At 67.8% G+C, this 56419-nt stretch carries 54 protein-coding genes (1 of these 54 cut by a window edge); 10 read left to right on the forward strand and 44 right to left on the reverse strand.

Features of this window, described 5'->3' with window-relative positions; translation table 11 throughout:
• Window positions 1-236 precede the first annotated feature (236 nt).
• On the forward strand, window positions 237-1184 hold the full coding sequence (locus ACZ6SA_RS46330) for an aminoglycoside phosphotransferase family protein (protein WP_465835630.1): 948 nt from the start codon (window positions 237-239) through the stop codon (window positions 1182-1184).
• 21 nt (window positions 1185-1205) lie between these two features.
• Here ACZ6SA_RS46330 and ACZ6SA_RS46335 read toward each other — a convergent pair whose 3' ends face one another.
• Complete coding sequence (locus ACZ6SA_RS46335; RefSeq protein ID WP_465835632.1) at window positions 1206-1814, reverse strand: hypothetical protein; 609 nt, start codon at window positions 1812-1814, stop codon at window positions 1206-1208.
• Between the two features lie 142 nt (window positions 1815-1956).
• On the reverse strand, window positions 1957-3177 hold the full coding sequence (locus tag ACZ6SA_RS46340) for an MFS transporter (protein ID WP_465835634.1): 1221 nt from the start codon (window positions 3175-3177) through the stop codon (window positions 1957-1959).
• 98 nt (window positions 3178-3275) lie between these two features.
• Here ACZ6SA_RS46340 and ACZ6SA_RS46345 point away from each other — a divergent pair, with 98 nt between their 5' ends.
• Window positions 3276-3842, forward strand: coding sequence for a CGNR zinc finger domain-containing protein (locus ACZ6SA_RS46345; protein ID WP_465835636.1), 567 nt, complete (start codon window positions 3276-3278; stop codon window positions 3840-3842).
• A 445-nt stretch (window positions 3843-4287) separates the two neighbouring features.
• Here ACZ6SA_RS46345 and ACZ6SA_RS46350 read toward each other — a convergent pair whose 3' ends face one another.
• Both ACZ6SA_RS46350 and ACZ6SA_RS46355 read right to left on the reverse strand, forming a co-directional pair.
• Entirely contained in the window at window positions 4288-7584 is a 3297-nt protein-coding gene (locus tag ACZ6SA_RS46350; protein WP_465835638.1) for an AAA domain-containing protein, read from the reverse strand.
• A 527-nt stretch (window positions 7585-8111) separates the two neighbouring features.
• Window positions 8112-8849, reverse strand: coding sequence for a DUF433 domain-containing protein (locus ACZ6SA_RS46355; RefSeq protein WP_465835640.1), 738 nt, complete (start codon window positions 8847-8849; stop codon window positions 8112-8114).
• Between the two features lie 132 nt (window positions 8850-8981).
• Between ACZ6SA_RS46355 and ACZ6SA_RS46360 the strand changes: the two genes are divergently transcribed.
• Both ACZ6SA_RS46360 and ACZ6SA_RS46365 read left to right on the forward strand, forming a co-directional pair.
• Window positions 8982-10271 (forward strand): recombinase family protein, encoded by a 1290-nt coding sequence (locus ACZ6SA_RS46360; protein WP_465835642.1) that lies wholly within the window; start codon window positions 8982-8984, stop codon window positions 10269-10271.
• A 203-nt stretch (window positions 10272-10474) separates the two neighbouring features.
• Entirely contained in the window at window positions 10475-10783 is a 309-nt protein-coding gene (locus ACZ6SA_RS46365; protein WP_465835644.1) for a DUF2637 domain-containing protein, read from the forward strand.
• Between the two features lie 26 nt (window positions 10784-10809).
• On the opposite strand, the gene ACZ6SA_RS46370 is transcribed toward ACZ6SA_RS46365, so the two are convergent.
• Both ACZ6SA_RS46370 and ACZ6SA_RS46375 read right to left on the reverse strand, forming a co-directional pair.
• Window positions 10810-11253, reverse strand: coding sequence for a hypothetical protein (locus ACZ6SA_RS46370; protein ID WP_465835646.1), 444 nt, complete (start codon window positions 11251-11253; stop codon window positions 10810-10812).
• 106 nt (window positions 11254-11359) lie between these two features.
• Window positions 11360-11608: a NucA/NucB deoxyribonuclease domain-containing protein gene (locus ACZ6SA_RS46375; protein ID WP_465835749.1), complete on the reverse strand. Its 249-nt coding sequence runs from the start codon at window positions 11606-11608 to the stop codon at window positions 11360-11362.
• Window positions 11609-11749: 141 nt separating this feature from the next.
• Between ACZ6SA_RS46375 and ACZ6SA_RS46380 the strand changes: the two genes are divergently transcribed.
• Window positions 11750-12586 carry a transposase family protein gene (locus tag ACZ6SA_RS46380; protein ID WP_465835751.1) on the forward strand — a complete coding sequence of 279 codons (837 nt, stop codon included), beginning with the start codon at window positions 11750-11752 and terminating at the stop codon, window positions 12584-12586.
• A gap of 476 nt (window positions 12587-13062) precedes the next feature.
• On the opposite strand, the gene ACZ6SA_RS46385 is transcribed toward ACZ6SA_RS46380, so the two are convergent.
• The 16 genes from ACZ6SA_RS46385 to ACZ6SA_RS46460 all read right to left on the reverse strand — a co-directional run bounded on the left by ACZ6SA_RS46385 (window position 13063) and on the right by ACZ6SA_RS46460 (window position 26650).
• Window positions 13063-13533, reverse strand: coding sequence for an RDD family protein (locus ACZ6SA_RS46385; protein WP_465835648.1), 471 nt, complete (start codon window positions 13531-13533; stop codon window positions 13063-13065).
• A gap of 555 nt (window positions 13534-14088) precedes the next feature.
• The gene (locus ACZ6SA_RS46390) at window positions 14089-16173 is read right to left on the reverse strand and encodes a BTAD domain-containing putative transcriptional regulator (protein ID WP_465835650.1); all 2085 of its coding nucleotides are present in this window, start codon (window positions 16171-16173) and stop codon (window positions 14089-14091) included.
• On the reverse strand, window positions 16077-16853 hold the full coding sequence (locus ACZ6SA_RS46395) for a LysM peptidoglycan-binding domain-containing protein (protein ID WP_465835652.1): 777 nt from the start codon (window positions 16851-16853) through the stop codon (window positions 16077-16079). Before ACZ6SA_RS46395 ends, ACZ6SA_RS46390 begins: the two co-directional genes overlap by 97 nt.
• Window positions 16850-17260, reverse strand: coding sequence for a pilus assembly protein TadG-related protein (locus tag ACZ6SA_RS46400; protein WP_465835654.1), 411 nt, complete (start codon window positions 17258-17260; stop codon window positions 16850-16852). Before ACZ6SA_RS46400 ends, ACZ6SA_RS46395 begins: the two co-directional genes overlap by 4 nt.
• A complete protein-coding gene (locus tag ACZ6SA_RS46405; RefSeq protein WP_465835656.1) occupies window positions 17257-17682 on the reverse strand; it encodes a TadE family protein in 426 nt (141 codons plus the stop codon). The genes ACZ6SA_RS46400 and ACZ6SA_RS46405 overlap by 4 nt, the downstream gene beginning before the upstream one ends.
• Window positions 17679-18053, reverse strand: a complete 375-nt coding sequence (locus ACZ6SA_RS46410) for a TadE family protein (RefSeq protein WP_465835658.1) — start codon at window positions 18051-18053, stop codon at window positions 17679-17681. Before ACZ6SA_RS46410 ends, ACZ6SA_RS46405 begins: the two co-directional genes overlap by 4 nt.
• Window positions 18050-18253: a hypothetical protein gene (locus ACZ6SA_RS46415; RefSeq protein ID WP_138198581.1), complete on the reverse strand. Its 204-nt coding sequence runs from the start codon at window positions 18251-18253 to the stop codon at window positions 18050-18052. Before ACZ6SA_RS46415 ends, ACZ6SA_RS46410 begins: the two co-directional genes overlap by 4 nt.
• Before the next feature lie 25 nt (window positions 18254-18278).
• The gene (locus ACZ6SA_RS46420; RefSeq protein WP_465835661.1) at window positions 18279-19145 is read right to left on the reverse strand and encodes a type II secretion system F family protein; all 867 of its coding nucleotides are present in this window, start codon (window positions 19143-19145) and stop codon (window positions 18279-18281) included.
• On the reverse strand, window positions 19142-19978 hold the full coding sequence (locus tag ACZ6SA_RS46425; RefSeq protein WP_465835662.1) for a type II secretion system F family protein: 837 nt from the start codon (window positions 19976-19978) through the stop codon (window positions 19142-19144). The genes ACZ6SA_RS46420 and ACZ6SA_RS46425 overlap by 4 nt, the downstream gene beginning before the upstream one ends.
• Window positions 19975-21270, reverse strand: coding sequence for a CpaF family protein (locus ACZ6SA_RS46430; RefSeq protein ID WP_465835664.1), 1296 nt, complete (start codon window positions 21268-21270; stop codon window positions 19975-19977). The genes ACZ6SA_RS46425 and ACZ6SA_RS46430 overlap by 4 nt, the downstream gene beginning before the upstream one ends.
• A complete protein-coding gene (locus ACZ6SA_RS46435) occupies window positions 21267-21995 on the reverse strand; it encodes a hypothetical protein (RefSeq protein WP_465835666.1) in 729 nt (242 codons plus the stop codon). The genes ACZ6SA_RS46430 and ACZ6SA_RS46435 overlap by 4 nt, the downstream gene beginning before the upstream one ends.
• An 8-nt stretch (window positions 21996-22003) precedes the next feature.
• Window positions 22004-22645, reverse strand: coding sequence for an SAF domain-containing protein (locus ACZ6SA_RS46440; RefSeq protein ID WP_465835668.1), 642 nt, complete (start codon window positions 22643-22645; stop codon window positions 22004-22006).
• A gap of 6 nt (window positions 22646-22651) precedes the next feature.
• A complete protein-coding gene (locus ACZ6SA_RS46445) occupies window positions 22652-23389 on the reverse strand; it encodes a hypothetical protein (protein ID WP_465835670.1) in 738 nt (245 codons plus the stop codon).
• Between the two features lie 68 nt (window positions 23390-23457).
• Entirely contained in the window at window positions 23458-24030 is a 573-nt protein-coding gene (locus ACZ6SA_RS46450) for a hypothetical protein (protein WP_465835672.1), read from the reverse strand.
• 206 nt (window positions 24031-24236) lie between these two features.
• Window positions 24237-25307 (reverse strand): hemolysin family protein, encoded by a 1071-nt coding sequence (locus ACZ6SA_RS46455; protein ID WP_465835674.1) that lies wholly within the window; start codon window positions 25305-25307, stop codon window positions 24237-24239.
• Window positions 25304-26650 carry a hemolysin family protein gene (locus tag ACZ6SA_RS46460; RefSeq protein ID WP_465835676.1) on the reverse strand — a complete coding sequence of 449 codons (1347 nt, stop codon included), beginning with the start codon at window positions 26648-26650 and terminating at the stop codon, window positions 25304-25306. The genes ACZ6SA_RS46455 and ACZ6SA_RS46460 overlap by 4 nt, the downstream gene beginning before the upstream one ends.
• Before the next feature lie 383 nt (window positions 26651-27033).
• Here ACZ6SA_RS46460 and ACZ6SA_RS46465 point away from each other — a divergent pair, with 383 nt between their 5' ends.
• Window positions 27034-28434, forward strand: coding sequence for a sugar porter family MFS transporter (locus ACZ6SA_RS46465; RefSeq protein WP_465835678.1), 1401 nt, complete (start codon window positions 27034-27036; stop codon window positions 28432-28434).
• A gap of 180 nt (window positions 28435-28614) precedes the next feature.
• On the opposite strand, the gene ACZ6SA_RS46470 is transcribed toward ACZ6SA_RS46465, so the two are convergent.
• From ACZ6SA_RS46470 to ACZ6SA_RS46555, 18 genes are all read right to left on the reverse strand, one after another.
• A complete protein-coding gene (locus tag ACZ6SA_RS46470) occupies window positions 28615-29712 on the reverse strand; it encodes an FUSC family protein (protein WP_347650411.1) in 1098 nt (365 codons plus the stop codon).
• Window positions 29713-30658: 946 nt separating this feature from the next.
• Window positions 30659-30751, reverse strand: a complete 93-nt coding sequence (locus tag ACZ6SA_RS46475; RefSeq protein ID WP_465835680.1) for a hypothetical protein — start codon at window positions 30749-30751, stop codon at window positions 30659-30661.
• On the reverse strand, window positions 30748-31641 hold the full coding sequence (gene cydB, locus ACZ6SA_RS46480; protein WP_465835682.1) for a cytochrome d ubiquinol oxidase subunit II: 894 nt from the start codon (window positions 31639-31641) through the stop codon (window positions 30748-30750). Before cydB ends, ACZ6SA_RS46475 begins: the two co-directional genes overlap by 4 nt.
• 16 nt (window positions 31642-31657) lie before the next feature.
• Complete coding sequence (locus ACZ6SA_RS46485) at window positions 31658-33037, reverse strand: cytochrome ubiquinol oxidase subunit I (protein ID WP_347650409.1); 1380 nt, start codon at window positions 33035-33037, stop codon at window positions 31658-31660.
• Window positions 33038-33302: 265 nt separating this feature from the next.
• Window positions 33303-34568 carry an NAD(P)/FAD-dependent oxidoreductase gene (locus tag ACZ6SA_RS46490; protein ID WP_465835684.1) on the reverse strand — a complete coding sequence of 422 codons (1266 nt, stop codon included), beginning with the start codon at window positions 34566-34568 and terminating at the stop codon, window positions 33303-33305.
• A 156-nt stretch (window positions 34569-34724) separates the two neighbouring features.
• A complete protein-coding gene (locus ACZ6SA_RS46495; RefSeq protein ID WP_148032305.1) occupies window positions 34725-35324 on the reverse strand; it encodes a DUF1345 domain-containing protein in 600 nt (199 codons plus the stop codon).
• A gap of 192 nt (window positions 35325-35516) precedes the next feature.
• On the reverse strand, window positions 35517-36368 hold the full coding sequence (gene htpX / locus ACZ6SA_RS46500; RefSeq protein WP_465835687.1) for a zinc metalloprotease HtpX: 852 nt from the start codon (window positions 36366-36368) through the stop codon (window positions 35517-35519).
• 142 nt (window positions 36369-36510) lie between these two features.
• Window positions 36511-36960, reverse strand: a complete 450-nt coding sequence (locus tag ACZ6SA_RS46505; RefSeq protein WP_465835689.1) for a DUF1931 family protein — start codon at window positions 36958-36960, stop codon at window positions 36511-36513.
• Window positions 36961-36965: 5 nt separating this feature from the next.
• Complete coding sequence (locus tag ACZ6SA_RS46510) at window positions 36966-38624, reverse strand: FAD-dependent oxidoreductase (protein WP_465835691.1); 1659 nt, start codon at window positions 38622-38624, stop codon at window positions 36966-36968.
• Window positions 38621-39049, reverse strand: a complete 429-nt coding sequence (gene trxA / locus ACZ6SA_RS46515) for a thioredoxin (protein ID WP_347650405.1) — start codon at window positions 39047-39049, stop codon at window positions 38621-38623. Before trxA ends, ACZ6SA_RS46510 begins: the two co-directional genes overlap by 4 nt.
• A gap of 1 nt (window position 39050) precedes the next feature.
• A complete protein-coding gene (clpB, locus tag ACZ6SA_RS46520; protein ID WP_465835693.1) occupies window positions 39051-41669 on the reverse strand; it encodes an ATP-dependent chaperone ClpB in 2619 nt (872 codons plus the stop codon).
• 10 nt (window positions 41670-41679) lie between these two features.
• A complete protein-coding gene (locus ACZ6SA_RS46525; protein WP_347650403.1) occupies window positions 41680-41973 on the reverse strand; it encodes a chaperone modulator CbpM in 294 nt (97 codons plus the stop codon).
• Window positions 41970-42905: a DnaJ C-terminal domain-containing protein gene (locus tag ACZ6SA_RS46530; protein ID WP_465835695.1), complete on the reverse strand. Its 936-nt coding sequence runs from the start codon at window positions 42903-42905 to the stop codon at window positions 41970-41972. Before ACZ6SA_RS46530 ends, ACZ6SA_RS46525 begins: the two co-directional genes overlap by 4 nt.
• Window positions 42902-43408, reverse strand: coding sequence for a nucleotide exchange factor GrpE (locus ACZ6SA_RS46535; RefSeq protein ID WP_465835697.1), 507 nt, complete (start codon window positions 43406-43408; stop codon window positions 42902-42904). The genes ACZ6SA_RS46530 and ACZ6SA_RS46535 overlap by 4 nt, the downstream gene beginning before the upstream one ends.
• Before the next feature lies 1 nt (window position 43409).
• Window positions 43410-45308 (reverse strand): molecular chaperone DnaK, encoded by a 1899-nt coding sequence (gene dnaK / locus ACZ6SA_RS46540; protein ID WP_465835699.1) that lies wholly within the window; start codon window positions 45306-45308, stop codon window positions 43410-43412.
• Window positions 45293-45781 (reverse strand): YflT domain-containing protein, encoded by a 489-nt coding sequence (locus ACZ6SA_RS46545; RefSeq protein ID WP_465835701.1) that lies wholly within the window; start codon window positions 45779-45781, stop codon window positions 45293-45295. The genes dnaK and ACZ6SA_RS46545 overlap by 16 nt, the downstream gene beginning before the upstream one ends.
• Window positions 45782-45800: 19 nt before the next feature.
• Window positions 45801-46250, reverse strand: a complete 450-nt coding sequence (locus tag ACZ6SA_RS46550) for an Hsp20/alpha crystallin family protein (protein WP_465835703.1) — start codon at window positions 46248-46250, stop codon at window positions 45801-45803.
• Between the two features lie 68 nt (window positions 46251-46318).
• Complete coding sequence (locus tag ACZ6SA_RS46555) at window positions 46319-48931, reverse strand: AAA family ATPase (RefSeq protein WP_465835705.1); 2613 nt, start codon at window positions 48929-48931, stop codon at window positions 46319-46321.
• Window positions 48932-49088: 157 nt separating this feature from the next.
• Between ACZ6SA_RS46555 and ACZ6SA_RS46560 the strand changes: the two genes are divergently transcribed.
• The 3 genes from ACZ6SA_RS46560 to ligD all read left to right on the forward strand — a co-directional run bounded on the left by ACZ6SA_RS46560 (window position 49089) and on the right by ligD (window position 52771).
• Entirely contained in the window at window positions 49089-49517 is a 429-nt protein-coding gene (locus ACZ6SA_RS46560) for a DUF2267 domain-containing protein (protein WP_465835753.1), read from the forward strand.
• A 327-nt stretch (window positions 49518-49844) separates the two neighbouring features.
• Complete coding sequence (locus ACZ6SA_RS46565; RefSeq protein WP_465835707.1) at window positions 49845-51722, forward strand: MFS transporter; 1878 nt, start codon at window positions 49845-49847, stop codon at window positions 51720-51722.
• A 74-nt stretch (window positions 51723-51796) separates the two neighbouring features.
• Window positions 51797-52771, forward strand: a complete 975-nt coding sequence (ligD, locus tag ACZ6SA_RS46570) for a non-homologous end-joining DNA ligase (protein WP_465835709.1) — start codon at window positions 51797-51799, stop codon at window positions 52769-52771.
• 20 nt (window positions 52772-52791) lie between these two features.
• On the opposite strand, the gene ACZ6SA_RS46575 is transcribed toward ligD, so the two are convergent.
• Window positions 52792-53349, reverse strand: coding sequence for a phosphate-starvation-inducible PsiE family protein (locus tag ACZ6SA_RS46575; protein WP_465835711.1), 558 nt, complete (start codon window positions 53347-53349; stop codon window positions 52792-52794).
• 304 nt (window positions 53350-53653) lie between these two features.
• On the opposite strand from ACZ6SA_RS46575, the gene ACZ6SA_RS46580 reads away from it, so the two are divergent.
• Complete coding sequence (locus ACZ6SA_RS46580) at window positions 53654-53950, forward strand: hypothetical protein (RefSeq protein WP_465835713.1); 297 nt, start codon at window positions 53654-53656, stop codon at window positions 53948-53950.
• Here ACZ6SA_RS46580 and ACZ6SA_RS46585 read toward each other — a convergent pair.
• From ACZ6SA_RS46585 to ACZ6SA_RS46595, 3 genes are all read right to left on the reverse strand, one after another.
• Window positions 53926-55032: a hypothetical protein gene (locus tag ACZ6SA_RS46585; RefSeq protein WP_465835715.1), complete on the reverse strand. Its 1107-nt coding sequence runs from the start codon at window positions 55030-55032 to the stop codon at window positions 53926-53928. The genes ACZ6SA_RS46580 and ACZ6SA_RS46585 overlap by 25 nt on opposite strands.
• 632 nt (window positions 55033-55664) lie before the next feature.
• Window positions 55665-55868, reverse strand: a complete 204-nt coding sequence (locus ACZ6SA_RS46590) for a DUF397 domain-containing protein (RefSeq protein WP_465835717.1) — start codon at window positions 55866-55868, stop codon at window positions 55665-55667.
• Window positions 55861-56419, reverse strand: partial view of a helix-turn-helix domain-containing protein gene (locus ACZ6SA_RS46595; RefSeq protein ID WP_465835719.1) — the 3' portion only. The gene runs 287 nt beyond the window's last position; 559 of the gene's 846 nt are visible here — the last part of the coding sequence; the start codon falls outside the window, past its right edge — the gene reads right to left on this strand; it ends in the stop codon at window positions 55861-55863. The genes ACZ6SA_RS46590 and ACZ6SA_RS46595 overlap by 8 nt, the downstream gene beginning before the upstream one ends.

Here is a 56419-nt window from a genome sequence, read left to right on the forward strand (position 1 = left end):
AGGCGCCGGCGCCCACCGCTGTGTGACACCCGCCATCGGTGACACACCTCACGTGAGCGCCCTGTCACAAAGTCCTGGACACGAACGCCGCATGGCCAGGACGCCGACTCATATGGGGCGGGCCGGCCAGGCGGACCCGAATAACGTCTTGGACCGCGTGAACCTCAGTGGTTCACTCAAACGACGTGCTTCAGACCCGTTCCACAGCTCGATACCGTGCCTGACAGGATGTCTCGTTGAGTAACACACCGGATCTCGGTCCCGTGCCGCAGCGCATCACCATCACCGCGGAGCAGGTGCGCCGTCTCGTCGAACTGCAGTTCCCTCAATGGTCTGATCTCCCGGTTCGGCCCGTCGCCAACGGCGGCTGGGACAACCGAACGTTCCACCTCGGCACCGGAATGTCGGTGCGCCTGCCCTGCGCGTCCGAGTACGCCTTGGCAGTCGACAAGGAACACCGGTGGCTCCCGACGTTCGCTTCCCGGCTCCCGCTACCGATTCCCGTGCCGCTGGCGAAGGGCGAGCCCGGCGCGGGCTACCCGTACCCGTGGTCGATCTACCGATGGCTCGGCGGCGAGCCGGCCGGCGCGGACCGGATCGCCGATCCCGTCCGATTCGCGGTTGACCTGGCCGGGTTCCTGGCGGCCTTGCGGAGCATCGACCCCGCTGACGGTCCCCGCCCGGGGAAGCACAACTGGTTTCGCGGCGGCACGCTGCGGACGTACGACGGGGTGGTCCAGAACGCGCTCACGGAACTGCACGGCCACGTCGATGTCGGCCTGGCGCGCGAGATCTGGAAGAGCGCCCTCGACGCGCGCTGGGACGGTGTGGAGAGCTGGTTCCACGGTGACGTCGCCGAGGGGAATCTCCTGCTCGACGACGGGCAGTTGGCGGCGGTCATCGACTTCGGCACCTGCGGCGTCGGCGATCCGGCCTGTGACCTGGCAATCGCATGGACCTTGCTGACCGCCGAGGGTCGGCAGGCGTTCCGGGAGCGGCTGTCAGTCGATGAGGCGGCATGGGCGCGCGGGCGTGGCTGGGCCCTGTGGAAGACGCTCGCCACCTACTCCTACACGGTGGGCGACGACGAGGAGGAGGCCGCGGGCGCGCGACGCGTACTCGGTGAGATCTTCTCCGAGTACGCGGCCGGCAGCCGATCCGCCGCCTCGAGGGGCACGGGCTAGCGCGGCGATGACCGAGCGACGTCAGGGCCTATTCCGGACGAAGTAGCGCCGGTGAACCGTGGTTTCGAACCAGTTGACGTCCAGCCTGTGCCCTGCCAACGTGAACGCGAGTTCCAGGAAGGCCCCCTGCCGTTCGTCATAAGGATGCGGCGGGAACAGTGGCAGGTCCCCGAGATGGTCGTCGAGACCGTGGGGATCCTCACCTCCGGCGAATCGAAGGCCGCCGCTGTCGACCACGGTCAGGACCCGACCGTCGACCGCCCGCCGGAGGCTGAGCCGCGTGTTCAGGTTGGCGAACAGGTTGAGGACCTCGACCCCGTCGGCTGAGATCTGCTCGATCTGCACCTTGCCATGCCAGCCCAGAGGCTCCATCACGACGACGCGGTCACCCGCGCGTCCACAGACGATCATGTGCGGCGCATTGTGGCCAGGGTATGACGGCAGCTCGCCTCTCGCCTCGGCAATGGTGCACTCACGGACGTCGTCCAAGGCCCGGCCGAACCGCCGCGCGACCTCGTCCGGATCGGCGAGTCCGACCCAGGTGAGACAGCAGTACTCGGCCAGACCCTCCCCTACGAAGAGCCGGTAGTTCTCGCCGAATCGCCCGCCGCCCGAAATTCCCGGCCGCATGTGCTCCCTTGAGATCGTCCTGTTCGCCCACGGCCAGGGCCGCAGGCGGACAGGACGTTATCAGCGTTCATTGCGCGGGCAGGCTACCCGACCTGATTCGGACCCGGAACGGGACGCTATGGGGCGTGGCCCCCCGTGCCTGTCATTGCCCGGCCGCCTGCTCCTGGTGTCGGTCGGCTCGGTGGATGGGCCGGCGCCTCAACAGCGGTCCGACCACCATGGGCTGTGCGAGGGCGAGCAGCACGCATGTGGCGGACAGTCCGCCCCACAGCCCTGCCGGTCCCGCGTGTTCGAGGAGTTGGGTGCTGCACAGGGGCGCGAGGATGGTGGCGACGCCCCATGAGGTGCCGAAGACCGAGAGATAGCGGGCCCGGGCGTGTTCGGGTGCGATGCTTGAGACCATCGCGTAGCTGCGTCCGAACATCAGCACGTCTCCCGCGCTCCACACCACCACGGCGGCCAGGTGCCCCGGCAGCCCGCTCGCGATGGTGAGGCCGGCCAGGCCTGCGGCGAGCAGCAGGTAGCCCGCGCACATGGCCGCGTGGTGGGACAGCGGCGCCGTCCACCTGAGCAACGGCTGGCAGAGCACCATGACGATGGCCGAGGCGGTGGACAGCAGTCCGGCGTCGGCGGCTAGGAGGCCGCGTTGTTCCAGCGCGAGTGGCAGGGCCATCACCACCTGCATGTACATGAGCGCGAAGAGGGTGCCGAACACCAGGAGCACGAGGAGCGAACGGTCGCGCCAGGGCGATCCGCCTGCCCGGGAGGCGGGGGCGTCGCCGGTCGGTTCCGGTGCGGGGCGGTCGGCGGGCAGGACGAAGCGTACGACGACCGCGCAGGCCACGCAGGTGGCGGCGTCCACGACGAACAGCCAGCGCAGGTCCCACCGTCCCACCCCGGCTGCGATCAGGCCGGCGCCCATGCCGCCGACCGCCATGGCCGCGTTGAGCAGGCTGAAGGCCTGCGCCTGCTGAGCCGGCGGGACGGCGTCCGCGATCATGGCTTGGGACGGCGGCTCGTAGATCTCGAAGACCAGGCCCAGCAGGACGGCGAATACGGCGATCATGGCCACGGATCCTGAGATCGCGATGCCCGCCTGGGCCAGCGCGCATCCGGCCAGCCCGGTCACGATGGTGCGGCGGCGTCCGAACCGGTCGGCCAGCACGCCGCCCAGCAGGCGGGACGGGATGGTGGCTACGCCGAAGGCGGCGACGATCAGCCCGGCCGTGACGGCGTTCGCGCCGAACTCGGTGGTGATGAGGACGGTGAGGAATCCGAGGGAGAAGGCTCCCAGCCGGTTGATGGTCCGCGCGAGGACGAGCCACCACACGGCGCGCGGCAGACGCCCCGCACGGCCTGTCATCGGCATGCCAACCTCTCGCGTGACTAACGAAACTGGTAACGTCGGTCACGCACTCTAGAGCGCTGGAGGTGACCGGTCAAGTGATGTTCGATAGTCACGTGGCGATCCTGCTCGACACTGCGGTATCGCTCGTGAACACCTTGACCGATGGCGAGGACGGCGGTAGGCCGTACGTGGCCCCGAAAGGTGAGGCGCTGCCATCCGCGATCGACGCGGCCCTGCCCGGGGACGTGACGGCCTCGATGGAAGAGGCCCTTTACCTGGCTGGGACAGCGCTGAAGGTCCGGCGGGTGTTCGAGACCATGCACACCGACCGGGACGACGAGGCGGCCGCGATCGTCAACGCGCTCGTCATCAGCACAGGCGCACGCCCGCAACTGGACCGGGCGCCGGGCGAGCCCTGGCAGGTCCACTTCCACGGCGCCGACGACACCCTCGCAGTGGGGTGGAGCGCGGGCATCGCGTCCGCCCTGACTCTGGCCATCGGCAGCGACCTCGGCGGCCGCCTCGGCATCTGCCAGGCGGCGCGGTGCGATCGCGTGTACGTGGACACCTCCCGCAACGCGGTCCGCCAGTTCTGCTCCCGGCCCTGCCAGAGCCGTACGAAGGCAGCGGCCTATCGCGCCCGCTCAGCCGCCCGCCGACCCGGTCGAGTCTCGGGCTAAGGTACGCACTCACCGGGCGGAGCGGTGGAGTGCGGGCGCCCGAATCTCCTACCGGCTCACTAGGCCAATGGCGGTGCTCGGACCGGAGATGCCGGCCACGACTACGATGCCGCAGCCGGGGCGCATATCCGGTGAGCGTAGTGTCGAACCGCGTATCGGGCCTGCCCACGAACCGGTCCGAAACGCAATGATCGCCCGAGCTGAGCTTGGACGATTTTATCCCCATCCCCAAACACCATATTCCCGTGGCTTGACGTACTAAACCTCGTGCCCGGCTGAGGGGTCAGCCGGGCACTGTGGAGGTCTCACCACTTCGCGGTCGCGGGTCGGAGCTCGGCTTCGATGTCCGCGCTCCGCAGCGTCGCCGAAAGCGCGGCACTGAACCTTGCCTGGTGCAGGGGGTCGATGGCTGAGAGAAGCAGGAATGTCGTCCGTTATCAGCTTGCTACGGTCGGGGCTTACGGGAGGGCCGCCTGTGGGCGCCAAAGGTGACAGGTTCGCGCCAGGCCTTGTGGCCGGAGCTTCCCTGACAGGTTTTGTCGTAGCAGCGCCAGTACCAGTCGCCGTTCGTTCCGCGCCGGAGGTCGATCGCACTGCCGCCACATCTGCCGCATGGTGGTGGGGAGGCGAAGTCGGCGGCGTGCTCGTGTTCGAGGAGCTTCCTGGCGAAGTGGGCGCCGTGCATGGTCAGCATGACCTCGCGGGTTCTACTCTGCGACAGGATGTTCTGGCTCCCGAGCATGACGGTCCGCTCGTCGATGATCGCAATCTTTTGGTGCATGTAGTTCACGGACACGACGGTGTTCGCCACTAGGCGTAGCCGCTCTATGAGGTCGAGGTGTTCGCTTTGGGTCCGGTCGGAGGGATCGCGGACGAAGACAACAATCTGGACGCCGCGTGCGGCCGCCTCTGTGAGGCTGGGGAGCAGTTTGAGCACACGCGGGGCCACCCAGGGTGTCCAGAGCCAGAGGGAGTGCTTGGCGTTGCGGATGGCGGCGTCGAACGCGGTGTAGAAGTCCCGCTCGTCGAGGACGTCGCTCACCTCGACATGACGGGCGAGTACCTCCTTAAGTTGGCTACCGAAGACGCCGAGGTAACGCTCGCTCACTACGGTGGTGGGCGGCGTGATCAGCGCGGTGGCTGCTACCCGGCGTACCTGCCGGTTCTGGAGGAGGGAGTGGACGTATGAGAGCGCGGTGCCGCGACTCACTGTGGAGATTCGGTCGCCGCTGGCGATGATGTACAGGCGGGTGCGTACGCGGGTGACCGCGACGTTGCACAACCGCAGTCCCATGCGCTGCCAGTGCGTGGCGTTCGGATCTCGGCTGGCCTGGCCCATCCAGAGCGGTTTACCGAACTGCCCTTCCACGGTGTCGAAGACCACGACCGGGAACTCCCGCCCCTGGAATCGGTGCGCGGTACCCACATCGGCCAGCGGTGACCCCTCGCCCTCGATGTCGCGCAGCGCCTCCAGTGTGGCCTCCGCTTGATCCCGGTACGGGGTGACGATTCCGGTGTCCTCGCCGTTCGCGGCGTGCAACTCGGCCAGCGCGCGTGACAACAGGACTCCGGCCGGCCACCAACCCCTGAACCGGCCGGTGAGATGCGGCTCGGCGAGCTCGTGCAGGCCGTCGGTGTCGATGAACACGATCTCCGAGTCCTCGAAGTCGCGGGGGCGAACCAGAGGGCCGGCGAGCAGGGAGCCGTCGTAGGCCAAAGCGTTGGCCAGGTTCATCACGACAGGGCCGAAGCGGTTCTGAGTCACCAGGCTGATGCAGCTCGGATGGCCGTGGGCGGTGGCCGGGTCGTCGATGCCGCAGTGCTTGAAGACGTCCGGGAGCAGCCATCGCCGCACGTCGGCGCGCCTGCTCTGATGCAGCGGCGGTGGGATGACCGGCCCCAGTTGCATGAAGTCGCCGAACAGCACGGCCGCCGTCTGCGCGCGGGCGACGGCGAGTAGCACCTCGGGCAATGTGGCGGCACCGACCTCGTCGATCAGGATCACGTCGTAGGAGCCCGCGAAAACCCGTTTGTTGGTACGGAAGCGAGCGAGCGTTGTCGCGACCAGCCGGGCTCCGTCGATGATCTCGCCCTGCGCGTCCCGTTCGAGCCGCTCGTACTCCTCCTGAACCTCCCGGTAGCGCTTCTCCAGCGTCTTGGCGTCGGCGGCGTCCCTGCTGGCGTGCGGGCGTAGCTGTACGGCTTCGGCCTGCAACTGGGGACGTTTGTGGCGCTTCGCCTCGGCGACCCGATCCTGCGCCTGCCGCACCCGTTCTGCAAGCTCTTCGGCACGGCGCAGGGCCTCGGTCTCCCCTCGGTGCTCATCCGCCAGACGACGCATTTCTCGGGACGCCGCGTCCAGGCGGCTCGCCACCGCCTGGATGTCGGCACGGCTGTGCGAGGCGCCATCCACCAGTTCCCTGGCCTGCCGGGCCAAGTCGGTGCGGCGCCGGTCGGCAACCTTCCGGGCGGCCGCGGCGCGCTCGGTCAGGCCGAGTTCCTGTTTCACGGCGGTGTCGCGGGCCTGCCGTGCGGCTTCGAGCGAGCGCTTGGCTCGCAGCCTGGCGAATGTGCCTCGCCCCTCGAGTTCGTCCAGTTGACGTTGTGCAGAGGCTGTTTCTTGCTGCGCCTTCAAGGCATCTGCTTCGGCCTCAGTCGCGGCCTGGTCGACGCGGGTGGCTTCGGCGCCCAGTTCGTCCACTTGGGCCCACAGATGGCGGTCATGCTCCATGGCGGTGCGAGCCGTGCCCGCCTCCTTCAGCTCTCGCTCGGCTGCAGCGAGGGTGGTGGCGAGTGAGTCGATCCGCGTCCGATGGAGGGTAACGGCCGCATCACACCTCTGCGGCTGGTGCTGTGGAGCGCGTAGGAAGATCTCGTCCCGGCGGTACCCGGCGACGTCGAACCCAGCCAGTGCCTCGTTCAGCTCACCGAGCCGCCGCAACCGCGCCCTCACGGTCACTAACCGCTCCGACAGGTCGCGCCGCTGGGCGTCGGTGGCCGTGAGCCGGGCGCGTACCAGCAGAGGCAGAGAGACGTCGGCGTTCTCGGTGACCTCGCGCAACTGTGGCGGACCCACCCGGACGATCGCTCCTGGCGGATGACGGTGGTCCTTGAGGACGCCCAGCAGTGCGTTGTCCACCGCGATGTTGGTGGCCGAGACGAGCAGGATGCGCTTGCCCGCAGCGATCAGGTCACCGATCGCCCTCGCCAGCACCAGGGTCTTGCCTGTGCCCGGTGGGCCCCAGACCAGCCAGACTCCGGTGCCGAGGCACGCTTGGTAGGCCGCCTTCTGCTGCGGGAACAGCCCTTCCGGCGGTCGGGCTCGAGACAACTGTCCACCGGGCTTCTTGTGGGCCAGCAGATCGCCGAGCGGCGCGCTGCCGAGCGAGGCGAGGCCGTCCTTGAGCGCCTCCACCAGGAATGTGGGGGGTTGTTGCAGGGTCCACAGATGGGGGTCGGCAGGGTCGGCGAACTCGGCCACCCGCACGGTTAGCGTGGATTCGCTCTGTGAGACGTCCATCACCGCGAAGCCCTCATCGATGCTGCCTTGCTGCCCGCCTGCCAGCCTCAGCCCGTCAAGTCGATCAGGGCTCAACTCCGCGCCCCGGACGTCCACGACATACAACCCGTCGCCAGTACGGATCGCACGGCCGAGCCGCCGCCAGCGCGGCTTGCCGCCTGCCCCTCCCTCCACGGCGATCCACTCGTCCAGTGCAGTGACGATCTCCTCGCGCCAGCCCACGCCCCACTCCGCCCGCCGCTGACCCTCCGTGACGCCCTCACGATAAACAACTTCACGTACTATTTCCGGATGTTCGCGGCCCATGGTCCGATCCGGCGACCCACGTACGCCGTGTTGCTCTAGTTGCGAGGAACGACAGGAGCCAGTTATGCGAGGGATATAGGCGCCCCAACCGGTTAGTGTGAACGGCGACATGAAAGAGCCAGGGGTGCCGGAGACGGCGAAGATCGCCTGTTGGCTGGCGACGAAGCGTTCGGCGTAACCAGCGGAGGTGAGATCGCCCCGGGTGATGACGAAGCAGCGGGGCTGCTGTCCGATGACGGCGCCGATCGCGGCTTGCCGGTAGTGGATGCGTTGTCCTTCATGAGAATGGCCCAGCGAGCTTGGCGCTGTCTTCTAGCCAGGGTGTCTTCGGCGGTCTCGTCTTGGGGGACGCCGTAGTGTTCGGCCAGGGTGATCAGGCCCTACCCGGCTTCGCGTAGCGGTTTGGTACTGCGAACCGGCCGGGGCTGCGATCGATGAAGAACCTACGCGGCTGTTCGGGTGGCGACACGCAGGACATCCTCGATCTCGTCGCGGGTGAGCCCGTACTCCTCGGCTACGACATCGACGGGCTCTCCGGCCTGGAACAGGTCGATCGCGTCTTCGATCTTGGCGCCCCCGCGGGCGAATCGGGGCCGGCCGAAGGCGTGGCGGGCGTCTATCGTGACCTCGGCGACGCGGTATTGCGGAAGGGTGATCACTTCGGCGTATCCGTCGTGTGCGAAGTGCACGCGGCGCAGGTAGTTCTGCACGATCTCGGTGAGGACTCGTTGGTTGTTGCGGACGACGACCAGTTCGCGGGCCGAGTCGTCGCCGACGTGCTCGGCGTAGTCGTAGAGGACTTCGGCGCCGTCGGTGAAGAGCCGGCGGCTGGCCAGGGCGTGTTCCAGGCCGAGTTCTCGCTGCAATGCGTCGATCGCCGGCCGGATGCGCTGCAGTGGTACGCCGGCCTGCCGGAACGCGGCCAGGGCATAGCCCTCGGCCAAGCCGATGAACGGCACGGACGCTTCGTTCGGCCGCTCTGCCCGGGTGGCGGTGATGACCGGCTTAGCGCGGATCGCGCGGCCGTCGTGCTGACGGCGTTGGTAGCCGAACGCCCAGTTGGTGAAGGTGGAGGCGGGGATCGCGAGGTAGCCGGCAGCTTCGGCGATGCCGTACAGCGGCGTGGTGAACCGATCGATGGCCATGCTCACCTCCTGGATCACGTTGTTGAGCCTCTCCATGATGCCTCATGGTGTGGCGTCACAGGCGGCGCACTCCTGCGTCAACTAGGTATGTCCTCTTTGTTTGACAGCTGGGTCCAGCACAAGGTCATCAGTCCGCGATCTTCTCGTCGTCATTCGAAGGACGGGCCGTTGCGGTTCGCCCTCTACGCGCGGACCTCCACCGAGGATTTCCAGGATCCTGTCTCCTCGTGTGGGTGGCAGCGTGAGGTGGCGCAGATCCTGGTCACGGGCCGGGGCGTGATCGTGGCTGAGTTCGTGGATGTCGGATATTCGCGGCGGTTACCGTGGAGCGAGCGGCCGCAGTCCGCCGAACTGCTGATGGCTCTGACCGATCCGGACCGTGGCTGGGACGCGATCGTGGTCGGCGAGTACGAAAGAGCGTTCTGCGGGGATCAGCTCACGCAGCTTCTGCCGCTCCTTCAGTCCTATGGCGTCCAGCTGTGGATGCCGGAGGCAAGTGGTCCGGTGGATCCAGCAAGCCCGATGCATCAGGCGTTGATGCTGTTGCTGGGCGGGCAATCACAGCGGGAGGTGCTGCGTGCCCGCTACCGCGTGCTGGCCGCGATGCGGAACCAGGCTGCCGATCAGGGACGGTTTCTCGGTGGGCGGCCGCCGTACGGCTACCGCTTGGTCGACGCGGGGCCGCATCCGAACCGGACGCACGCCCGTTGGGGGCGCCGTCTGCACCAGCTTGACGCCGACCCGGCCACGGCACCGCACGTACGGTGGATGTTCGCGCAGCGGCTGGCGGGCGTCAGCGTGGCGGGGATCGCCCGGATGCTGAACGAACGCGGCGTACCGTGCCCCTCGGACGTGGATCGCGAGCGCAACCCGCACAGGTCTGGACATGCTTGGACGCTACGGACCGTCGCTGCGATCCTCAGCAATCCGCGCTATACCGGTCGCCAGGTCTGGAACCGCCAGAACAGCGGCGCCACCGATGCAACGGCGCGCGGCTGGAACGCTCCTCAGGAGTGGGCGATCTCGACGGAGCTGAGCCATCCAGCACTGGTCAGCGACGACGACTTCGTCGCCGCGCAGGCGATCCGGGCCGCTCGACCCACCCAGGACGGCAGTCCGCGCGTCTATCTGCTCGCGGGCCTGCTGAAGTGCGGCTTCTGCGGGCGCCGTCTGGATTCGCACTGGGCGAACGGACGTCCAGGCTATCGATGCCGCCACGGCTACACCAGCGCCAGACCTCGCGAGGCGTCCAGCCCGAAGTTCCTGTATATACGTGAGGACCGACTGCTGGCAGAGTTGTCAGCGCACGTCGGCGGCAAAGCACAGAAGGAGCCGGCAGAGATCGTCTCTGCGTTACGAGCCAATGGCCTGGTCATCATCTGCCACGCGGCGACCCGTGTCGTGACTGGGCTCCACGCAGAAGAGCTCGCCCTTCGGGACGAGCTCTTCATGGGGTAATCCTGTGTCCGAGACTGAGCACCACCGGCCGCACATGGCCCGCCGCGGTTCCCGTCTCCGTGCACCACATCCATGTGGCCTGACGGTGTTGGTGCCGGTTCACGCGGCCAGTCGAGATCGCGTCGCTCAGGGATCCGGAGGAACATGCTGAGCGTCTCGCACAACTCACACAGGCGACCGGTGAGCAGATCGATCGATGAGCGATGGGGCCGAACGCTCAGGCTGTACGCGGCATTCGGAGAACGACGATCGCAGGAGTCCTCCTCCTCGCAACCACCGCGATGGTCGTGTCTTTCCGCCACATGAACGAACTATGGCTCCGCCACGGCAAAGATTACCTGGCCGCCGTGCTGATCCCGCTCACGGTCGCCGGCACGATCGCGTCTTTAGGCGGCCTCCTCTTCTCGGAAGGTCTCGACTGGGATGCCGACGACCTCCACGGTGACGCCGTACTGTCGCATGAGCGTGTCCGCGAGTTTCACGAGCGCCACCTGCGCGAAGGGGTAGAGTGAATCCGGGGTTAGGTCCTAGCCTCCTACTAGGAGGCCTGCCAAAATTGGAAGCAATATTGCTCCAATTCTGCCCGAACCCCGTCAGTCTCGGCCTCGTCTGGATCCCGGAGTTCGTGCAAGATCGCACGCAATTTCCAGGAGGCGCTGCGCCGTCCTAAATTAAAGCTCGCGTGTGCGCTTCGCGAGACAAGTTCGGTCAGGCGTATCCGCCCCGAAGTAGTCGAGAACTCTGCTTCTCGCGTCTGCCCGGTCGTTGGCGTCTCGGGCTGGCCATCCCACAACTCGAAGAACACGCGCACTCGGTGATCTGAGTATCCGGTGCTCACCAGGGCCCCGTTTGTTGTGACTTGCAGCCATTCCTCCTCGTCGAAGCCGAGCTCCCACGGTGAGGGATCATCTTCAGCGCCCGCCGAGCCGTCCTCGTCCACCAAGATGAACTGTCCGTATTCGACGTCGACGGTGTCCTCCATGACAGCGACTTTTTTTGCCATAGGTATACTCCTAGCTGTTGGAACGATGCGCGAAAGGGAACGCCCCGGCGAAGATTCCTGCCGGAGCGCTCCCTATCACGCCGGACTATGTCCAGCGCACGGGTGTGTGCATGTTGCGGATGAACTCGTCCCCATCGAAAATACGATTGTTTTCGTACCAGGCTCCCAGTGAGCTGCCGATCTTTTGTTTCTGTCTAGCATTGATCAACCGTACCGAGAAGTTATATGCCGGGTTTGCGTGCAACGATCCCTGGTAGGTACTTGCGAAGGGGAACTCGTCGCAGTTTACTGCCTTGTTGCCGTGTATTTTGATACTGAGGTGTCTCAGCGAAATGTTTTAAGACGATTGGGGATTTCTAGGACGTAGGCGGTGACGTATCGGGCCTATTGGGGAGTCATCGAAGGCCGGAGACGGGCGTGGAGCCTCCGGTAGATGAGTTATCACCACAAGAAACTCGCCGCCGAAAGGCTCCACGTGATTGCTCATCGTGCCACGCTCGACGTCTCTCGCGCACTCGTTCACCACGTCGCCCGACTTCTGCGGGATGAACGCCGACTGCCCGGCACGCCCAAAGACAGCCGTGCCCTGACCCCGTTCCGGCAGGCAGTCATGGTGCTGTGCTGGTTTCGCGGCGAGCGCGACATCCCCAAACTCGGCCGCGATCACCACGTCTCCCGAGCCACCGCCCACCGCTATATCCACGAAGGCATCGGAGTTCTCGCAGCTCAAGCACCAGATCTACACGAGGCCCTCGACCGCCCCCACGCCGGAGAACTGGCCTACGTGATCCTCGACGGCACCCTGATCCCCATCGACCGCTGCGCCGAGCAGACCACCAGCGTCAAGGGCGAACCCATCGACGCCTGGTACTCCGGCAAGGCCCACCACCACGCCGGCAACCTCCAAGCCCTCTCCGCACCTAACGGGCTACCGTTGTGGATCGGCGAGGTCGTACCCGGCTCCGTCCACGACCTGTCGGCCGCTCGCACCCACGTGCTGGGCGCGCTGTACGCCGCAGCCGCAGCCGGTTTGCCCACCCTCGCCGACAACGGCTACGACGGCGCCGGAATCGGCATCCACACGCCGATCAGACAACCCGAGGGGAACCAGATCCTCAGCCCGGACAACCGCGCCTACAACCGGCTCCTACGCGCTCTACGCTGCCTCGGCGAACGCGGATTCGCCCTGCTCAAAGGCCGCTGGCGGGTCCTCCAGCACATCACCGTCAGCCCCAGCCGAATCGGCGACATCGCCCGCGCGGCACTTGTCCTCACTCATTTCGAGCACGACTACCTGCCGGCAATTCGCTGAGATCACGTCGGTAGGCACCGACGTTCTCGTAGCGGCTGCCCTCCACGAAGCGATCACGAATTTCTTCAGGCACATCCTGGTCGAGTTCGCGAGGTTCCTCTATCAGCCCGAGCAGGGCCGATCCCGTATGCTGCTCCATGCACCCGTGTGGCTGTGATCTTTATTTCTTTGGCGAGAACATGATCCACCACCACGGGTGCTTCTCCGCCTATCCGGCTCTGCCCACTTCCTCGGGTGACTGACTGTCACCGCGCGAGATCGCCCACAGTGATCAACTAACCAACCTGGGCCCGGCGAACTGCGAAGAGCCAGTATTCCTCCCGCTCACGGGTCAGCCTCCTCCGCCCCTGCGGTGCTCGGTTCTTGCGGATCTCGAAGTCGCCCATCGCGAACTCACAAGTCGGGGTGTTGCGACGATCGCTAGAAGGGAGGAGGTCGGCGGGGGCCGGCCGCCGCCCCGTTGATCGGGTGACCATTCATCGCATGATGACCGCGCTCTTGACGACTTTGTCGTGGAGGCATTGGCAATTCGGCTTGTCCCACAAACACCACATAGCGTCCAACACCCCGAGGATGGGGGTTAGTGCCATCGCCGCGTGCGTCGTATGGCGGGCCAATGCCCGCCGGTAGCCAAGATTGCCATCATGATATTTGTCCGGGATGCCGATGCGAACCACCCTGATGCGACAGATGAACTTGCCGACTGTGCCGCCCCACGCAGCCGTCATAAGCGGAGAGTAGGTCAGGATAAAAACCACTACGAAGATGAACAGCAAAGTTTCTCGATCCACGCCGACGACGTCATCGAGAAGGAGTGTCAAAGCCACCACTAAGGCAGCGAAAAAGACGAAGTCGATCCAGTAGGCAAGGAGACGCAGTCCTTGCGATGCGAGAGCCGGAGGCAGTTCGCTCGGCTGGTCCTGGAATGGCGTGCTGGGGGTGTTCACGACATCTCCCTGTGTCTGAGGGCGGTGAGGGGTGGGGCCTCCACAGCGAACCTTATCGGGTGTCAAAGCCGCGGCGAAACGCTGGCGGCATGCCGGTCACCAGTTTGAGTGTCGGCCAGATGCCGCGCGACCGGAAGACGTGGAACACACTCGATTCCCCGTTCTCTCGGCGAGGGCATCGGGGTAACAGCAACGTGGACTTTCGCCTGATCGCATGGAGATGAGATCCCTCAGTCGCTCCCGTCATCGGACAGGAGGCGATCGGTGATGGCCTTGAGCATCCTGGCGTCGTCAGGGCCGAGTCTGTCCGTGGCCGTGCCAAAGTGGGTCTGGCCCACTTTCCGTGATCGGCGTTCTGTCAAGATCACGATCGTGTTGAGTCGGGTGTGGGCCGGTGCTGGTACCGGGACGCTGCAACCTGAAGTGACAACCTCTGGAGGGCTCGCGTCGGTGGCCTTTCGCATGGGTGAATGCGCGGGAGTGAGGACGTATCGCTAACTACTGAGTGCCACCGCTGCCACGCAGTCCACGGCGTTGATGGCTGCTGGCGGGTCCTTATGCGCGTCGTGTGTGTAGCCGTTGTAGGACGGCCTGGGTTTCGGGGGAGAGGGCGACGCCGAGGGTGTTGAGGCGGGCGTCGAGGTGGCGGGCGCGTTGGCGGGCTTCGTCGGCGCGGCCGAGATCGATGAGGAGGCGGATGATGGAGCGGGTGGCGCTTTCCATGTCGGGGTCGAGGGCGCAGGCTTGGTCGTAGATTTCCAGGGCTCGTTCGTTGTGGCCTGCGCGTTCGTGGAGGGTGCCGAGTTGGAGGAGGGCTTTGACGCTGGCGATGGTGAGTGGCCAGCGGTGGTCCTGGTCGAGCCAGTCGTAACGTAGGCCCTGGCCGAGTTGTCCGTGGCATAGGGCTGCGGCGGTTTCGAGGGCGGCGCGTTTCGCGTGCTCGTCAGTGGCGGTGCGGGCGTCGGCGAGGGCCTGGTGGAAGGTCCACAGGTCGATGTGGGTGTGCTGGGGTTCGATGCGGTAGGTCTTGCCGCTGCGTTCGATGAAGTGGGCCTTCTTGTCGTCCGGAGGGCATGCGTCGCGCAGGGCGGTGCGCAGGTCCTTGAGGGCGGCGTGGAAGCGGTAGCCGGCCAGGGTTTCCTCGAGGTCGGGCCAGAGGTGGTCGCAGATCTGTTCGCGGCTCAGTCCCTTGGGGTGGAGGGCGAGGAGGACGAGAAGTTCGAGTGCCTTGGTTCGCCGGGACAGGTCCACGGGGGTGCCGTGTACGTCGATGGCGGGTTCGCCAAGGAGCGTGACCCGTACTGGCTGCGGTGTTGTGGACGGCTCGGGGACGGGGAGGTCGGCTGGGTGTTCGGGGTGGTCGACGGGCATGCCGTTGCCGGTGGCGAGCGTGTGGAGCAGCGAGGTCGCCGCCCCTGGCGGTAGGTGGAAGAGCGTCGCGTCGCGGAGTTCTGCGGCCATGGGGCCGGTCGCTGCGGTGATGCGGTGGTTCTGGTTGAGCTCGCAGGTGGTTCCTGATGGGGCGTGGCCGGTCAGTACGGAGCCGACTCCGAGGCTGGATGCCATGGTCAGGAGGTTGTCGAGGTACGGGTGGCCGTCGGGGCAGGACGCGGCCAGCAGCAGCGCGGGCAAGGGCTCGCCGGGTTCGGTTTGGCGGAGCTGATGGATGTCGTCGGCCTCATAGTCCTGGAGAAGGCCGCGGCGGCCGACAAGCTGCTCTTCGAGGTGGGTGAGGGCCTCGTCGAGGGTGGCGGTCAGCCGGAGTTCGGGTAGGTGGGCGGTCAGGGTGGTGATGGTGTCGCCGAACCAGCGTTCGGCGTCCTGGGTGGGGACGAGGACGCTGGCGCGGTAGGCGTCGGCCTGGGTGAGCAGGTCGAGGACGATGGCTCGGACGCAGTCGTCGGCTCCCGGGCCGGTGAGGGCCAGGTTCAGCCCTGACAGGGGCAGGCGCATGGGCTTGTCGTCGCGGGTTCCGGCTTTGAGCATGACGGGTGGGTCTATCTCGAAGGCTGAGCTGACCAGGTCAGCATCGGCTGGTGATGCCGCCTCTGGTCGGGTGCTTCGGTACGCCTGTTCCAGTGCCCGTACGGCTGAAGGCTGGGGCTCGGGGGCGGGGACGCTGATGGGCTCGTCGATGGCCGGAGTGGTCAGGCGGCGTCTGCGGTGGAGCCGGGTGGCGGCGAGTGCGACGGCGATGCCGGCGGCGAAGGAGAGCGCCATCAGCCCGCCCTGGGGCAGGACGACCACCTCGGAAGAGGTCGCTTCCGCGTTGGGCTTCGCGGGTGCCGCCAGAGGGCGTGGCGAGGAGAAGGCCTCGGTGGTAGGCGCGGTCTCGCTGCGGGAGGGCTGGTGGGGCGCTGGCTCGGCGATGAGACGCGACGAGGAGGCCCAGAAGTGTGGCGGCTCGTTCGTGGGGTCTTGGTGGTGCGGCTTGGTGGTGGGCCGGGAGAGGGTACGGCGCAGGACCGGCTTCGCTCTGCTGGTGTCGCGCCCCTGTTTGGGCAGGACGAGACGCCATCCTGGTTCCAGCACGTCGGGATCGGTCAGCCGCGTCCCGCCAGGCTGTGGGCGGCCCTTGTTGAGCTTGAAGATCTTCTTGTAGTGGCTGCCTTTTCCGAGGTGCTGTTTGGAGATGCCCACAGCGTCTCGCCGGAAGCGACGGTATGCGTCCGTACGCGCTCGGGTCTTTTGGCGTCGGCGGGTAGGCGCAGGGTGCTGCCCGGTTCGAGCCACTCGCCGCGGGTGAAGGGGCGGCCGTCGTTCATGGTGCGGCCCTGGTTCAGGGCGACGATGTCGCGGTAGCGCATCGGGTCGCCGAGCTGCTTTTCGGCGATGGTCCACAGGGTGTCCCGCTGCTGGACGACGTAGGTCACGTAGGGCTTCTCGGTTCCGCTTCTGGCCGGTTCGGCGGTCGCAGCGCGTTCGGGCAGTTCGGTGGAGGTGGCGGCGACCGCTGCGGCTGGGATCAGGGCGCGGGGTGCGGCGATGGGGGCGGTCGCGGCCACGGTGATGGTGGTGATCAGGTACGCGGCCAGTCGTTGGAAGGGCAGGCGTACGTGGCTGCGCCGGGCACGGACCGTTCCCACCAGCTCCACCGACACCGCGAGGGCGAACAGCGCCCAGCAGGTCCACACGGTGGCCAGCAGCAAGGTCTTGATGACGACGGGCTCGCCCGGCGTGGCCAGGTCATCGAGCGTGGGCAGGTCGACAGGCCAGAAGAAGATCAGCAGGATGGCGGGGATCCCGGCCAGCAGGGCGATGAGTGCCGTGCTGGCGGCGGTTCTGGCGAGTAGTGGATGACGCAGCCCGTACATCGTCATGGTTGTCCTCGTTCGATGCCGTGGAACATCCGCGCGGCGGCGGAGGCTGTGGCGGCAACGGTGTCGATGCCGATCAGGGAGAGCAGGAAGGTGGGCCGGGACACGGTGACGGTGACGCGGACCTGGTTGCCGGTCGTTGTGACGGTGCCGGTGTGGCCGGCGGCGGACAGGTAGGCGCGGGCCGCGGCGGAAGCTCGGGTGGGGTCGGTTTCGAACCGGCCGCTGGCGTAGGCGCGTGCGGTGTTCAGCTGTCCGGCTCCAGCGCGGGCGGCTTCCTCGGCTGCGGCGTACGCCTCCCGGTAGGCGCGGATCTTGGCGCCGCCGTCCACCATGAGGCCCGCGCACAGCAGCAGTGCGAACGCGATCACCGCGGTGAACACCGTGACCGATCCTCGCTCGCCGTTCACGGCTGGTCTCCGCGGGCCCGGTAGGGGTCGATCGGGCTGGTGAAGCGGCTGGTGAGGCTCTTGGTGCCGGGGATTCCCGGTACGGCGAGGTCGGCCAGCTGCACCTCGCAGGAGACCTGGGCGACCACGGTCGCGGGCCTGCCGAGCGGGGCGGACAGGCCGGTGGTGTTCACGGTCACCGACGGCGTGCAGGCCAGCCCTTCGCGGGCGAGCGCCGCCCGTGCGCTGCTCAAGGCGGCTGATCGCGCGGTCGCCGGGTCGCGGGCGATGGAGGCCTGACGGGCGGCGTCCCGGGCGGCGGCTTCGATGGCGCTGTGGGCGAAGGAGACGCGGCCCAGCCCGATGACCATCACCAGCAGCGCGATCAGTGCCGGTGCGATGATGGCCATCTCCAGGGCGATGGACCCGCGCTCGTGGGTCATCCGGTGGTCCATTTCTCGATGGGGGCGCGGGCGACCTGGGTCACGGGGAGCGTGAGCAGGGGGACCAGGCTGATGGCCTGGCCGCTGACCGACACTTCGAGGGTGTCCGTGTCGCGGGTGATGGCGACGTCGGGGTGGGTGAGGAAGGAGCCGCCGGCCTGGCGGATGAAGCGTTCGGCGCTCACCTGCCCTGCCGCCAGGGTGGAGCCGTGGGCGCGGCCGGCGCGTAGTCCTTCCTGGGCGGCGGCCATGGCGAGGGTTCTGGCGTGGAACCACAGCGCGGTGTTCATGGTGAGCATGACGAGCAGGAGCACCGCCGGATAGACCAGGGCGGCCTCCAGCGTTGCCGATCCGCGCTCGCGTTCGCTCATTTGATCTTGGCGAGCTGTTCGTTGACGACGGAGGTGATCTTCGTGCCGACGGTGATGGCCAGCAGGAAGACCACGGCCGCGATGATCACCCATTCGACGGTCGACGCGCCGCGTTCGGGGTCCAGGCCGCGTCGTACGGCACAGCGGTTGATCAGCAGCTCCAGCCGTACGGCGATCGCGAGCGCGCGGTTACGGATCATCGGTCGGATACCTCCGGGTGAGCGGTCAGCCGCCGGTCATCCGCGCGAAGGCGGGATAGCCGAGCAGCAGCAGGAACCCGAGGACCGACAGGGCCATCGGGACGGTCATGGTCTCGGTACGGGACCGGGCCTTGGATACCTCGGCCGACAGGTCCGCCTCGCGCAGGGACTGGGCCTTGGCCGTCAGGGTGTCGAGGATGCTTGCTCCTCGGGTGCCGGCGAGCTGGGCGATGGCGGCCATGTCCGCCAACTCCGGGACGTCGACCTCCTCAGACAGCCGGGTGAGTTCGTCCCACGCGCTGCCGGTGCCTCTCCGCCCGGGGTCCAGGGCCTGGGCCAGCCGCTGGAAGGTCCACCCGTGGCCGACCTTCGCCGCGGACTCCAGCGCCTCGGCCGGCCCCGCCCCGGCGGCGCGGGCGAGCGCGACCAGGTCGAGGTAGGCGACGATGGCCTGCCGGAACGCCGTGCGCGCCTCGGCGGCCTGGCCACGGATGGCGGCGTCAGGGGCGAAGAACACGGCGACGCCGAACGCCAGGCACGCTGCCCAGGAGACGGGCCAGGGCAGGACGACATCGAGCAGCGCGCACCACGCCCAGAACACGAACGGACCGGCCGCCCCCAAGGCGATCATCAACGCCTTCTGGGCGAGGTAGTCGTGGGGCGTCTTGCCGAGCAGGGCCAGATCCGCGTGCGGCACCCGCGCGCCGATCATCGTCCCGGACAGTCTCGTGACCAGGCGGGATTTCCAGTCCTGGGCGGGTTCGGCCCGTGCGCCCGGCCGCAGGCGTTCCATCGCGGGGGCGAGCGCCGGAGGGGCCGGGAAGGCGGTGGACAGCGCGAGAGCGGCTCCGAGGCCCCCGACCGCGCCGCAGGCCAGCACGATCTCGATCATGTACGCTCCCCTGCGGCGTTGAGGAAACGGTGCCCCTTCGGCGCTCTGGCCAGGCGGTGCAGCCAGGCGAACGCGCCCGCGTACAGACCGATCACGATCGCGAGCACCAGCTGCCCGCCGACCGTGCTGAACGGCGCCACGTAGGTGGTGTTGAGCAGGGCGAAGGTCGTGTAACCGAGGAGCGCGCCGACGACCCAGCGGGCGGTGACGCGGTGGGTGGCGCGTTCGGCGTTGATCTCCCGGCGGGCGGCGACGTCCTTGGCGACTGTACGGGCCAGGCGCTGCAACACCTCGCGCAGCCCTTGACCGCGAGCCCGGCAGGCCAGGATCAGCGCGGCGGCGATCATGTCGCCGGTCGGGTCGGCCAGATCGTCGGCGAACGCCCGCAGCGCCTGCTCGGTGGGGGTGCGATAAGTGAGCCGCCGGGCCAAAGCTCGCACCTCGGCGGCGATCGGCGCGGGTGGGTGGTCGGCGCTGGAACGCAGCGCTTCTTCGATGCCCGCGCTGCCGCCGAGTACGTCGGCCAGGTGGCGGATCCAGGCCTCCAGCGCTTCGAGCCGCTCGATCCGCTGGATGGTGTCGCGGCTGGTCAGCATGCGCGGCAGGGCCACCGCGCCGGCCGCGGCCCCGGCGGCGGCGACCGGCCAGCCGGTCAGCCACCACGTCACGCAGAACGCGCCCAGCCCGTACGCCAACGGCATGACCGCGGACCGGGGTATCCGGCGCCGCGGCGGGCGCGGCGGACGTACCGGAACCCGGAGCGACCCGGCGGCGGCCAGCAGCGGCCCGGCGACCAGCGCCGCTCCGGCGAGCGCGGCCAGCCAGCCCGTCACGCCCACCCTCCCGCGAACAGGTTGGCGTCGAAACCGGCCGCGACCAGCTCGTCCATGCACTGTGGGATGGTGTTCGGCACCGCCCGTCCGTCCCGGCCCGGGACGTAGACGCGGTTGACCGCCGGCTCCAGCCCGTCGGCCGGTGGCAGGACCTCGTGGATCTCGGCGACGTAGCGGCGGTTGACCAGGCCGCCGGGGCCATGGCGGAGTTCGTGCCGCAGATGGACCACGAAGTCCACGGCCATGCCGATGGTGCGGAACAGGGTCTCCGGCGCGATCGACAGGCCGCCTGAGCCAGCGAGGATCAGCATCCGCGAGAACACCTGGTCGGCGGAGTCGGCGTGCATGGTGCAGATGGAGCCGGCGCCGCCGGTGTTCATCGCCTCCAGCATCGGGACCAGCTCGTCCCCGCGGACCTCGCCGACGATGATGCGGCGGGCGTTGAAGCGCAGGGCGTCCTCGATCAGCTGGTGCAGGGTGATCGCGCCGAAGCCCTCGGTGTTGCCCTCGCGGGCCTCCAGCGCGAGCACGTCGCGGTGCCGGTCGGGCTGGGCGTGGAGGAAGAGCTCGTACTCCTTCTCGACGGTCGCGATCCGCTCGTCCGGGTCGATCTCGGCTGCCAGGGCGCGGGCGAAGGTGGTCTTGCCGTCGCCCATCCCGCCGGTGATCACGATGTCCTTGTGGGCGCGTACGGCGGCGGCCAGGAAGGCCCGGCAGCCCTTGTCCAGGGTGTCGGACGCCATGAGGTCGTCCAGGTCGGCGTGGAGCATGCCGTGCCTGCGGATCGACAGGCACGGGCGGGGCGTGACGCCCATGATCGCGGCAATCCGGGTTCGCCCGACCGACAGGTGCAGGCGCGGACGTGCGATGGAGAAGTCCCGAGCGGTCTGGCCCTGGTAGGCGGCCCAGCGGCGGACATTGCCCACGAGTTCTTCGTCGCTGTGGGCGATGGCCGGGCCGGGCACCTTGCGGCCGTCGGAGTAGGTTATCCACACCTGGTCGCAGCCGTTGACGTCGATGTTCTCCACGTCAGGGTCGTCGACGAACGGTTGCAGCCGTCCCAACGCGAAGATCTCGTTGTGCACGGCCTCGGCCAGCAGCCGCTCCTCCGACAGGGTGGGCGCGCTCCTGCCGGCGAGGGTCCGGCCATCGGTGTACTCGCGGACCAGGTCGATGATGACCGCCCGCGCGTACTCCCGGACCGCCTCGTCCCCGGTGACCGCCGCGTTGTCGAGCGCCTCGGTCACCTGCGGCACGAGCTCCCGCACGGCTCGCTGCACGTCGAAGCTCACGATGCCGGCACCTGTTCGCCCAGCTTGGTCCCGAGCGATCGCGCGGCCCGTAGGAGCAGGGATCGCGACAGGTGACGCTCGCTGCCCGTGCCGTGCGTCAGGATCGCCGCCGCCTTCGGATCACGCGGAAGGTGGCCCACCACGTCGATGTCCAGTGTCTTGGACACTTCCCTGCGCCCGTAGGGACCGTCACCGGTCAGCAGCACGCGCGGGCTCGGCCGATGGCCTCGTGCCGCCGTGATCGTGGCGAGGCGGGGAGCGAGCGCGGACAGGTCCCGCAGCGTCGGCCGGGCGACGACGAGGACATGATCCGCGGCTGCAAGCAGAGGAACAGGTGTCTCCGCACCGCCGATGCGCCCGAGGTCGACGATCACATTCCCCGACATGGTGGCGAAGGTCTCGGCGATGTCCCGCCACAGCGGCTGAACCGCCGACACCTGGGAAGGGCTCGCCAGACCCGGCAGGATCCGGCGGTTGTCTGGACCGTTGAGCTGCAGCACCTGTTCGGCGAGCGTGGCCGTCGTATCGGCGCCGCGCCGCAGCTGCACCGCCCACTCGCCCAGCCCGCGATCCTGCAGCTGGCCGGCCAGGAAGCCCGACAGGACGCTCCCACCGGCCGGGTCGCACTCGGCGAACAGCACGGTACGCGGCCAGGCGAGGGTCAACGCCAGCCCGGCCGTCGTCACGCCGGGGCTGTGCCCGCCGGAACACAGGACGATCAGCATGGACGCGCTCACCCGGCCCGCGACTGCAACACGATCGCGACGGTGCCCTCGGCCGCCTGGCGGGCCAGCGCCGTACCGGCTGCGGCCGGGACGATCAGATCGACCACGACCAGCCCGTCGGCGTCCGGCTGCCCCACCCGATCCACCCTGGCCTGATGGTCCTGCGCCGGCCCACGGCCCACCTCGCCCGAGGACACCGCAGTGGTCACGACGCGGTCACCGGGCTCTATTCCTCGGGCCGGCAGTCTGCTGGGCTTCAACGCCACCGGCACCACGACCTCACCCGGCCCCGGCACCAAGGTCTCGGTCACGTGGGCGGGGGAGAGCAGGCTGCCCGCCTTCAGATCCACCGCGGCGCGCTTTCCGATCAGGGGGCTCTTGCCTGTCGCGTCGACGGACTGGACGGCCGCGTCCACGCCGAGCGCGACCGTGCGCAGGTCCTGCGCCTGGATCTGCTGGCCGACCGGCACATCACGCGCCATGACCAGCACCGGCACCCGCTGGCTGGCGACCCCGTACACCTGCCAGGCTCCCAGCGCTCCCAGAGCGGTCAGCGCGACGCCGACCACGAGCATCATCGGGCTGCGCCGGCTCGGCAACGGACGCAACTGGCCCGCCTCCCTGGGCGGCGAGAGCCGCTGAAGCAGCATCAACCTCTATCCCTTCGTGACCAGCGCCTGCGCCTCGACGATGCGCACTGGGAACGTGACCGACCTGGTGATCGCCGGCAGCGCGCCACCCGCACCGCCGGAACCGCGCCACGTGCCACCCCAGGTGACCGACACGGTCACGCGGCGTGCGTTCGCCGGACGCTGGAAACGGTACGAGCAGGTGGAGCTCTGGCGCGCGGCGGGCCGGCTGGGGTCGTAGGCGGTTCCCGGACCGTTGCAGGTGAAGGTGTGGCCCTCTCCCGTGTCGATGGTCATCCGCTGCGGCCTCGCCGTGGCTTCGGCCCAGACTCCGCCGGTACGTAGCCGCTTGGTCCTGGCCGTCCACTGTCCCTCGGCCAGGTAGAACCAGTGCGGGAGCCCCACCAGCCCGTCCCGTCCGCGTGGCGGAGCCGTGAGCACCTGCGGCGGCGCGATCGGGATGCGCTTGTACGCCCGCTGGGCAAGCTGCTCGGCGATGACGGCCGGGGCACGCTTGTTCTCGATCCAGACGATCTTCCGGGACCCGTTGGAGCATTTGACTTCGTACCAGGCGCCCTTCTTCACCGGCTCGGTGCTGAAGGGCTTGTCGGGGTCGGCGTACTCGCGGCCCACCTTCTGGAGACCGTGCGCGTACCACCATCGCTGGTAGGAGCACGTGACCTTCGGCTTGCCGGCGCGAGCGGCAGGTGCTCTGCGGGGCTTGTCCTGAGCCCAGATGGTGTAGTTGAAAGGCTGCGTTGCCACGCCGACACCATCTCCGTCGTCGTGCGTGACAGGCAGGCCCATGAGTTCGCCGCCGACGACGATGAAGGTCATGAGGTTGGCGAACATGGCTCGGTCAGCTGCGTCATCTTCGCGACCCGCCACACGCCGTCCGCCTCCTTGGTGAGGGCGGCGACCATGTAGGTGTGGGGCATGCCATGGGTGAGGCGCTTCCCCGTTCGGTCGTCCGCTTGGCCGGCTTTCCGAGCGTCCTGGCAGTCGCGCAGCAGAGCCCCGTCATCTCGGATGTCGACTTCGAAGATGTGGAAGTCGGGCTGCCCCCAGGTGACCCGGTCCTTGGCGCGCAGTGCGGCGATGCCCTTCAACATCGTGCCGAGAAAGGGCTGGGTCGCGACTGGCTTGAGAATCGCCCTGCGCTCCTCGGGCTGGGCGCGTTCGGCAAGCGGTCCGGCTCGGTACACCTCGCGGTACACGGCCATGATGGCTTCCTTGTCCGTGGTGGGGCTGGGAGTCGGCGTGGTTGGAGCAGCCGAGTGCTTGGCTGCAAGGGTCGGGCCCGGGTGCTGCTCGCCGGACTGGCAGCCGGCGACGCCGCCTACTGCGGTGACGATCAGCGCCGCCACCGGCATGACTTGCCGTGATCTTGAGATACCGACCCGCACCTACCAGAATCCTCACTCAGAGAAGCCGATCCACTACCTATGGTTGCCGGATCAGGGTAGCCGCCGTCCTCCGGCCGCTGACGGCCCAGTCAGCTGATCATTACGTGATATTTATCCACTGGCTCGCGCTATGGCTGCTGGTGTGGACGCTCAACGTTCACGAACTGCTGCTGGCCTGGTGATGACAGCTTGTAGGCAGTTGGTGGTCAGGTGGGCACGAGGAGCGTGGTCAGTAGGTCGTCGAGACTGACGATGCCTACGACTGCACCCCTGGCGGAGCTGTCGTTGGCGCGCCCGACAAGACCGGTGGGTTCGGCTGGGGTGCCGTCTGCGGCGTGGACGAGGGCGAGTTGGCTGTGGGCTGCCCGCAGCCAGGAGACCGCCTGGGCGATCGAGGTGTCGTGGGTCAAGGCGGGCAGCGGGTGGGCGAGCTGGGCGGCGGTCACGGTGGCGCCGCGGCGGCGCGCCAGGTAGGCGTCTCGCACGTGCACGACGCCTGCGGGGTCGGTGAGGGGACCGGCGATCAGGCGGGAGCGTTGGGCGTGCAGGCAGGCGTCGACGACCTGCTGCGGGGTGGCGGAAACGGGTACGGTGACGACCTGCTCGGCCGGGGTGATCAGGGGGGTGATGGGGGCGTTCGGTGCTTGGAGGGCTTGGGTGAGCACGGCGTGGTCGTCGGCCTCGATGAGGCCGAGCCGGCGTGACTCCTCCACCAGGTGTTGGAGCTGGGCGGGGGTGCGCGGGTTGGCGCCCTCCTCCCTGGGCCGGACCTTGACCAGGCGCAGCAGGCCGTTGGTCATACAGTTCAGCGCGCGGATCAGGGGCCGGACCAGCAGGGTGAAGCCGCGGAACGGCAGCGCCAGGAGAGTAGCCGAGCGTTCGGGGTGGGCGATCGCCCAGGATTTGGGTGCCATCTCGCCGAGCACCATGTGCAGGAACGTCACCAGCGCCAGCGCGATGACGAAGGCGAGTGTGTGTGCGACGGCCTCGTGCAGGCCGATGGTGTGGAAGAGCGGGGTGAGTGTGCCGGCGATCAGCGGCTCAGAGACCACGCCGAGGCCGAGCGAGCACAGTGTAATGCCGAGCTGCGCGCCAGCCAGCATCAGCGATAGCTCCTTGATCCCGGCCAGCGCGGCGAAGGCGGCCCGGCTACCGCCGGCGGCGGCCCTTTCCAGGCGGTGGCGTTTGGCGGCGACCAGGGCGAACTCGGCGGCCACGAAGAAGCCGTTGCCCACCAGCAGGAGCAGGGTCAGGATCAGGCCGGTCGACAGGTTCACGGCTGCTCCCGGGTGTTGTCGCGGTAGGGGGTCAGGCGGACGCGTTCGGGCACGTGCCGGTTGAGGGTCAGCACCTCGATGCGGGCGTGTGTAGGCGCCTCGTCGTCCAGCGTGGCGGGCAGATCCACGGTGATCGTGTCGCCAGGGGCGGCGAAGCGTCCGAGCCGGTGCAAAATGAGCCCGGCCAGGGTGTCGTACTCGTCTTCATCGGGCAGGTTGAGGTCGGTTTCCAGGGCGATCTCGTCGATGCGCAGCCCGGCGTCCAACTCCCAGCCGCCATCCCGGCGTACCGCGGAAGGTTCCTCGACGTCGTTTTCGTCGGCGATCTCGCCCACCAGTTCCTCGGCCACGTCCTCCCAGGTGAGCAGTCCGGCCAGGCCGCCGTGCTCGTCGACCACGCACGCCACCTCCTCGCCGCGCTCGTGCAGCTGGCGCGCCAGGTCGGGCAGCGGCAGGGAGAACGGAACGATGAGCACGTCGTGGGCGATGTCCGCGACGCGGGTCTCGGCGGCCTTGTCCGGTGGGACGGCAGCGGCCTCGCGCAGGCTCACCAGGCCGATCACGTCGTCGAGGGTGGCGCCGAGCACCGGGTAGTGGGTGTGGCCGTGGCCGGCGATGAGCTCGTCCAGGTCGGCCACGGTGGCTGTGGCGCTGATGGCTACGACCTCGACGCGCGGCACCATGACCTCCTCGGCGGTGTGGTCGGAGAAGTTCAGGGCGCGCTCCAGAACGTCGGCCTGACTGCCGGGAAGGTGACCATGTGCCTCGGACTCGCCGATGATCTGGCCTAGCTCCTCCAAGGTGGCGCCGTGGTGCAGTTCTTCGACCGGCTCGATGCCCACGCTGCGCAAGAGCTTGTTGGCCGCGGTGTCGAACAGCTTGATGATCGGCCCGGCGACGGTCAGGTAGATGAGAGTGGAGCCGGCCAGGGCACGGGCGAGTGGTTCGGGCTTGGCCAGGGCGAGGTTCTTGGGGGCCAGCTCGCCGAGCACCATCTGGATGATCGTGGCCAGGGCGAAGCCGATCGTCAGGGCGACGGCGCCGACCATGCCTTCGGGCATGCCCAGCCCAGTCAACGCGGGGGCGATCAGCTCGGCCAGCGCAGGCCGGGCGATGAAGCCAACCACCAGGGCGGTGACGGTGATGCCGAGCTGCGCGCCGGACAGCATGAACGACAGCCGCTCCATCACCTCGATGGCCTTGGCCGCCTTCTTGTCGCCGGCGGCGGCCCGGGTGGACAGCGTCAGGCGGTCGGCACTGACGTAGGCGAACTCTTGGGCGACGAAGTAGCCGGTGGCTGCCGTGAGGACGAAGACAGCCAGCAGCCCGAGCACCGCGCTCATCGCGTGGGCTCCTCGCGTCGAAGATCTGTCTCGGTCGGTACGAACACCGAGCTGACCGACCACCGGGGCGTGCTCCCATATACCAGCACCGGCAGCCCCGCCTTTCCCGTATTCGCTGTCGTGGCCGTTACTGTTCGGCAGTCGTACTCACTGCCCTCGCGCTGGCCGATCATCCCGCCTGACCTGTCGCCGGCACACCCCTGACGCGTCCGCCCGCTGCCAGGACGAGGTGCCGGTGGGATCGGCATCTCAGCCCTGTGCTTGGAGCAGGTGTGGGCCGCCGCCATAGCGATCATCATCCATCCACCTCACCACGTAGCGGAACATCCCAAGTCGGCTACCGAGAGTGACCTCGGGGTATGTCCCATCAAGGGGGAACTTTCATGATCATTAACCGGGCTCGTCAAGAGCGCCTGGGACACGTCGTGTTCATCGCGGCGGCCGCGGCGATCGGCGGATTTCTGTTCGGGTACGACAGCGCCGTCGTCAACGGCGCGGTCGTCGGTATCCAGAACCACTTCCGGGTGGGACCGGTCGAGACCGGGGTCGTGGTGGCGATCGCGCTGCTGGGGTCGGCCGCGGGCGCCTGGACGGGCGGAAGGCTGGCCGACCAGCTGGGGCGCACGAGGTCCATGCAGGTGGCGGCGCTGCTGTTCATGATCAGCTCGATCGGGCAGATGCTGCCGTTCACGGTCTGGGATCTCGGCTTCTGGCGGGTGATTGCGGGCTTCGCGATCGGCATGGCGTCGATGCTCGCACCCGCGTACATCGCCGAGGTGGCGCCGCCCGCCTACCGCGGCCGGCTGGGCTCGTTCCAGCAGCTGGCCATCGTGCTCGGCATCGCCGTCTCACAGCTCGTCAACTACGTGATCGCCAGCATCGCCGGCGGCAACGTCAACAACCACCTGGGGCCGCTGCAGGCCTGGCAGTGGATGCTGGGTGCCTGCGCGATCCCAGCCTTGCTGTATCTGCTGCTCGCTCTGAAACTCCCCGAATCGCCCCGCTATCTGATCATGTCGGGCCGCGTTCGGCAGGTGCGCGAGGTGCTGACCGAGATCGAGGGTGAAGACGTGGACCTCGACGAGCGTATCGCGGAGATCCAGCACGTGGTGCGCACCGAACGCGTGCCGGGGATGAAGGACCTGCGCGGCCCGGCGCTCGGGCTGCTGCCGATCGTCTGGATCGGCATCGCTCTGTCGGCCTTCCAGCAGTTCGTCGGCATCAACGTGATCTTCTACTACTCGACCGTACTGTGGCAGTCGGTCGGCATCAACCAGAGCGAGTCCCTGCTGATCAGCTTCTCCAGCTCGATCATCAATATCATCGGCACGCTGATCGCGATGGCGCTGGTGGACAAGATCGGCCGCAAGCCACTGCTCATGATCGGCTCGGTGGGGATGACGATCGCGCTGGCCACCACGGCGTGGGCGTTCAGCGCGGCCAGGATGACCGACGGCAGGGTTACGCTGCCGGACCCGCAGGGGCTGATCGCGCTCGTCTCCGCCAACACGTTCGTGCTGTTCTTCGCACTGTCGTGGGGCGTGGTGGTCTGGGTGCTGCTCGGCGAGATGTTCCCCAACCGCATCCGCGCCGCAGCCCTGGGCGTCGCCGCCGCGGCCCAGTGGCTCGCCAACTGGCTGATCTCGGTCTCGTTCCCGGCGCTCGCGGAGTGGAATCTTCCGCTCACCTACGCCGGGTACGCCGTCATGGCGCTGCTGTCGTTCCTCTTCGTCGCCAGATGGATCAGGGAGACAAAGGGCCGCAAGCTCGAGGAAATGGGCTGACCCGCTCAGTACGGCCGCGGTGTCCCGCCGGCGCGGGACACCGCGAGGTCTGGGTGTGACGACTGAGGACCTCGTCCCAGGCGTGACGGGCGGGGACGACCCGAGCTCGTTTGCGGTTCGTGGATCAGCGCCACCACATGTCGCACGAGACCCGTGTTGCGCCTGCTGGACGGCAGAAGGTTAGCGTCGCCGACGTGACGTTAGCCGGGCCGCTTGTTCACGGGCGCGTGGGGGGATGGCCTCACGATGTGGCCCGTCGTCGGGATCGACCTCATGTCGCAGCTGGACGCAGTCGTGGAGCAGCGCGCCGTACAACGTCCAGAGAGGTGAACGCGGATCGATCTCTGCCATCTGCTTGCGGGCAGCGCGTTCGAGACGCTCGCCTTCCGCTATGGTGGCGCGCAGGTGGACCAGGTCCTCGCCGCTGCCAGGGGCGACCAGCAGGTGCTCGAAACAGGCGTAGGCCTTCCCGATCACATCCAGCAGGTCGGCGAAGACCTGGGGAAAATTGCCGGTCTCGCGCTGTCCTGGCAGGCCGAGAACCCCGGCAGCCAGGTCGGCAAGGGCACGGGCGACGCCGCGCAGTTGATGGCAGGCGTGCTCCAGGCATAGGACAGCCTGCATGATGCGGCGCAGGCGCCGGCGGGTTCGCGCCCGACGTAGGGTGAAACGCAGGGACTCATTGGCTCGTTCGGCGCTTTCGTGGGCCGAACGCAGCCTGATGGACAGGCGCCTGGCGCGGGCCAGCCATTTCTGCGCCTGGTGCGCGGTCCAGGACTGCCTGACGCCTTCCGCCAGGTCGGAGCAAAGGTCTGCGAGATCATCGGCCAAGTCGGCCATGTCCTTGGCGGCCCGGCCCACGTGACGGGGCGGGATCATCAGTATGAGCGTGGCTCCGACGACCGCGCCGATGACAATGTCGAGCAGCCGCGCCATGCCGTACTCGCGGCCCAGAGTGAATACGAGAAGGGCGGTGATGGGCGCCTGTGTGTTCTGCCAGGGTATGCCGACGGTTCTGCTGACCACCAGCGCGACCGCGACCAGGACGACCATGGTGGCGGCGTTGGCGCCGAACACCTGCACGAAGCCGATGGCAGCCGCCAGTCCGACCAGCACCGCGATGGTCTGCTGGATGGCCTGGACCACGGTGCTGTAGGCGGTCGCCGTCACCGACAGCAACACGCCGGTGGGAGCGAGCACCGGCTGAGGTGAGCCGATCAGTTCGGTGGAGATCCACCAAGCCACCAGGCAGCCGACGGTGACCGTCACCGTCGGCATCAGCAACTGCCTCTCGCGCCGCACCCAGCGGCGTAGCCCACGCCGCCGCCATCGACCCGAGCCCGGAACTCGGTCAATCCACCGGTGCAGCCATCGCCTCGCGGCGGAAAATGCCATCCCCGCACCCCCAGCCGTGGCGCCCCGCCTGGCGGCTTCCGGGTCGTCTTTTACCTCCTACCGTGAGGCTGCCCTTGTCGGGTAGCGGGCGCTCCGTTCCCGAGCAGCATTTTGCCCTCACCAGGCCTTCGAAGACCCGGGCGCCTCGTTGCTGTCTTACCGTGCCGCCATCCCGCAGCCAACCGCACCCTTGCCCCCTTGGCCGATGCACGGGGCAGGTCGCCGATCTCCATGGTGGACTTCGCGGTGGCGTCGGGCAGTATGAGCGGCCCCCGTACCCCGTGAGACTCGTCAAGGAGATCGGCATGACCATCGCCTCGTACACCGTGACCGACCCCGTCGCTGGGCATGGGGAGGGGCCCGGCTGGTCTGGCCGGTGGGGCGGGTTGCTGTGGGTCGACATACTGGCCGGCGACTTGCTGATGCTCGACCCGACGGCAACGTACGCCACCGCCGTGTGGCAAAGGTCGCCGTCGTCGTACGGCCGCGCGTGTCGGGAGGCTACGTGGTGGCGGCCCGAACGCGAGCTGCTGCTGGCCGACTTCGATTACGCTCGCTCGGCGAGGCGTGGACCGACCCTGCGATCACACCACCTCGGCGAGGGACGTAAACCGCGCCGAGCAGCTGGAGGCGGGCCTCTTCGCCGCCGACCCCGGTGTGCCGGGTCGCCCGATCCTGCCGACAACACTCTGACCGGGTGCTCTAGCGTCCTGGCCCAACACGACAAACGGCAGGCTATCCCGAAGCCGTCGAAGCCGCCCGCGCGTAGTGCGCTGACCTGCAAGCCACGCGATGTCGGGCGGCGGCCACAGCGGAAGTCTGCCTGAACTCAGCCGGCGCTGATCCTGCGGCGGAAGACCCAGTACGTCCAGCTCTGGTAGAGCAGCACCAGCGGCAGGAAGATCACTGCAACCCAGGTCATGATGCCGAGCGTCTTCGGCGTCGCTGCGGCGTTCTCGACGTTCGGCTGTGGGCCGGGTCGATCGTCGACGGCAGGACGTTGGGATAGAGAACCGCGAACAAAGTGATCACGGTCACGCCGACGGCGACAGCCGACAGCAGGAACGCCCAGCCTTGACGATCTTTGGCCAGGGCGCCGAGCGCTGAGGCGAAGGAGAGGACGGCGAAGGCGACCAGGAACACCGTGCCGAGCTTGCCGCCCTCGACCTGCGTCCATACCAGGAAGACTGCCAACAGCACGGCTGCGGCCACGCCCGCGCGGCGCGCGACCGCGGCCGCACGCCGGCTGAGTTCCCCGGTGGTCTTCAACGCCAGGAACACGGCGCCGTGCGTGGCGAACAGCGTCAGCGTCGTCAGTCCGCCGACCAGCGCGTAGGGGTTGAGCAGGTCCCCCAACGTGCCGACGTACTCGTGACGGTCGTCAAGCGGCACGCCCCGCACGATGTTCGCGAACGCGACCCCCCACAGCAGCGCGGGCACGAACGAGCCCGCCACGATGCCCACGTCCCACCGCCGTCGCCACGCTGTCGAATCCCGCTTGCCGCGATACTCGAAGGCCACCCCGCGTACGATCAACGCCAGCAGGATCAGCAGCAGTGGCAGGTAGAACCCGCTGAACAGCGAGGCGTACCACTCGGGAAACGCGGCGAACGTGGCGCCTCCCGCGGTGATCAGCCACACCTCGTTACCGTCCCACACGGGGCCGATCGTCTCGATCATGGTCCCGCGTTCCCTCTTGTTCCTGGCCACGACGGGCAGCAGCATGCCGACGCCGAAGTCGAACCCTTCGAGAACGAAATAGCCGATCCACAGGATGGTGATCGCCACGAACCAGACGTCGGTGAGCTCCACTGGCCCATTCCCTCTCCTAGTAGGCGAACGACGTCTCGTCGCCGCCGCTTGGTTCTGGGCCGTCGGCGGGCGGAGGAGCGGCTCTGCCGTACTTGATCATGAGGCCGACCTCCACCACGGCCAACGCTCCATACAAGAGGGTCAAGGCGATGAGCGAGATGAGCACGGTGCCCGCTCCGACGCTGGGCGAGACGCCGGTGGCGGTCTTCATCTGGCCGAAGACGATCCATGGCTGCCTGGCCATCTCGGTGAAGATCCACCCGAAGCTGTGCGCGAGGAAGGGCAGCACGACGGACCAGACGGCGGCTCTCCAGATCCAGCCCCTGCCCCGGACGCGCCCTCCTCGGGTCAGCCAGAGCAAGACGAAGGCCACCAGCGCGGCAAGCATGCCGAACCCGATCATGAGCCGGAAGCCCCAGTAGGCGACGGGGATGTAGGGACGGTAGTCTCCGGGGCCGAACCTGCGCTCGTACGCCGCCTGGATGTCGTTGATGCCCTCGACCTTGCCGTCGAAGGAACCGGTGGCCAGTTGTGACAGCAGGCCCGGGATCTCCAGCGAGTAGATCGGCTTGGTGCCGTCGAGCGTTCCGATGGTGAACAGGGAGAACGGCGCGGGCTGCCGAGTCTCGTAGAGCGCCTCCGCGGCGGCCATCTTCATCGGCTGGGTCTCGGTCATGATCTTGCCGAGGATGTCGCCGGAGACGAGGGTGCCGAGAGCGCCCACCAGCACCGCGAGCGCGCCCAGCCGCAGGGATGGACGGAACACGTCTAGATCCCTCTTTCTGGCCAGGTGCCAGGAGGAGATGGCCATGAGGATCACCCCGCCGGCCAGCCAGCAGCCCAGGACGGTGTGCGGGAAGGTGGCCAGCAGGACCTTGTTGGTCAGCACTTGCCCGAAGTCGACGAGCTCGGCCCGCCCGTTGAGCTTGAATCCCACCGGCCACTGCATGAAGGAGTTGGCGGCCAGGATGAAGTAGGCGGACACCATCGTGCCGATCGCGACAATCCAGATGCACGCGAGATGCACCGCCTTGGGCAACCGGTCCCAGCCGAAGATCCACAGACCCAGGAACGTCGACTCCAGGAAGAAAGCGAGCAACGCCTCAAGCGCGAGTGGGGCGCCGAAGACATCGCCGACGAACCGGGAATAGGAGCTCCAGTTCATGCCGAACTGGAACTCCTGCACAATTCCCGTCACCACTCCCATGGCGAAGTTGATCAGGAAGAGCGTGCCCCAGAACTTCGTGGCTCGAAGATAGGCGGGCTTGCCGGTGCGCACCCAGGCCGTGTTCAGGATCGCTACCAGGAGCGACATCCCTATCGTGACGGGCACGAACAGGAAGTGGTACACCGTGGTGATCCCGAACTGCCAGCGCGCAAGGTCCAAGGCTTCCATGTTATTCCCTATATGTGTCGGATCACACACGTTCGGTCGCAAAGCGTTATCGTCATGACCGAGCCCTCCGTCGCGCAGAACCGGCGACCGCCCGTGATGATCCCGGCACCACCAGTCGGTCCATGGTTCCCACCACGGTCAAGCCCAGACCGGGTGGTAGACCGGGCAGGTCGTCGGCAGTGCGTGTGGTCGCCCGGGGCGAGCCTGTCGATGCCCAGCCCACGGGGTCTCCAAGCTGGTGACCTGGCCGCTCTGCCGGCGGCGCTCACTGGCTGACGCTGGTGGCGGCGTGGCGCGGCCCGGCGTATCGCCAGAAGAAGTTGACCAGCACGGTGATCCGGTTGCGCCCGCCCAGCAGGTACGCCACATGGATGAAGATCCATATCAGCCACGCCGGCCACCCACGCATGGTCAATCCGTTGGACAACTGCAACACGGCCTCGGCCCGGCCCACGGTCGCCATGATCCCCGGGTCCCGGTATGCGAACGGTCGCAGCGGCAGCCCCTGAGCCGCCGCCAGGATCTGCTTGCCCACGTGCTCCCCCATCTGGATCGCCGGCTGAGCGAGCTGCGGCATCGGCTTGGGCGGCCCGGCCAGGTCCCCGGCCACGAAGATCTCGGGATGCTCCGGCACGCTCAAAGCCTCGGTAACCCTGATCCTGCCGCCCTTGGTCTGCGGCAGCCCCCATTCCGCCACATAGGCGGGCGCAGTCACGCCGAGCGCCCACACGGTCACGTCGCTCGGCACGTGCGTCCCATCGACGATCCCCACCGCATCCGGTTCCACCGACGCCACTGTGGCCCCCAGCCGCAGCCGCACCCCTCGCTTGCGCAGCGTGGCCGCCGCCGCATTTCGCAGCTGCGGCTTGTACGGCGCCAGCACGAAGTCAAAGCGCTCCACCAACGTCACACTCGTCTGGTCGGGACGAATCTCGGGATGCGTCAGTGGCAGCGTGCGCCGCCGCAGCTCGGCCAGCGTCCCGGCGATCTCGACCCCGGTCGAGCCCCCGCCCACCACCACGACGTGGACGCTGTCGCGCCGACCCGCCACCGCGTCCTCCAGACAGTGCTGGAGCCGCCGCCGCAACGCTGCCGCGTCGTTGAGCGAATAAAGCGGCTGTGCGTTCTCCGGCGCGCCCGGCACGTTGTACCAGTTGGTGGTCACACCGGTGGCCAGCACGAGAAAGTCGTAGTCCAGCGTGCTTCCGTCATCAAACTCCACACGCCGTTTCTCGGGCAGCACCGTGCTCAGCGCACCCCGACGGGCGCGCACGTTCGGCCACTTGGCGGCGTAGGTCCTGACGGGGTATGACACGTCGGACATGCTCATCCCGGCCGTAGCCACCTGGTAGAGCAAGGGCTGGAAGGTCGAGTACGGGTTGTGGTCGATCAGCGTGACCAGCGCACCTGCCTTGGCCAGCGTTCGCGCCGCGGCCAGCCCGGCGAAACCGGCTCCCACGATCACGACGCGGGTTCTTCGTCTCATGACCATCTCCCTGCCCCGTGCCACCCCCTCGGAGGCCCAAAGCATGCCCAGTGTCCGTTGAACCCGAGGGACGCAGGAACCGCGCCTCGTACTACCTGGGCGTATGCGGGACCATTCGCTGGTGCTGTCGACCAGCCTCGTCCAGTACTGTCTCGACGCTCCAGGGTGACCTGTTCGAGATCGTCAGGCATCGACACGGGCTCATCGCTGCCCCAGATCGGCGAGGAGACCGACCGACACCGCGATAACGACGGTGCCGAAAAGGTAGGAAAGCAGGGCGTGCCCGAAGGCGACTTTCCGGATGCGGGTGCTGGCCAGCACATTGTCCGATACTCCGTAAGCCATCCCCACGGTGAACGCCGTGTAGGCGAAGTCGCTATAGCTCGGCGGCTGCTCCTGCCGGAAGTCGATGCCTCCCTCAACTTCGACATAGTACAAGCGTGCGTACTTGAGGGCGAAAACGGTGTTCGTCAAAGTCCAGGACAGGACCACGGTCACCAAACTCAAGATCACCGCGATTGCGGCAACAGGGTCCTGATCGCTGCCCGGGCGGAGGAGGGCCGCCACGACAGCCGCGAGACTGGCCACCGCAGCGATCAGGATGCCCGTGTCGGTGGTGTGCGTCCCACCTTCCTGTTCGGCGATGCGCTTGGTCCCCTCGTGGTCCTGCGACCAGCTGATCAGCCACGCCCACGCCAGGACGAGGGAAACAGCCACATCCCAAGTGACGAAGAAGAACAGTTCAGGGGCGCCGATGAGCGCGACGCCCCCGCCGGCCACGGCACCGAGCAGGACGCACATCAAAACCCGTCGCAAGGAAAGTATCCGCCGTCCGCGACGCTCCCACGCTGCCCTCACCTGCACCAGAGTGTCATAGGACGGGCCGACGCCACCCCTTTTGACGTGCGAGTCCAGCGCACGCTCGCCGTCGCTGACCTCGCTCTCGCCCTTCCGACACCGGGAAATTACCCGTCGGCCTCGAGCGCAGCCAGATCAGCGGCGGTAACCGGCCATGGCCTCCAACCGTGCGATCCGGTCGGCGATCGGTGGGTGGGTGGAGAAGAGCCTCCCGATGCCCCCGCCACGGAACGGGTTGGCGATCATGAGATGCGAGGTCGAGGAGAGCCGGCCGGTCTCCGGCAGCGGCAGTTGCCGGGTGCCCGCATCGATCTTCCGTAGCGCGCTGCCCAGCCCGATCGGGTCACGGGTCAGCCGGGCACCGGACTCGTCGGCCTGATACTCCCGCGCCCGGGAGATGGCCATCTGAATCATCGCGGCCGCCACCGGCCCGAGGACCATCATCAGGAGGGTCCCGAGGAAGCCGGGACCCTCGTCATCGTCTCCCCCGCCAAAGAACCCGGCCATGTATGCCAGATAGGTGACCATCGTGGCCAGAGCTCCCGCAACGGAGGAGATCAGGATGTCGCGGTTGTAGACGTGCGACAGTTCGTGCCCGAGGACCGCACGCAGCTCGCGTCCGCTCAGCAACTGGGTGATTCCATGAGTCACGCAGACCGCAGCATGACGCGGATTGCGCCCGGTGGCGAACGCGTTCGGCTGCAGGATCGGCGAAACGTACAGCCGGGGCATGGGCTGGCGCGCCTCCTCCGACAGTTCGCGGACCGTCTGGTGCAGCGCGGGCCAGTCACCGGGGCCGACAGGCTGTGCATGCATCGCCGACAGTGCGATCTTGTCGGAGAAGAAGTAGGCGACGCCGTTGCTGACGAGCGCGACCAGGACGGCGATCTGGATTCCGGTGCTGCCGCCGAGCCACCACCCCACCAGGATGATCAGCGCAGACAGGGCGCCGAGCAGCGCCGCGGTACGCAGGCCGTTGTGACGCATGGCGTCCTCCTTTCTCGAACACACCTCCTACTCATCACGCTCGAGCCCATCCTCCCCGTGGGGTGGGCCAGGCCTACCTGTGCGGAGCAGCCGCGATCCGATCGCGTGGCGAGCAAAGGCACCAGCAACCCGCCGAATCCCGTCAGAGCAGCAGGTCGAAGACACGGATTGTGCGTGTCCACTCCTTGCTCGCCGGGTTCTTCCGATCAGGAACTATGGCTCTGATAGCCCTGGCGAGCGCCACAGAGAGGCCACCCGCCACGGCCGGCAGCCGAACCTCGGTTTCTTCGCTGAGCGACAGATCCAGCGGAGGCAGCGCCGCGAGTTCGTCCAGGATCGATGCCAGGTCCAGTTCCTCGTCCAGGTCACGGAAGTCGTGCATGTTCTCCTGCAGTCCTTTGGTGATGGGCAGGTCCCAGGGCTGGATGATGTCGCGCCGGTTCGACTTCGCGGCGACCTCGGCGACGATGAGCATGTCGTACAGTTTGCGGTTGACGAAGTCGCTGTAGCGCTTGAGGTCGGCCTTGTCCACGTCGAGTCCCGCGGCGGCGCGAAAGAAGTGCTCGAACCTGGAAACTGCGATCACGGGCATGTGGATCACCGTCTTTCCTGTTGATTCCCTGTGGCAGTGAATCTCTCGTGCACCATGCGGACCGCCATTGCGCCTTCACCGACCGCAGAGGCGACTCGTTTGACGGAGCCGCTGCGAACGTCGCCGACGGCGAATACGCCCAGGTGCCCGGTTTCCAGGGGGAGGAGGGCGCCCACGGGCGACGTGCCCTGGCCCGTGACGACGAAGCCGCGGTCGTCCAGCGGGAGAGTTCCCTTGAGCCATGCAGTGTGCGGGTCGGCTCCGATGAAGGTGAACAGCGCGCTGGTCTGGATCTCCAGGAGTTCTCCTGTTCGCGTGTTCTGCGCGCGGACGGCCCGTAGTGTGCGATCTCCGAGTAGTTCGCGTACCTCGGTGTAGTACATGATTTCGATGCTGGGAGCTCGGTCGATCTCGTCGGCGAGGTAGCGGGACATGCTCGCGCGTACGTTGCCGCCGCGCACGAGCATGCATACCGAGGAGGCGTCCCTGGCCAGGTAAAGCGCTGCCTGTCCGGCGGAGTTCCCGCCGCCGACGATGACCACGGGCGATCGTCGGCACATGCGCATCTCAAACGGTGTCGCCGCGTAGTAGACGCCGGACCCTTCGAATCTCTCCAGGTGGGGAACGTCGAGCTTCCGATAGCGGGCGCCGGTGGCGATGATCACGGCGTGGGCCTTCACGGCGCACTCGCCCTCCACGATGATGCCGTAGTGGCCCTCACGCGGTTCCAGGCTGCTCACCTCGGCGGGGACGGTCAGGCGGGCGCCGAACTTGCCTGCCTGGATGACGGCACGCTCGGCGAGCTCGGCGCCCGAGATGCCGGTGGGAAAGCCGAGATAGTTCTCAATGCGGGACGAGGTGCCCGCCTGGCCGCCCGCAGCTACGGCATCGAGCACGACGGTTGTCAGGCCGTCAGAGGCTGCGTACACACCGGCGGTCAAGCCTGCGGGTCCCGCGCCTACGACGATCACATCGCATACGGCGTCGTTAGACGTAGGGGCGGGCAGGCCGATGGTCTTCGCCAGTTCGGCCGGGGACGGGTTGCGGAGTACCTGGTCGCCGTGCCAGATCACCACCGGGGTATCGTGCGGGGAGATGCGCAACTCGCGCAGGAGCACGTCCGCGGCTTCGTCCTCCTCCAGGTCGATCCACCGGTGAGGGATCCTGTTGCGTGCGGCGAATTCGTGCAGCCGCCGGGCATCGGGTGAGTATCGGGAGCCGATGATGCGGAAACCGGCGTCCAGGCCGATCAGCAGGGCGCGGCGGGTCAGGTAGGACCGCAGGATGAGGTCACCGAGCGCCGGGTCGCCCGCCACGAGTGTCCGCACCTCGTCCGCCGGTACGGCGAGCACCTCGCCGGGCTCCCGCACGACCGCAGTGACGAATCCGGCCTGGCCGGTGAGGAGGCCGAGCTCGCCGAGGAAACGCCCAGGGCCGTGGACTGCGATCGTCCGCTGTTTCGCACCCTCCCCCTCGACCATGGCCACCTTGCCCCGCAGGATCACGATGAACTCGGGGATAGGCTCGCCTTCCCGGTAGAGGATGTCGCCAGGCGACACGGACCGCCGCTCGCCGTGCAGGGACAACTCGGCGATCTGCCCCTCGTCCAGCCGGGGATAGGCCCCGCACAGGTCCGGTGTTTCCACGCCGGAGTGCTCTGTCATGACGGAGCTCGCACTGCGTCTTCGACCCACTCGCGCAACTGCGGCGCCGGTGACGCGCCTGCGCGTTGCGCCACGACGCGGCCCTCGTGCAGCACCATGAGTGTCGGGACGGCCGTGATCGTGTATCGGCGGGAGAGGGCCGGAGAGCCGTCCACGTCGACTTTGACGAGTTTGAGCTGTCCCGCCATCTCGCGGGCGAGCTGTTCGAGTGCCGGGGTGACCGTCCGGCACGGCGCGCACCACTGCGCCCAGAAGTCGACGAGGACGGGAAGGTCGGCGCGTTCGGTGACCTCGGCGAAAGTGCTGTCGTCAGCGTTGGCGATCCACGGCAGCGGCCGGTGGCAGACCCCGCACAAGGGCCTGCCAGAGGCGGCGTCCGGGACCCTGTTGGGTCTGCCGCAGTTGGCGCAGTTCACGGTGTGCATGTCAGGTCCTGGGCGGATAGAAGGTGACGTTCAGCTCGCCCTTGTCGGCGCCGACCGTGATGGTCGATCCGTCGGGCACGTCGCCGGCCAGCAGGGCGCGTCCGATCCTGGTCTCCACCTCGCGGGCGATGAACCGGCGCAGTGGCCGGGCACCGTAGACGGGGTCGTAGCCCTGGTTGGCGATGAGCCTGCGTGCGTCCTCGGTGACCTCAAGGGTGAGCCGGCGGCTGGCCAGGCGGTTCTTGATGTCGGTGAACATCAGGTCCACGATGCGCTCGATCTCGGCCTCGGTCAGCGGTTTGAACAGCACGATGTCATCGACCCGGTTGAGGAATTCGGGCCGGAAGTGCATGCGCAGCTCCCCGATCACGCTCTCGCGTGCCTGGGGCTTGATCTCCCCGTCGGCGGTGACCCCGTCCAGCAGATGCTGGGAGCCGATGTTGGAGGTCATGATGACCACGGTGTTGCGGAAATCGACCGTGCGGCCCTGCGCGTCGGTCAGCCGCCCGTCGTCCATGACCTGCAGCAGCGTGTTGAACACGTCCGCGTGGGCCTTCTCGATCTCGTCGAACAGCACCACCGAGTACGGCTTGCGCCGCACCGCCTCCGTGAGCTGACCGCCTTCCTCATAACCGACATAACCCGGAGGAGCACCGACGAGCCGGCTGACCGTGTGGCGTTCCTGGTACTCGCTCATGTCGATGCGCACCATGTTGTCCTCGGTGTCGAACAGGGCCGCCGCGAGGGACTTCGCGAGTTCGGTCTTGCCGACCCCGGTGGGTCCGAGGAACAGGAACGATCCGATGGGGCGCCGAGGATCCTTGACGCCGGAGCGAGCGCGGATGACGGCGTCGGCCACCAGCCGCACGGCCTCCACCTGTCCGATGACACGTTCTTGCAGAATTTGATCGAGCTTCAGCAGTTTGTCCCGCTCCGCCTCCTGCAGCCGGGTCACGGGGATGCCGGTCCAGCGGGAGACGATGGACGCGATCTCGTCCTCCGTGACGACCTCGCGCAGCAGCCGGTGGCCGTTCTGCCGGGTGCCGAGCCGCTCCTCCTCGGCGCGAAGCCGGCGTTCCAGTTCGGGGAGCCGGCCGTGGCGCAGCTCAGCGGCACGGTTGAGGTCGTAAGCACGTTCGGCCTGTTCGGCCTCCCGCCGCACGCTCTCCAGCTCCTGCCGCAGGCTCTGCACCTTGCGCAGGGCCGACCGCTCGGCCTCCCACTGCGCCCGCATCGCCTCGGCCTCGGCACGCGAGGCGTTGAGCTCCTTGCGTAGCTCTTCCAGGCGGGACCGGCTCGCGGGGTCGTCCTCCTTGGCCAGCGCGGCCTCCTCGATCTCCAGCCGCATCACCTTCCTGGTGAGCGCGTCGAGCTCGGCCGGCATGGAGTCGATCTCGGTGCGGATCATCGCGCAGGCCTCATCGACCAGATCGATGGCCTTGTCCGGCAGGAACCGGTCGGCGATGTAACGGTGGCTCAGCGTCACCGCGGCGACGAGCGCGCTGTCCTGGATCTTCACGCCGTGGAAGACCTCCAGCCGCTCACGCAGGCCGCGCAGGATCGATACAGCGTCCTCTACCGAGGGCTCGTCGATCAGTACCGGCTGGAACCGGCGCTCCAGGGCGGCGTCCTTCTCGATGTGCTGGCGATACTCCTGCACCGTGGTCGCGCCGATCATGTGCAACTCGCCGCGCGCGAGCATCGGTTTGAGCATGTTGCCCGCGTCCATGGCGCCCTCGGTCGCCCCGGCACCTACCACCGTGTGAAGCTCGTCGACGAACAGCAGGATCCGGCCCTCAGCCGCTTTCACCTCGTTCAGCACGGCCTTGAGGCGTTCCTCGAACTCCCCGCGGTACTTGGCTCCCGCGACGAGCGCGCCCATGTCCAGGCTGAAGATGCTTTTGTCGCGCAGCCCCTCTGGGACGTCGCCACGGGTGATCCGCTGGGCGAGCCCTTCGACCACGGCCGTCTTGCCGACGCCGGGGTCGCCGATCAGCACGGGGTTGTTCTTCGTCTTGCGGGACAGGATCTGGATCACGCGGCGGATCTCCGTGTCGCGGCCGATCACAGGATCGAGCTTGTCGGCGCGGGCGTCCGCGACCAGATCGCGCCCATACTTCTCCAGCGCCTCGTAGGCGACCTCGGGCATGGCCGAGGTGACCCGCTGGTTGCCTCGGACGGCGGTGAGCGCCTGCAGGAACCGGTCCCTGGTCACACCCTGGCCGTGCAGCAGCCGCCCTGCCGCAGTCGCGGAGCCCTCCTCGATCAGGGCCAACAGCAGGTGCTCGACCGAAACGTACTCATCCTTGAGCCGGCCCGCCTCCCGGTCCGCGGCGTCGAGCAAGCGGGCCAGGCGCTGGGTGAGGAAGACCTGGCCGGGCGCGGTGCCTGGGCCGCTGACCTTGGGCCGGCGCGCCAGCTCCGCCTCCAGATCGGCGCCGAGACGTTGCGTGTCGGCACCTGCCTGTTGCAACAGCCGGGGCGCCAGCCCTTCGGACTGGTCGAGCAGGGCCAGCAGGAGATGTTCCCCGTCGACCTCGGTGTGACCGTGCCGCAGCGCCTTGGTCTGGGCGTCGTGCAGGGCCTCCTGCGTCTTCTGCGTCATCCTGTTCGGGTCCATTCCCGTCCCCCTAGTGTCGTGGCAAAGGGCCGCGCAGGGCGGTCTCGAGCTCTTCGATCCGGTCGAGGAGGTCGATCACCACGCCGATCGCGGCGTAGTTGATACACAAACCCTGGTGCAGCCGCTGGATGCGGGCGGCCGCCCTGACCTGGGAGGGGGCGAAGCGCAGCTCCCCTCCGGCGTCCCTGTCCGGCTCCAGCAGTCCGAGCGTCACCAGCCGGCGGACGATCTCCGGATGCAGCCCCGTGGCTCGCGCGTAGGAATCGAGGTCGAGCCGGGCCGGGCGTACCATGGCGTAGATCATGAGCGCCTCCTCGGGTCGAACCGCGATGCGGCAGCGAGTTGTTCGAACAGGCGTCGCTCCGCGTCGGTGAGCGTGGGCGGCACCATGATCCGGACTTCGGCGAAGAAGTCGCCCGGGGGGCCGCTCGGGTTGCGCATGCCGCGGCCTTTCAAGCGCAGGCGACGACCGCTGGACGTGCCCGGGGGCACTTTCAGCTTCGCCTCGCCGCCTGGTGTGTCGATGGGCACCATGGCGCCCAGTGCCGCCTCCCAGGGGGCGAGCGGCAGGGTGGTGTGGATGTCGCGGCCCTCCACGCGATATCGGGGATGGTCGGCGATCTGCACGATCAGGTGGAGATCGCCCGCCGGCGCTCCGTCGCTTCCTCGCCCGCCCTGCCCGGCAAGCCTGATGCGCTGCCCGTTCGTGACCCCCGGTGGGATCGTGACGTCCAGCCGCCTGCCACCGGGCAGTGTGATCTGGCGACGGCCGCCTCGGTAGGCCTCCTCGACGGTCAGTGTGAGCTGCGCCTCCTGGTCGGCACCGGGCACAGGACCCCAGCGCCGCCTGCCACCGAACATGCCGCCGAGCAGGTCGTCCAGGTCGATGCCCGCGCCGAAGCCGACGTCATCGCCCCGCGTCGACCGCCATGCGCCGCCGGTCCCCGTCCGGGCGCCGGCACCCTGGCGGGCGCGAGCGTACTCCGCCGGGTCCACGTCGGGCGGCACCTGACGGAAGTCGTGCCCGAACGCGTCGTAGCGGCGGCGCGTCTCGGGATCGGAGAGCACGGCGTAGGCCTCGGAGATCTCCTTGAACCTGTCTTCGGCTCCTGGATCCTTATTGACGTCCGGATGGTAGGCACGCACGAGCTTGCGGTAGGCGCGCTGGATCTCGTCGGTGTCGGCGTTCCTGTCCACGCCGAGCACCTCGTAGAAGTCCCGCTGCGCGGCCATCATTCGGCCTTCTTCGCGACGGTGACTCTTGCGGGCCGCAGTTGCCGCTCGCCCTCGCCATAGCCGGGCCTCAGCACTTCCACGACCTTGCCAGGCTCGACATCGGTGCGTTCGACGGCCGCCACCGCCTCGTGGCGGGCCGGGTCGAAGCTGACGCCCGTCTCGTCCTGTCGTGGGTAGCCCAGGTTGGACAGGACGGCGACGGCCTGGTCGCGCACCGCTCGTACACCGTCGAGCACCGCCTTCGCGTCGTCGTCGCGGCACGCATGGCTCAGCGCGAGCTCGAGGTTGTCCAGGACGGGTAGCCACGCGGCGGCGACCCTGGCGCGTTCCTCGGCCCGCAACCGCTCGTTGTCGCGGGCGATCCGCTTGCGGAGGTTGTCCAGGTCCGCGACGGCGCGCAGCCACCGGTCCTCCAGCTCCGCGACTTCGGCCTCCGTCTCCGCGGACGCGGCGGTGCTCTCCTCGCGGGTCTCTTCCTGAACCTCGGGCACGTTCTCGTTCATGTCAATCGGGCTCCGAGGTGGTGAACTCCGCGTCGATCACGTCGTCGCCGGCGCCCGGGGCGCTTTCCGTCCGGCCCTGGGGAGGCACCCCAGGCGTCTCCGGCCGACCACCAGCGGTGCCGAGTCCGTGGTACACCTGCTGGAGCTCGCCGCTGAGCGACCGCAGCCGGTCAGTCGGCGCCTCTTCCTTGATCGCCTGGCGGGCCTCCTCAACGAGCTGCTCCGCGCGCGCCTTCTCGTGCACGGGTACGGCGTCCCCGAGCTCTTGTAGCTGGCGCTCGACCTGGTAGGCGACCGAGTCCAGCTCGTTGCGCGCGTCGATGGCCTCCCGGAGCCTGGTGTCTTCGTCACGGTGCTGCTCGGCGTCCGTCACCATCCGCTCGATCTCCGACTTGTCCAGGTTGGAGCTTTCACTGATGGTGATCCGCTGCTCAGCCCCGGTGTCCTTGTCCCGGGCGGAAACGTTGAGTATGCCGTTGGCGTCGACGTCGAAGGTGACCTCGATCTGCGGCACTCCTCGTGGCGCGGGCCGGATGTTCTCCAGCCGGAAGCGCCCGAGCACCCGGTTGTCGGCGGCGCGCTCCCGCTCACCCTGCAGGACCACGATGTCCACGGCGCTCTGGTTGTCCTCCGCCGTGGAGAACGTCTCAGTCCGGCGGGCCGGGATGGTGGTGTTGCGCTCAATGACCTTGGTCATGAGCCCGCCGAGGGTCTCGACACCAAGTGAGAGCGGCGTGACGTCGAGCAGCACGACGTCCTGCACCTCGCCCTTGATGATGCTCGCCTGGATCGCCGCTCCGATCGCGACCACCTCGTCCGGATTCACCGTCATGTTGGGATCCTTGCCGCCGGTGAGCCTGCGGACGAGGTTCTGAACGGCGGGGATCCGGGTGGATCCGCCGACGAGGATGACCTCGTCGATATCCGCGGGTCTGAGCTTGGCGTCCTCCATCGCCTGCTCGACCGGATGGATGCAGCGTTCGACCAGGTCGGTGGTGATCTTCTCGAAGGTGGACCGCATGAGCGTGGTGTTGAGGTGCTTGGGTCCGGAGGCGTCCGCCGTGATGAACGGCAGGCTGACCGTGGTCTGGGTCACCGACGACAGCTCGACCTTGGCCTTCTCGGCCGCCTCGAAGAGGCGCTGCAGCGCCTGCGGGTCCTTACGCAGGTCGATGCCCTGCTCTCGCTGGAAATCGTCAGCAAGATGATCGACGATCCTGCGGTCGAAGTCATCGCCGCCGAGATGCCCGTCGCCGGAGGTGGCGCGGACCTCGACGACCCCCTCGCCGATGTCCAGGATGCTGACGTCGAACGTACCGCCGCCCAGGTCGAAGACCAGCACGGTCTCGTTGGACTTCTTGTCCAGCCCGTACGCCAGGGCGGCGGCGGTCGGCTCATTGATGATCCGCAGGACCTCGAGGCCGGCGATGCGCCCCGCGTCCTTGGTGGCCTGGCGCTGGGCGTCGTTGAAGTACGCCGGCACGGTGATGACCGCCTCGGTCACTTTTTCGCCGAGGTACTTCGCCGCATCGTCGGCCAGCTTGCGCAGGACCAGCGCCGAGACCTCCTCCGGCGCATACTGCTTGTCGCCGACCTGGAAGCGGACGGCTCCCTGCGGCCCCTCGACGACGTCGAACGACACAGCGTGGATCTCGCTCTCGACCTCGTCGTAGCGACGGCCGATGAAACGTTTGGATGAGTAGATCGTTCCCTTCGGGTTCAGTATCGCCTGGCGCCGCGCGAGCTGACCCACCAGGCGCTCACCCTCGGTGGTGAACGCCACCACGGACGGGGTCGTGCGCGAGCCCTCCGTGTTGGGGAGCACCGTGGGGTGACCGTCCTCCGTGGCGGCGATCACCGAGTTCGTGGTTCCGAGATCGATGCCTACTGCCTTCGCCATTGCTCGTTCGCCTTCCCGAGAAGCTCATGGGCCCTGGCCGCGTGCTCGGAGTCGACGAGGACCTCGTACTTGTCCGCCACCAGGCCGGCCTCGGAGACGAAGTCCCTTCGGCCGCCGTGTGCTGCGTGCGCGATCAGGCCGAAGATCGCTCCGGCGACCGCGCCGCCCAGTAGTCCCCACAGGACCAGGGCGACTATGGACGCTGCCGTGGTCGCGAAGATCCCGAAGAACAGGCCGATGAGGAGGCCGAACCAGGCTCCGCTCAGCGCGCCCCAGCCGGCCGCGCGGAGGTACGTCATGCGCGCGAGGACGTGCTCCACCGAGCGTAGCCCCACGCCCACGATCAGCGTTCCATGCACAGGGAAGCCGTGATCCGACAGGTAGTCGACGGTCTTCTGCGCCTCCTGATACGTGGGATAACTGGCGAGCAGTTGCCTGTTGGCAGTAAGGGGACCGGCTGGCGTGACGGACACGACTCCTCCTCTCCCCGCCTCAGGCGGTCACCTCGATGTGCCGGGGCTTGGCAGCCGCCGCCTTCGGAACGGTGATGGACAGCACGCCATCGGACAGACGCGCCTCGACTCGTTCGGCGTCCACCTCCCCCGGGAGCAGCGTGCGCAGCTCGAACCTGCCGGCCCTGCGTGTCTCGCGGTGCCGCCGCTGGCTCTCGTGCTTCTCGATCTGCCCGGTGACGATCAGCTCGCGCTCGGAGAGCTGGACGTCTATCTGGTCCCTCTTCACTCCGGGGACGTCGACCTCCACGATGTACGAGTCCTCGGTCTCCGAGACGTCGGCCGTGGGAGTCCACACGCCAGTGGGCCCGTCCTCGGCGAACTCTCCCAGGGCTGTGCTCATCAGCTGCCCCAGCCGGTCGTAGACGTCCTCGAACTCGCGCATCGGGTATATGTCGCTGCCCCTGCGGCGCAGTGCCAGCCGTGCCATCGGTACCGCCTCCTGAAGGGTCGTGGTTCGGTACTTACAGTTCTGACCCTCGTCCTCGCGCTGGGTGGTCACATCCCCCATGGGTGTAGTTTCGGCGGCTCGGTTTCCCTCTCATCGTGCGACCCGTCGGGGCCGACACGTCCCTGCGCCACCGCGAGACGTATGAGCTCGACGCGGGAGCCGATGCTCAGCTTGCGGTAGACATGCCGCAGATGGAACGCGACCGTATGGACGCTGAGGAACATCTGCTCGGCGATCTGCCGGTTGGTCCATCCGTCGACGGCGAGCAGCGCCACGGCATCCTCAGTCTCCGTGAGGCTGTCCCAGCCGGAGGTGGGCCGCGGAGTGTTGTGCCAGTGGCGGCGGCGCACTCCCATGCCACGCAGCCTCCGACGGACGCGTGCCGCATCCCTGGTGGATCCGATGTCATGGTAGATCGTCAAGGCCTGATCGAAGCTGGTGACCGCCTCCTGCTGCTCCCCAGAGGCCTTCAGCAGCCGGCCAAGGTCCTCCTCGGCCGAGGCCCGCGCCCATATGTCCTCAATGTGCTCGGCAGCGAAGGTGAGAGCCTCGCGATCTCCATCGAGCAGGCCCCGGGCGTGCGCGGCAGATGCGGCCAACGTCGGGAATCCCCAGCTGGCGCGGCTGAGGGACTCCGCCATGCTGACGATCGACTCGGCCGTTGCCCGGTCTCTCGCACCCATGGCGATTCGGACCATCCACGCACTCACCGTCGGATCCATGGCGAGCAGCGAGGACGGCTGCTGGAGCGGGCCGGAGGAATCCGTGAGCAAGGTCATCGCGCTCCGAGGGCCGTCGCGTACCTCGGCGATCTGGGCTGCCAGCAGGGCGTGCCGCGCACGCGCCTCACTCGATCCCTCACCGGGGGCCACGACACGTCGCGTCGCTTCTCGCAGGTCGCCCCGCCGGAGAGCGACGGCGGCCAGCATGCCGCTGGCCACCTCGGCGGCCAGCGGCATGTGGTGGACGGCGGCGAGGCTCAGGGCTCTCCTCCCTTCGGAGACCGCACCGTCGAACCGGCCTGCGGCGAACTCGGCGCGAGCCTCCAATGCCGCGACGCCCGCCGCCCAGGCCAGATGGTCGTGAGCGAGTATGTCCATGCGTGCCTGCTGGAGCTTCGCCCGCGCCTCGTCGAGGCGGCGCACATCGATGAGCATCCCCGCGGCGGTGAGACAGGCCTCATAGCGGCGTTCGTCCGGCCGGTCCTTGCCGGCCAGCCGGCAGGCGTCCTCGGCCAGGGCCACGGCGTTCGCGAGCCTTCCCTCGTCCCGCTCGATCGTGGCGAGGGCGGTCAGCGCGGCGACCGTGGCTGCCGGACCGTGCCCGGATTCGCCGTCGATGATCTCACTTGCGTACGCCCGTGCGTAGTCGTCACGCAGGCGCGTCATGGCATACAGCCTCACGGCGGCCGCACGGTCGCGCACATGCTGCCAACGCGTAGGGAGGGCCAGCACGCTGTCGGCCTCGTGGATCGCCTCGTCGCCCCTGCCGGTCCGGTACATGATGTCCGACAGCAGGCATCGTAGTTCCGCCACGCTCTGAGCGGAGCGATTGTCGGCGAGACGTTCCTGGACCATGCTCTCGGCCTCCTCCAGCCGCCCACCGGTGACCGCCGCGTGTACGACAGCGGCCGAAGCGGTGAAGCGGGCGTCCGCCGGTTCCAGGTGTGTGAGAGCGGCGGACTGGCTCAGCAAGGCATCCCGTACTGGCGGAGGTATCCACGTGGCGGTGACGGCCCCGACCAGCCCGTAGCGGAAGGCGAGCCCACGCCTGGTGACGTCGAGAATGCCCGCCGCCGTGGCTTCCTCGATGGTAGACAGCAACGCGGCCGGTGTGGTGCCGAGCAACGACGCGGCCTGCTCGATCGGCAGCGGCCCGCCCAGCACGGCGACCGTCTCCACCAGGCTTCTGGCCTCCCCTCCCAGGGCATCGGTCCAGCGTCGCACCACCGTTCGCAGCCTGGCGGGCAAATGGGCACGTGACATGGCACCACAGGACTCGTCGAGGCGGCCTTCGTCGCGCAGGCCGGCAAGCAACTCGATGGTCAGCAGTGGATTGCCCCCGGCACCGGCCACCAGCGCGCGCGTCGTCGGATCGGGTGGCCTCCCGAGCATGTCCGCTGCCAGCTCCGTGACGGCTTCCGGCGCGAGCGGCGCGAGCGTCACCCGCGCGGCGCCTCTCCGCTTCAGGAGGCCGAACAGGCAGGCGGCCCGGCCGTCGTTCTCAGCGGTCGAGCCGCTCAGCAACCAGCCGACGGGCCAGGTCGTAAGCCGATCATGTAGGGCACGGACGGTCTTCAGCGTCGCCGGTTCGGCCCGGTGCAGATCGTCGAACACGACCAGCAGCGGCGCTCCGGCCCGCTGCTCGAAGCCCTTCGTCAGGCGGTCCAGCAGGTGCGCCGGTGAACCGGCGGACTCTGCCTCGAACGGGAGGTCGAGGGCCTCCAAGAGGAAGCCGCACGAAACGAGTTCACCGAGTTCCTCCACGCTGCCGCGGATCACGCCGACGCCGTGGTGGGGAGCGGCGTCGGCAGCCTCGTTCAGCAGCCTGCTCTTGCCCGCTCCGGGTTCACCGTCTACGAGTAGCGTGCCGGTCCCGCCCTGTCGCAGCGTACGCAGCAGCCCCTCGATTAGACGCCATTCGCGTTCGCGTCCCCGCATCTCGTCCCCTTGACCATGCCCTTTCCTGCGCTGAATCGGCCAATCTCATGCCTGTCGAGATCTTTCACGCTCGGTGCACTACATGTCTTGGGGATGTGGTCGGGAGCGGCTGGAGCCATCGTTGTAGTGCCGCAAAAGAACGGAAGGGGTGGACGAGATGGCGGAGACCGGTTATGCGCCGTTCAACCGGACGGTGGACAAGACGAACCGGGTCTTGCGGGAGATCGAAGAAGCGCACGGTTGGTCTCCAGAGCACCGGAACCTGTCCTACGCCGCCCTCCGGGCGGTGCTTCACGCGCTGCGCGACCGGCTGTCCGTCGAGGAGAGCGCGCACCTCGCCGCCCAGCTGCCACTGCTGATCCGGGGTCTCTATTACGACGGCTGGCGCCCGGGCGCGGTTCCGGTGAAGCTCGACCGCGAGGAATTCCTCGACCGGGTGTCGAGCGGGGTGGACTTCGAAGTCCAGGAGACTACGGAAGAGCTCGTCCAAACGGTGTTGCAGGCGCTCAGAAAGCACATCACCGACGGCGAGTGGGAGGACGTGAAATCCAGCATGCCGAAGGACCTGGCTTCGGTGCTGCCCTAGCGGTCACTCTTTCGCCGTTGACGCAGGGCGCGGACGAGCCGGAGCGGCAGGAGTCCCACGAGGGGGGCTCGCCTGCCGAGATCGTCCCGGTCCTCCTTGTCGAAGGCCCGGGCGTAGCGGCGGGCATCCTCGGCCGAGGCGTACCGTTTGGCGCCGCCTGCCTCACAGCCTCGCTGGCAATGCCAGCGCATCGTCTCCCGGTCGCTGGTGAACCGGAACCGATGCCCGAGAACCCGACAGCGGAGCATGTGACCCACCGTACAGCGCACCACGGCCAGGGCTGCGCCGCCCCGCCATTCGCCGGTGTCACGTGAAGGAGGCTTGGCCATGACCACATCGCAGCTTGGCACCGTTCGAACCGATATTCCCGGCCGCCTTGACCGCCTGCCCTGGGCCGGATTCCACTGGAAGGTCGTCCTCGGGCTCGGAACCGTGTGGATCCTTGACGGACTGGAGGTGACGATCGTCGGCGCGGTCGCCTCCCGCATGACCGAACGCGGCAGCGGCATCGCCGTGAACTCCGCCGACATCGGCACCGCGGCGGCCATCTACGTCGCCGGAGCGTGCCTCGGGGCCCTCCTGTTCGGCCAGTTGACCGATCGTCTCGGCCGTAAAAAGATGTTCATGGTCACGCTCGGGCTTTACATGGCCGCCACTGTGGCCACCGCCTTCGCTGTCCAGCCCTGGTACCTGTTCCTCTTGCGTTTCCTGACCGGGATGGGCATCGGCGGCGAGTACGCCGCGATCAACTCCGCCATCGACGAGCTCATCCCGGCGCGCAACCGCGGCCGGGTGGACCTTGCCATCAACGGCAGCTACTGGGTGGGCGCCGCCATCGGCAGCCTCGCCGCGCTCGCCTTCCTCAGCCCGCTGTTCTCGCCGAGCCTCGGCTGGCGGCTGGCCTTCGCCATGGGCGGCGTCATCGGGTTCGCGATCATGGTGACCCGCCGGCATCTTCCGGAGAGTCCTCGTTGGCTGTTCATCCACGGGCACACCGAGGAGGCCGAACGGATCGTGAACCGGATCGAGGCGGAGGTCCGCGCGGAGACCGGTCAAGAGCTCCCGCCGCCCGGCTCTGCGATCACCATCCGGCAGCGCAAGGCAATTCCCTTCAGTGAGATCACCCGGGTGGCCATGGAGCGCTATCCGCGCCGGATGATCCTGGGCCTGGCTCTCTTCGTCGGCCAGGCGTTCCTGTACAACGCCGTGACGTTCGACCTTGGGACGTTGCTGAACGGCTTCTTCGGCGTGACGTCCGGCAACGTCCCGTACTTCATGGCGATCTTCGCACTGGGGAACTTCCTCGGTCCCCTTATGATGGGGCGCTGGTTCGACACCGTCGGCCGCCGTCCGATGATCGCCGGCACGTATCTGGTCTCCGCCGCCCTGACCGCCCTGATCGCCGTACTGCTCATGAACAAGGCGCTGACCACAGGCTCGTTCATGACTTTGATCGCGTTGACCTTCTTCGTGGCCTCGGCGGGCGCCAGTTCCGCCTATCTCACAGTGAGCGAGGTCTTCCCGATGGAGACCCGGGCCCTGGCCATCGCTCTGTTCTTCGCGATCGGCACCGCCGTCGGCGGCGTCACCGGGCCGGCCCTGTTCGGCCAGTTCATCCACAGTGGCAACGTGAGTCTGGTGGCGATCGGGTTCTTCATCGGAGCGGCGGCCATGGCCACTGGCGGCATCGCCGAGTTGTTGTTCGGCGTCCGGGCCGAGCAGCAGTCGCTGGAGAACATCGCCCGCCCGCTGACGGCGGAGGAAGAAGAGATGGAGCCCGCCGAGCGGGAGTCCCTGCTCCGGAACGAGCAGGAGCATGGCCTGAGCATGGAGAGCAGGCGCGAGGCGGCGGAGCGCAGGGAGCGGGCCCGCCTTCGCGGCGAGCGCCGGAAGACGCTGGAGAGCGCAGGGGCCCGGCGCTTCCGCCCAGGTCCCGGGACCAGGCTGTCGTCGCCAGGCGCGATCGGCACCAGTGGGACGGCCAGCCGGCACGCCGCCATAGCCGAGGAAGCGCTGGATCGGGAGATCGACGAGGTGGCTCACGCGCTGGAGCGCTACGGCCCCGCGGATCGCGACACGCTCGCCGAGCGCGTCCGCGGCCGTACGTGGGGACCCGGCCGATTCCGCGCCGCCCTGCGCCAGGCGGTCCGCGAGGGACGGGCACAGGAGTTCTCCCCTGGCAAGTACGGCCCGCCGGAGAAGTGAGCCCGGCTCAGTCCGCGTATCTCACCCGGCCTCGGTTGTCACAGATGCGTTCCGCACTTGGGTACGACCTCCTCATGGGGGACCTTCCGAAGTACTCACCGATGCTGGCGCGGCTTGGGCAGCTACCGCCGTCGGCACAGGACCAGCTGTTCGGCTACGAGATGAAGTGGGACGGTGCACGGGCGCTCGGCTACCTCGATGGCGTCGCGCTCCGGCTGGTCTCACGCAACGGCCTCGACGTCACGGCCGCCTATCCGGAGCTCCGACCGCTCCCGACCGCCGTACGCGGCAGCGCCGTGCTCGACGGGGAGATCGTCGCACTCGACCACCGGGGCGTGCCGAGCTTCACCGCGCTACAACCGCGCATCCACCAGCGGGATCCGAGCAGAGTCGCGGCATTGGCTCGGTCGACTCCGGTTTCCTATCTGATCTTCGATGTTCTGCATGTGGACGACTCCCCCACCATCGACCTGCCGTACGCTGAACGCAGAGAACTGCTATCGACGACCGTGGCGGCCGGAGAACGCTGGAGCGTCCCGCCCCACAGCGTCGGCGACGGGGCCGCGGCATTCCGGCGGAGCCGCGAACGCCTGCTGGAAGGCGTGGTCGCCAAGCGGTTGGCATCGGCTTACTTGCCGGGACGGCGCAGCCGCGACTGGGTGAAGGTGAAGAACTTTCGCACCCAGGAGGTGATCGTGGGGGGTTGGAGACCAGGCGAGGGCAGACGCGCCGACACGATCGGATCGCTGCTCCTGGGCGTGTACGACGACGCGGGACGGCTGGTCTACGTGGGGCATGTAGGCACGGGCTTCACGGACGACATGCTGCGGGATCTCGTCGCCCGACTGGCGCCGTACGAGCGGCCGGACAGCCCGTTCGACGAGGAGCTGCCGCGCCCGCACGCGCGCGACGCGCGCTGGGTCGATCCCGCCCTGGTGGGCGAGGTGCAATACACGGAGTGGACTGCAGACGGCCGTCTGCGGCATCCGAGCTGGCGCGGCCTGCGCCCGGACAAGCGGCCGGACCAGGTGCGGAAGGAGGAAAGCTGACGGCGAGGATCGGACACTTCTCATTCAGAAGCGCTGGAGTCGTCGCGCCCGACAGCGGACAGGGTGGACCGCCGCCGCGACCATCGCGCCAGCGCCAGCGCCGCGACCAGTATGAAGGCGCTCCCTGCGTAGATGGCAAGCTCCGTGAGCTGCTGGCGGCTCTCTGCCGGGTTCACCGGGATGGTCAACCGGACGACCACCGACAAGATGTGCCGGATGATCGCGATGATGCCGACGATGATGAACGGTTCCAGCTGTAGGCGGCCGCCCCCCAGGTGGGTCTGCACCGTCACGAAGATCTCCAGCACAATCAGCACCAGGAGTAGCTCTTCCAGGATGATGATGACTTTCTCAGCGCCAGATGCCCCTCCTTGGACGATCGTGAGGGTCATCAGGGCGAGAATGCCGACGCCAAGAGCCAGTAGCGCGAACGACACCAGGTAGAGGATCCCATGCTCGGCAGCGACCAGCATCGCGAGCAGCCTGCTGTTCCCCGGCCTGCGGGCGACCTCGTGTGCCACGGCCTCGGCCGAAGACGAAGGCCCGGGCGCGCCTGATCTGTCCGTCGGGTCGTTCATGATCTGTACCTGGCATCGTGCTGTGTGTGCTGCGACCGTCGTACACGGTGACCAATACCCTCGGACAGGGACCCGTGAATCTCCGTGCCCGGTCCGGTGCCGTCCATCATCTGCCCAGCTCAGGCACACACTTGCAGCTGATCCCCGACAGCGGCGAGCCGGCTGAGCCAGTTCTCAGTGGGTCCGGCTTGTCACCCGCGCTGAGATTCCGTGTGCGCGGGGAGTTCCTCGGTCTCCCTCCTGCTGCCCTCGCGCTCGCGCCACTCGTCTGGGACCGCACGCACGGCTGATCCCCCTAGAGGCCATGGCCACCTCGGCCTTCCAGCCGGCGGACCCGGCCAAGATCTACCATGCCGAGATCTTGGACCTGATCGCCTTCCTGCGCCTCGAACCAGACCGAGCACAGGCCGCATTGCTCTCGCTCGCCCTCCGCCAAGAGGACCTCCAGGACGACGACTGCGCCCTCATCGCCTGCCTGGCGTCGAGCTCGCGCTCCACCTCGCCCCTAGCAGGCATCACCTCCGACGGTTTCGACGTGGCGGTTCTCCTCGGGTTCGCTGTCCCCGGAGGGCGAGCTCACGCCTGCTCACGGTCTTCGTGATGACCGGCCTCGGTCGGCTCCTCAGGGTGGTAGCCGTAGGCGGCGGCACGTACGACGTCCTCGTTTTCCAGGGCCGCGCCGAGCGCGCCACCAACGACTGCCATGGAGGCGGCGAGCCACGACAGCAGCATGTAGTCGGCCGGGCCGACCGGATGCTTGAGCTCGCTCTCCAGGACATCGGGTGTGATCAGTGCCAGCCCTGCAAGCAAGACGATCAGAAACTGCGCCAGATACAGCGTGAGAATCCCGATCGTGACCGTGATTACGGTGGCCATATTGAACAGCATCACCTGCTCGCGGACCTCTTTGCCTCGGCTGCCGTCGGGACCGTTCTCCCACAGCCGGTGAACCAGAACGAGGGTGAAACCGATGGCCAGCAGCGAGCCCACCGTCAGAAGCGTGAGCCTGCCTGCTCCCATCCCGTCGGCGATTCGCCAAATGCCGGGAGAGGTGAGCACCAAGGCGCCCGTCCCCAGTGCGGCCACCAGAGCTCGCGACAGCCCGATCACCAGCTTCCAGGGTTGGTTGGCCCGGACCATACCGGCGAGCAGCCGGATGTTGCCCCGGGTCGCCGCGGTGACGAGCCGGAAGGTGCCTTGTTCCGGCTCGTCCGGCCGCCCGACGGGTGAGGTGAGCTTCTCCAGTCGCTGGCGCATCCGCAGGTTCCGGTCAATGTCGGCGGAGTGCGCACCGTCGCGGGTCACCTGCTCGTCGAGCACTCCTTCGACGATGCGCAGCACCGTCTCCTCCAAGCGCTCCTCGACGTCCACCGGCCCGAGGGCGGGCACCGACACCACGCCGACTCTGAGCGAGACGCTGACATGCGCGGTGACCGGTCTCCGCCCCACGTGCACGGGCAGATCGGTCAGGCAGATCGCCAGCAGCCATGCCTCGTGGAGCAGCCGTTCCCGGGTCATCCGAACCACGTCCTCGCCGCTTCCCACCGGACCAGCCTGCACCGCCGTTTTCAGCTCGACCCGCCAGCAGTAACCGGGGAATCGCTCACCCAGCCGTGCCGTCAGATTGCGGGACAGATTGCGTGCGAGCTCGGCCGTGGGACCGGGAGCGGCCAGCATCCCCACGATCATCTCGTTTGGGATCCGTGGCTGTGATCGGGACATGACACGCACCTATCCCGCATCGCTTCGCATCAACCGATTCCGCAGGTCATGGGACCGTCACAACGCTTCCGGCAGCCACCGCTCCGCGTATCCGTGCCGAGGGACTGTCTGACTAACGGCGTGCGCTGTGAAATGCTGTGATTTGAGTGGAGGTGGGCGTTGATCGGGCCGGTATTCGCGGCGCGGAAGGCCGCAAGTACCGGTCGGTCAGCGGCCACGAGGGTTGCCGCCCAAGAGCGCGATGTACTACTACTTCAGCAGGGCGTGATGACGGCCCCGACAAGACGATCCATGACCTGCTGCGCGAGAAGAAGAAACTATCAGCCGACCCGAGCTTGGTCGTGCTTGACACCCAGAGTTCCGAGTCGGTCGCGCCCAACGAGTTATGCCTACAACCCGAAGAACCTGCGAAATTCGCATCCGGTTGTCGTCCAGGAGCCACTGGCCGCCAACCGCTATCTGCTTTAGATCGTAGGATATGCGCTTCGGCTGCGTTTTCATAGTCGGGCTGGCGTCTCCATGTTTTTGGGCACGCCGGAACCCAAAGCACGTTACAGGTGTCGAAGCTAAACGTTGCGCGTAGCGCCAGCGCGTTAGGCGCGATCGAACTCTCCGTCTTTCACCCCTGCCAGGAAAGCTGCCCACTCGGAGTCCGTAAAAATTAGCGCTGGCCCATGTGGGTTCTTGCTGTCTCGGACGGCGATGATGCCGGGGAGGTTGCATGCTACTTCGACGCAATTGTTTCCGCCGCCGCTGCGGCTGCTCTTGACCCAGATAGCCTGCGAAAGATCAACCATGGCAGAGGGCTTCCTTGATCTCGTTGATCATCTGGAGGGAGTCGTCTGAGGGCAGTGCGGCCTTTTGGATGCGTTCGAAGATGAGCTTACAGCGGTCGACCTGCTCTGTGCTTTCGACGTATATGTCGCCGGCCGTGCCCTCCACGTAGGCCACGTCGGGGTCGATCTCCTCGGCGAAGCTGAGCAGGGTGAAGGCTCCTTCCAGTCCGGCGTGGGCCCCTGCTTCGTAAGGGAGGACGTGGATCGTGACGTTGGGGCGCCGGCTGGCGATCAGGAGTGCTTCGAGTTGCTCGTACATCACTTGCGGGCCGCCGACCGGGCGGCGTAGGACGGCTTCGTCGAGTACCGCGCACAGTTCGGGGGCGTCGGGTCTGCTGAGCAGGGTGCGCCGCGCCATGCGGGCCATGACCCGGCGTTGCACGTCATCGCCGGGGCGAAGAGTGCTGATCACCGTTCGGGCGTAGTCCTCCGTCTGGAGGAGTCCGGGGACGAGTTGTGCTTCCCACTGGCGGATCAGCTGGGCCTCGTCTTCGAGGCCGATGTAGGAACCA

Source organism: Nonomuraea sp. NPDC049378, from assembly GCF_055586745.1.

Bases quoted from the DNA above. Each gene is read 5' to 3' on its own strand.
- ACZ6SA_RS46420 (WP_465835661.1), bottom strand. From the start codon at position 19,145: ATGATCGAGATCGTGCTGGCCTGCGGCGCGGTCGGGGGCCTCGGAGCC.
- ACZ6SA_RS46370 (WP_465835646.1), bottom strand. From the start codon at position 11,253: ATGGAGGACACCGTCGACGTCGAATACGGACAGTTCATCTTGGTGGAC.
- ACZ6SA_RS46355 (WP_465835640.1), bottom strand. From the start codon at position 8,849: ATGGAGAGGCTCAACAACGTGATCCAGGAGGTGAGCATGGCCATCGAT.
- ACZ6SA_RS46465 (WP_465835678.1), top strand. From the start codon at position 27,034: ATGATCATTAACCGGGCTCGTCAAGAGCGCCTGGGACACGTCGTGTTC.
- ACZ6SA_RS46395 (WP_465835652.1), bottom strand. From the start codon at position 16,853: ATGACGATGTACGGGCTGCGTCATCCACTACTCGCCAGAACCGCCGCC.
- ACZ6SA_RS46560 (WP_465835753.1), top strand. From the start codon at position 49,089: ATGGCGGAGACCGGTTATGCGCCGTTCAACCGGACGGTGGACAAGACG.
- ACZ6SA_RS46340 (WP_465835634.1), bottom strand. From the start codon at position 3,177: ATGACAGGCCGTGCGGGGCGTCTGCCGCGCGCCGTGTGGTGGCTCGTC.
- ACZ6SA_RS46490 (WP_465835684.1), bottom strand. From the start codon at position 34,568: ATGCTTTGGGCCTCCGAGGGGGTGGCACGGGGCAGGGAGATGGTCATG.
- ACZ6SA_RS46415 (WP_138198581.1), bottom strand. From the start codon at position 18,253: ATGATCCGTAACCGCGCGCTCGCGATCGCCGTACGGCTGGAGCTGCTG.
- ACZ6SA_RS46405 (WP_465835656.1), bottom strand. From the start codon at position 17,682: ATGACCCACGAGCGCGGGTCCATCGCCCTGGAGATGGCCATCATCGCA.
- ACZ6SA_RS46365 (WP_465835644.1), top strand. From the start codon at position 10,475: ATGGGGCCGAACGCTCAGGCTGTACGCGGCATTCGGAGAACGACGATC.
- ACZ6SA_RS46580 (WP_465835713.1), top strand. From the start codon at position 53,654: ATGGCCACCTCGGCCTTCCAGCCGGCGGACCCGGCCAAGATCTACCAT.
- ACZ6SA_RS46535 (WP_465835697.1), bottom strand. From the start codon at position 43,408: ATGAACGAGAACGTGCCCGAGGTTCAGGAAGAGACCCGCGAGGAGAGC.
- clpB (WP_465835693.1), bottom strand. From the start codon at position 41,669: ATGGACCCGAACAGGATGACGCAGAAGACGCAGGAGGCCCTGCACGAC.
- ACZ6SA_RS46470 (WP_347650411.1), bottom strand. From the start codon at position 29,712: ATGCCGACGGTGACGGTCACCGTCGGCTGCCTGGTGGCTTGGTGGATC.
- dnaK (WP_465835699.1), bottom strand. From the start codon at position 45,308: ATGGCGAAGGCAGTAGGCATCGATCTCGGAACCACGAACTCGGTGATC.
- trxA (WP_347650405.1), bottom strand. From the start codon at position 39,049: ATGCACACCGTGAACTGCGCCAACTGCGGCAGACCCAACAGGGTCCCG.
- ACZ6SA_RS46525 (WP_347650403.1), bottom strand. From the start codon at position 41,973: ATGATCTACGCCATGGTACGCCCGGCCCGGCTCGACCTCGATTCCTAC.
- ACZ6SA_RS46555 (WP_465835705.1), bottom strand. From the start codon at position 48,931: ATGCGGGGACGCGAACGCGAATGGCGTCTAATCGAGGGGCTGCTGCGT.
- ACZ6SA_RS46475 (WP_465835680.1), bottom strand. From the start codon at position 30,751: ATGACCTGGGTTGCAGTGATCTTCCTGCCGCTGGTGCTGCTCTACCAG.
- ACZ6SA_RS46565 (WP_465835707.1), top strand. From the start codon at position 49,845: ATGACCACATCGCAGCTTGGCACCGTTCGAACCGATATTCCCGGCCGC.
- ACZ6SA_RS46435 (WP_465835666.1), bottom strand. From the start codon at position 21,995: ATGCTGATCGTCCTGTGTTCCGGCGGGCACAGCCCCGGCGTGACGACG.
- ACZ6SA_RS46460 (WP_465835676.1), bottom strand. From the start codon at position 26,650: ATGAGCGCGGTGCTCGGGCTGCTGGCTGTCTTCGTCCTCACGGCAGCC.
- ACZ6SA_RS46590 (WP_465835717.1), bottom strand. From the start codon at position 55,868: ATGGTTGATCTTTCGCAGGCTATCTGGGTCAAGAGCAGCCGCAGCGGC.
- ACZ6SA_RS46440 (WP_465835668.1), bottom strand. From the start codon at position 22,645: ATGCTGCTTCAGCGGCTCTCGCCGCCCAGGGAGGCGGGCCAGTTGCGT.
- ACZ6SA_RS46485 (WP_347650409.1), bottom strand. From the start codon at position 33,037: ATGGAAGCCTTGGACCTTGCGCGCTGGCAGTTCGGGATCACCACGGTG.
- htpX (WP_465835687.1), bottom strand. From the start codon at position 36,368: ATGCGTCACAACGGCCTGCGTACCGCGGCGCTGCTCGGCGCCCTGTCT.
- ACZ6SA_RS46335 (WP_465835632.1), bottom strand. From the start codon at position 1,814: ATGCGGCCGGGAATTTCGGGCGGCGGGCGATTCGGCGAGAACTACCGG.
- ACZ6SA_RS46550 (WP_465835703.1), bottom strand. From the start codon at position 46,250: ATGGCACGGCTGGCACTGCGCCGCAGGGGCAGCGACATATACCCGATG.
- ACZ6SA_RS46505 (WP_465835689.1), bottom strand. From the start codon at position 36,960: ATGCCCGTGATCGCAGTTTCCAGGTTCGAGCACTTCTTTCGCGCCGCC.
- ACZ6SA_RS46410 (WP_465835658.1), bottom strand. From the start codon at position 18,053: ATGAGCGAACGCGAGCGCGGATCGGCAACGCTGGAGGCCGCCCTGGTC.
- ACZ6SA_RS46575 (WP_465835711.1), bottom strand. From the start codon at position 53,349: ATGAACGACCCGACGGACAGATCAGGCGCGCCCGGGCCTTCGTCTTCG.
- ACZ6SA_RS46510 (WP_465835691.1), bottom strand. From the start codon at position 38,624: ATGACAGAGCACTCCGGCGTGGAAACACCGGACCTGTGCGGGGCCTAT.
- ligD (WP_465835709.1), top strand. From the start codon at position 51,797: ATGGGGGACCTTCCGAAGTACTCACCGATGCTGGCGCGGCTTGGGCAG.
- ACZ6SA_RS46530 (WP_465835695.1), bottom strand. From the start codon at position 42,905: ATGATGGCCGCGCAGCGGGACTTCTACGAGGTGCTCGGCGTGGACAGG.
- ACZ6SA_RS46495 (WP_148032305.1), bottom strand. From the start codon at position 35,324: ATGTGCGTCCTGCTCGGTGCCGTGGCCGGCGGGGGCGTCGCGCTCATC.